Source organism: Aeromonas sp. R9-2, assembly GCF_040908025.1.
Lineage (GTDB): Bacteria > Pseudomonadota > Gammaproteobacteria > Enterobacterales > Aeromonadaceae > Aeromonas > Aeromonas veronii.
Genome location: NZ_JBFOCX010000003.1, coordinates 1 through 51180, shown reverse-complemented (window position 1 = coordinate 51180; position 51180 = coordinate 1). Strand labels below are relative to the sequence as shown.

48 protein-coding genes and 1 pseudogene are annotated in these 51180 nt (G+C 59.4%); 19 read left to right on the top strand and 30 right to left on the bottom strand.

Features of this window, described 5'->3' with window-relative positions:
• Window positions 1–315: 315 nt before the first annotated feature.
• The 3 genes from AB5Y71_RS01125 to AB5Y71_RS01115 form a co-directional block, all read right to left on the bottom strand.
• Entirely contained in the window at window positions 316–1362 is a 1047-nt protein-coding gene (locus AB5Y71_RS01125; RefSeq protein WP_368170795.1) for an NAD(P)H-dependent flavin oxidoreductase, read from the bottom strand.
• The gene (locus AB5Y71_RS01120; RefSeq protein WP_368170794.1) at window positions 1359–1637 is read right to left on the bottom strand and encodes a helix-hairpin-helix domain-containing protein; all 279 of its coding nucleotides are present in this window, start codon (window positions 1635–1637) and stop codon (window positions 1359–1361) included. The genes AB5Y71_RS01125 and AB5Y71_RS01120 overlap by 4 nt, the downstream gene beginning before the upstream one ends.
• A 72-nt stretch (window positions 1638–1709) precedes the next feature.
• Window positions 1710–2351 carry a ribonuclease gene (locus tag AB5Y71_RS01115; protein ID WP_368170793.1) on the bottom strand — a complete coding sequence of 214 codons (642 nt, stop codon included), beginning with the start codon at window positions 2349–2351 and terminating at the stop codon, window positions 1710–1712.
• Window positions 2352–2548: 197 nt separating this feature from the next.
• Between AB5Y71_RS01115 and AB5Y71_RS01110 the strand changes: the two genes are divergently transcribed.
• Window positions 2549–3109: a carbonate dehydratase gene (locus tag AB5Y71_RS01110; protein ID WP_005335471.1), complete on the top strand. Its 561-nt coding sequence runs from the start codon at window positions 2549–2551 to the stop codon at window positions 3107–3109.
• Between the two features lie 182 nt (window positions 3110–3291).
• Here the strand turns inward: AB5Y71_RS01110 and AB5Y71_RS01105 are convergent, their stop codons facing one another.
• Window positions 3292–6330: a cytochrome c peroxidase gene (locus tag AB5Y71_RS01105; RefSeq protein WP_368170792.1), complete on the bottom strand. Its 3039-nt coding sequence runs from the start codon at window positions 6328–6330 to the stop codon at window positions 3292–3294.
• A 191-nt stretch (window positions 6331–6521) separates the two neighbouring features.
• On the bottom strand, window positions 6522–7430 hold the full coding sequence (locus AB5Y71_RS01100) for an S-adenosyl-l-methionine hydroxide adenosyltransferase family protein (RefSeq protein ID WP_019446189.1): 909 nt from the start codon (window positions 7428–7430) through the stop codon (window positions 6522–6524).
• A gap of 198 nt (window positions 7431–7628) precedes the next feature.
• Between AB5Y71_RS01100 and AB5Y71_RS01095 the strand changes: the two genes are divergently transcribed.
• The 3 genes from AB5Y71_RS01095 (at window position 7629) to AB5Y71_RS01085 (ending at window position 11067) form a co-directional block, all read left to right on the top strand.
• Window positions 7629–8093 (top strand): hypothetical protein, encoded by a 465-nt coding sequence (locus AB5Y71_RS01095; protein ID WP_368170791.1) that lies wholly within the window; start codon window positions 7629–7631, stop codon window positions 8091–8093.
• A 156-nt stretch (window positions 8094–8249) separates the two neighbouring features.
• Window positions 8250–9719 (top strand): GGDEF domain-containing protein, encoded by a 1470-nt coding sequence (locus AB5Y71_RS01090; RefSeq protein WP_368170796.1) that lies wholly within the window; start codon window positions 8250–8252, stop codon window positions 9717–9719.
• 97 nt (window positions 9720–9816) lie between these two features.
• Window positions 9817–11067 carry a DEAD/DEAH box helicase gene (locus tag AB5Y71_RS01085; RefSeq protein ID WP_368170790.1) on the top strand — a complete coding sequence of 417 codons (1251 nt, stop codon included), beginning with the start codon at window positions 9817–9819 and terminating at the stop codon, window positions 11065–11067.
• 83 nt (window positions 11068–11150) lie between these two features.
• On the opposite strand, the gene AB5Y71_RS01080 is transcribed toward AB5Y71_RS01085, so the two are convergent.
• Window positions 11151–12422: a hypothetical protein gene (locus tag AB5Y71_RS01080; RefSeq protein WP_368170789.1), complete on the bottom strand. Its 1272-nt coding sequence runs from the start codon at window positions 12420–12422 to the stop codon at window positions 11151–11153.
• Between the two features lie 228 nt (window positions 12423–12650).
• Entirely contained in the window at window positions 12651–13415 is a 765-nt protein-coding gene (locus tag AB5Y71_RS01075; RefSeq protein ID WP_368170788.1) for a CphA family subclass B2 metallo-beta-lactamase, read from the bottom strand.
• 582 nt (window positions 13416–13997) lie between these two features.
• Between AB5Y71_RS01075 and AB5Y71_RS01070 the strand changes: the two genes are divergently transcribed.
• From AB5Y71_RS01070 to AB5Y71_RS01060, 3 genes are all read left to right on the top strand, one after another.
• Complete coding sequence (locus AB5Y71_RS01070) at window positions 13998–14894, top strand: hypothetical protein (protein ID WP_368170787.1); 897 nt, start codon at window positions 13998–14000, stop codon at window positions 14892–14894.
• Window positions 14866–15189: a hypothetical protein gene (locus AB5Y71_RS01065; protein WP_368170786.1), complete on the top strand. Its 324-nt coding sequence runs from the start codon at window positions 14866–14868 to the stop codon at window positions 15187–15189. The genes AB5Y71_RS01070 and AB5Y71_RS01065 overlap by 29 nt, the downstream gene beginning before the upstream one ends.
• A gap of 208 nt (window positions 15190–15397) precedes the next feature.
• Complete coding sequence (locus AB5Y71_RS01060) at window positions 15398–16303, top strand: reverse transcriptase family protein (RefSeq protein WP_368170785.1); 906 nt, start codon at window positions 15398–15400, stop codon at window positions 16301–16303.
• A gap of 168 nt (window positions 16304–16471) precedes the next feature.
• On the opposite strand, the gene AB5Y71_RS01055 is transcribed toward AB5Y71_RS01060, so the two are convergent.
• Together AB5Y71_RS01055 and aguA are read right to left on the bottom strand one after the other, a co-directional pair.
• Window positions 16472–18175, bottom strand: a complete 1704-nt coding sequence (locus tag AB5Y71_RS01055; RefSeq protein ID WP_368170784.1) for an amidase — start codon at window positions 18173–18175, stop codon at window positions 16472–16474.
• Between the two features lie 126 nt (window positions 18176–18301).
• Window positions 18302–19399 (bottom strand): agmatine deiminase, encoded by a 1098-nt coding sequence (aguA, locus tag AB5Y71_RS01050; RefSeq protein WP_199416432.1) that lies wholly within the window; start codon window positions 19397–19399, stop codon window positions 18302–18304.
• A gap of 155 nt (window positions 19400–19554) precedes the next feature.
• Between aguA and AB5Y71_RS01045 the strand changes: the two genes are divergently transcribed.
• Window positions 19555–20508, top strand: coding sequence for a LysR family transcriptional regulator (locus AB5Y71_RS01045; RefSeq protein WP_368170783.1), 954 nt, complete (start codon window positions 19555–19557; stop codon window positions 20506–20508).
• 58 nt (window positions 20509–20566) lie between these two features.
• On the opposite strand, the gene AB5Y71_RS01040 is transcribed toward AB5Y71_RS01045, so the two are convergent.
• Window positions 20567–21133, bottom strand: coding sequence for a TetR/AcrR family transcriptional regulator (locus AB5Y71_RS01040; RefSeq protein WP_005335495.1), 567 nt, complete (start codon window positions 21131–21133; stop codon window positions 20567–20569).
• A 199-nt stretch (window positions 21134–21332) separates the two neighbouring features.
• Here AB5Y71_RS01040 and AB5Y71_RS01035 point away from each other — a divergent pair, with 199 nt between their 5' ends.
• Window positions 21333–22370, top strand: a complete 1038-nt coding sequence (locus AB5Y71_RS01035) for an alkene reductase (protein ID WP_368170782.1) — start codon at window positions 21333–21335, stop codon at window positions 22368–22370.
• A gap of 96 nt (window positions 22371–22466) precedes the next feature.
• On the opposite strand, the gene rpoS is transcribed toward AB5Y71_RS01035, so the two are convergent.
• From rpoS to putP, 10 genes are all read right to left on the bottom strand, one after another.
• Entirely contained in the window at window positions 22467–23450 is a 984-nt protein-coding gene (gene rpoS / locus AB5Y71_RS01030; RefSeq protein ID WP_005335504.1) for an RNA polymerase sigma factor RpoS, read from the bottom strand.
• Between the two features lie 45 nt (window positions 23451–23495).
• The gene (locus AB5Y71_RS01025) at window positions 23496–24566 is read right to left on the bottom strand and encodes a LysM peptidoglycan-binding domain-containing protein (protein WP_042081491.1); all 1071 of its coding nucleotides are present in this window, start codon (window positions 24564–24566) and stop codon (window positions 23496–23498) included.
• A 9-nt stretch (window positions 24567–24575) separates the two neighbouring features.
• Complete coding sequence (locus AB5Y71_RS01020; RefSeq protein WP_181222734.1) at window positions 24576–25157, bottom strand: YqaA family protein; 582 nt, start codon at window positions 25155–25157, stop codon at window positions 24576–24578.
• Window positions 25154–25771, bottom strand: a complete 618-nt coding sequence (locus tag AB5Y71_RS01015) for a protein-L-isoaspartate(D-aspartate) O-methyltransferase (protein ID WP_005335507.1) — start codon at window positions 25769–25771, stop codon at window positions 25154–25156. The genes AB5Y71_RS01020 and AB5Y71_RS01015 overlap by 4 nt, the downstream gene beginning before the upstream one ends.
• Window positions 25772–25778: 7 nt before the next feature.
• On the bottom strand, window positions 25779–26540 hold the full coding sequence (surE, locus tag AB5Y71_RS01010) for a 5'/3'-nucleotidase SurE (RefSeq protein WP_005335515.1): 762 nt from the start codon (window positions 26538–26540) through the stop codon (window positions 25779–25781).
• Complete coding sequence (gene truD / locus AB5Y71_RS01005) at window positions 26521–27579, bottom strand: tRNA pseudouridine(13) synthase TruD (RefSeq protein WP_182963293.1); 1059 nt, start codon at window positions 27577–27579, stop codon at window positions 26521–26523. The genes surE and truD overlap by 20 nt, the downstream gene beginning before the upstream one ends.
• On the bottom strand, window positions 27579–28055 hold the full coding sequence (gene ispF / locus AB5Y71_RS01000) for a 2-C-methyl-D-erythritol 2,4-cyclodiphosphate synthase (protein ID WP_368170781.1): 477 nt from the start codon (window positions 28053–28055) through the stop codon (window positions 27579–27581). The genes truD and ispF overlap by 1 nt, the downstream gene beginning before the upstream one ends.
• A gap of 146 nt (window positions 28056–28201) precedes the next feature.
• Entirely contained in the window at window positions 28202–28894 is a 693-nt protein-coding gene (gene ispD, locus AB5Y71_RS00995; protein ID WP_368170780.1) for a 2-C-methyl-D-erythritol 4-phosphate cytidylyltransferase, read from the bottom strand.
• On the bottom strand, window positions 28887–29204 hold the full coding sequence (gene ftsB, locus AB5Y71_RS00990; protein WP_005335520.1) for a cell division protein FtsB: 318 nt from the start codon (window positions 29202–29204) through the stop codon (window positions 28887–28889). Before ftsB ends, ispD begins: the two co-directional genes overlap by 8 nt.
• A 208-nt stretch (window positions 29205–29412) precedes the next feature.
• Window positions 29413–30930: a sodium/proline symporter PutP gene (gene putP / locus AB5Y71_RS00985; protein WP_026035040.1), complete on the bottom strand. Its 1518-nt coding sequence runs from the start codon at window positions 30928–30930 to the stop codon at window positions 29413–29415.
• Between the two features lie 326 nt (window positions 30931–31256).
• Here putP and AB5Y71_RS00980 point away from each other — a divergent pair, with 326 nt between their 5' ends.
• Window positions 31257–32150: a VirK/YbjX family protein gene (locus AB5Y71_RS00980; RefSeq protein WP_368170779.1), complete on the top strand. Its 894-nt coding sequence runs from the start codon at window positions 31257–31259 to the stop codon at window positions 32148–32150.
• Window positions 32151–32219: 69 nt separating this feature from the next.
• On the opposite strand, the gene AB5Y71_RS00975 is transcribed toward AB5Y71_RS00980, so the two are convergent.
• The 8 genes from AB5Y71_RS00975 to AB5Y71_RS00940 form a co-directional block, all read right to left on the bottom strand.
• Complete coding sequence (locus tag AB5Y71_RS00975; RefSeq protein WP_368170778.1) at window positions 32220–33146, bottom strand: L,D-transpeptidase family protein; 927 nt, start codon at window positions 33144–33146, stop codon at window positions 32220–32222.
• 187 nt (window positions 33147–33333) lie between these two features.
• Window positions 33334–34575 (bottom strand): mechanosensitive ion channel family protein, encoded by a 1242-nt coding sequence (locus tag AB5Y71_RS00970; protein WP_068977713.1) that lies wholly within the window; start codon window positions 34573–34575, stop codon window positions 33334–33336.
• Window positions 34576–34716: 141 nt separating this feature from the next.
• Window positions 34717–35916, bottom strand: coding sequence for an acetate kinase (locus AB5Y71_RS00965; RefSeq protein ID WP_368170777.1), 1200 nt, complete (start codon window positions 35914–35916; stop codon window positions 34717–34719).
• Between the two features lie 221 nt (window positions 35917–36137).
• On the bottom strand, window positions 36138–36608 hold the full coding sequence (locus AB5Y71_RS00960; protein ID WP_019445320.1) for a YhcH/YjgK/YiaL family protein: 471 nt from the start codon (window positions 36606–36608) through the stop codon (window positions 36138–36140).
• Window positions 36609–36922: 314 nt separating this feature from the next.
• Window positions 36923–38029, bottom strand: a complete 1107-nt coding sequence (locus tag AB5Y71_RS00955; protein WP_005362790.1) for a 1-acyl-sn-glycerol-3-phosphate acyltransferase — start codon at window positions 38027–38029, stop codon at window positions 36923–36925.
• A 130-nt stretch (window positions 38030–38159) separates the two neighbouring features.
• The gene (locus AB5Y71_RS00950; RefSeq protein ID WP_368170776.1) at window positions 38160–38858 is read right to left on the bottom strand and encodes an aspartate/glutamate racemase family protein; all 699 of its coding nucleotides are present in this window, start codon (window positions 38856–38858) and stop codon (window positions 38160–38162) included.
• 126 nt (window positions 38859–38984) lie between these two features.
• Complete coding sequence (locus tag AB5Y71_RS00945; RefSeq protein WP_368170775.1) at window positions 38985–39575, bottom strand: LysE family translocator; 591 nt, start codon at window positions 39573–39575, stop codon at window positions 38985–38987.
• A gap of 125 nt (window positions 39576–39700) precedes the next feature.
• Window positions 39701–40297, bottom strand: a complete 597-nt coding sequence (locus AB5Y71_RS00940) for a LysE family translocator (RefSeq protein WP_005335536.1) — start codon at window positions 40295–40297, stop codon at window positions 39701–39703.
• 116 nt (window positions 40298–40413) lie between these two features.
• Here AB5Y71_RS00940 and AB5Y71_RS00935 point away from each other — a divergent pair, with 116 nt between their 5' ends.
• The 3 genes from AB5Y71_RS00935 to AB5Y71_RS00925 all read left to right on the top strand — a co-directional run bounded on the left by AB5Y71_RS00935 (window position 40414) and on the right by AB5Y71_RS00925 (window position 44142).
• Window positions 40414–41790, top strand: a complete 1377-nt coding sequence (locus AB5Y71_RS00935; RefSeq protein WP_368170774.1) for a PLP-dependent aminotransferase family protein — start codon at window positions 40414–40416, stop codon at window positions 41788–41790.
• A 54-nt stretch (window positions 41791–41844) separates the two neighbouring features.
• Window positions 41845–42312 (top strand): hypothetical protein, encoded by a 468-nt coding sequence (locus AB5Y71_RS00930; protein WP_368170773.1) that lies wholly within the window; start codon window positions 41845–41847, stop codon window positions 42310–42312.
• Between the two features lie 168 nt (window positions 42313–42480).
• On the top strand, window positions 42481–44142 hold the full coding sequence (locus AB5Y71_RS00925) for a hypothetical protein (RefSeq protein WP_368170772.1): 1662 nt from the start codon (window positions 42481–42483) through the stop codon (window positions 44140–44142).
• Between the two features lie 115 nt (window positions 44143–44257).
• Here the strand turns inward: AB5Y71_RS00925 and AB5Y71_RS00920 are convergent, their stop codons facing one another.
• Window positions 44258–44671, bottom strand: coding sequence for a CBS domain-containing protein (locus AB5Y71_RS00920; protein ID WP_040068349.1), 414 nt, complete (start codon window positions 44669–44671; stop codon window positions 44258–44260).
• A 154-nt stretch (window positions 44672–44825) separates the two neighbouring features.
• Between AB5Y71_RS00920 and AB5Y71_RS00915 the strand changes: the two genes are divergently transcribed.
• From AB5Y71_RS00915 to AB5Y71_RS00900, 4 genes are all read left to right on the top strand, one after another.
• The gene (locus tag AB5Y71_RS00915; protein WP_368170771.1) at window positions 44826–46736 is read left to right on the top strand and encodes an ABC transporter ATP-binding protein; all 1911 of its coding nucleotides are present in this window, start codon (window positions 44826–44828) and stop codon (window positions 46734–46736) included.
• Complete coding sequence (locus AB5Y71_RS00910) at window positions 46729–47190, top strand: DUF2390 domain-containing protein (RefSeq protein WP_247823428.1); 462 nt, start codon at window positions 46729–46731, stop codon at window positions 47188–47190. The genes AB5Y71_RS00915 and AB5Y71_RS00910 overlap by 8 nt, the downstream gene beginning before the upstream one ends.
• Entirely contained in the window at window positions 47184–48038 is an 855-nt protein-coding gene (locus AB5Y71_RS00905; protein WP_201954290.1) for a 23S rRNA (adenine(2030)-N(6))-methyltransferase RlmJ, read from the top strand. Before AB5Y71_RS00910 ends, AB5Y71_RS00905 begins: the two co-directional genes overlap by 7 nt.
• Window positions 48039–48779: 741 nt before the next feature.
• Window positions 48780–49385, top strand: coding sequence for an HD domain-containing protein (locus AB5Y71_RS00900; RefSeq protein WP_159157601.1), 606 nt, complete (start codon window positions 48780–48782; stop codon window positions 49383–49385).
• 82 nt (window positions 49386–49467) lie between these two features.
• On the opposite strand, the pseudogene AB5Y71_RS00895 reads toward AB5Y71_RS00900, so the two are convergent.
• A pseudogene (locus AB5Y71_RS00895) lies at window positions 49468–49674 on the bottom strand (hypothetical protein).
• A gap of 191 nt (window positions 49675–49865) precedes the next feature.
• On the opposite strand from AB5Y71_RS00895, the gene AB5Y71_RS00890 reads away from it, so the two are divergent.
• A complete protein-coding gene (locus AB5Y71_RS00890) occupies window positions 49866–50231 on the top strand; it encodes a DUF2061 domain-containing protein (protein ID WP_005343334.1) in 366 nt (121 codons plus the stop codon).
• A gap of 186 nt (window positions 50232–50417) precedes the next feature.
• Window positions 50418–51014, top strand: a complete 597-nt coding sequence (locus AB5Y71_RS00885) for an MliC family protein (RefSeq protein WP_368170770.1) — start codon at window positions 50418–50420, stop codon at window positions 51012–51014.
• Window positions 51015–51180: the final 166 nt, after the last annotated feature.

Genomic DNA, 51180 nt, shown 5'->3' with positions numbered 1-51180 from the left:
AGGGCTTTTCGAGGTTATCGACGAGGTTGTTTGCGTTACCGCTTGCCCTGTCGATGGAGGCGCATTATAGGGAACAGATTCTTTCTGGCAACCCCTTATCGGCAATAAAATTGCAAAAAAGGGCACTTTTTTAGTTATTCATATCCAACCACAGCTTTTATACAAACTTATCCACAAGCGTGAGTGAAATGCGGGTTTTGTCACCGGATAAGCGCCTCGCAAGGGGACAGGCACTCATCCATCATCGCCGCACCGTCGCGTCCGACGCACTGCACCAACGGCCGCTTCTATATAAAGAGGCGTATATAGCAGTGCTTATCCCAATCTAGCCTCTTTGACCCAGCACGCTATCAGCTCGCTGGCAGGAAGATCCCTGCAACCCGATACATCCTGCCCAGCCCAGAGCGGAGAGAAGCCACTGTCCCCCGCCTTCTCGGCGGCAGCACGCAGCGGTGCCAGTGCGCCACTGGCATAGGGGAAGTGAGGGGCAAGATCCGAGAGCGGGCCCAGCTCACGCATCAGACGGTTGACGATACCCCGCGCCGGACGGCCACTGAACAGATTGGTCAGTGCCGTCTGCTGGCCCTCTGGTGAATGGATGGCGGCGCGATGCAGCGCCGAGGTGGCCGCTTCATGGCAGCAGAGAAAAGCAGTGCCCATCTGCACGACGCTCGCCCCCATTTCCAACGCGTTGGCGATCCCCTTGCCATCGACGATACCGCCAGCGGCGATCACCGGCAGATCGGTCACCGCGAGGATCTGCGCCAGCAGGGTCAAGGTGCTCTGCTGCAAAACGAGATCATCAGAGAGGAAATGACCGCGATGACCACCCGCCTCCAATCCCTGGGCGATGATGGCATCGGCACCGTGGTGAGCGAGCCATACGGCCTCCGCCACCGTGGTGGCACTGGCAAATACCTTGGCCCCCGCCGCTTTCACTCGGGCCAGCAGCTCGGGTGCGGGCAAACCGAAGTGAAAGCTGACCACCGCCGGTCTGAACTCGGCTACCATGGCGGCATGCTCCTCATTAAAGGGGGCTCGGCTTGGCGCCGTCGTGACCGCAGGGGGAAGTATGCCGAACTCGGCATAGTAGGGAGCAAGGCGCTGCTGCCAACTGGCCAGAGCAACGGGATCCGGTTCCCGTCGCCGATGGCAGAAGAAGTTGATGTTAAATGGCCCAAGGCCGCTTTGGGCAAGTCGCTCCAGTTCGCCGCGCAGCTCCGCTGATGTGAGCATGGCGGCAGGCAAGGAGCCTAAGCCGCCCGCACGGGTCACGGCCAGCGCCAGCTCTCTACCCTGCACACCGGCCATCGGCGCCTGAATGATGGGATAACGCATCCCCAGTTCGCTAAAGAGGCTCATCCATTCACCCCTTTTGCAGCGTCCGCCGCCAGATGTGCGCGGGCCAGCGCAATGGCACCGTCGATGGCACTACGCGCCTGCGGGCTGTTCTGCCAGAAAGTCGAGCCCAGCATGCTGGCCACCAGCTGGACGATATGGGTGGTGTCGGCCTCGGCCAATCCGGCCAGGGTATGATAGCCCAACTGTTCGAGCCGCCCGATAACGGTCGGCCCCACCCCTTTCACTCCGAGCAGCATTGCCCGCTCTTGCGGGCCAAACCGGTTGTTGCCATCCATCTGTCAGACTCCTTTCTGATAACCGTGGTTACACATCAGGCCAGCAAGGGGCCCGATGGAGAGAGTGGAGGCTTAACGCACACTGCGCAGCAGGAAATCCGGCTGACCGCAGGAGCGACGCTCGCGCTTTTGCATCTCGGCGGAGCAGGTGACCGCATCCGTCCCCTCTTTATTGACGCAGATGTAGATCTCCCGCAGGAAGCGGCCACCGTCGGCGCAAGCCACCGTGATGTTGTCGGGAGCCAGCCACTGGTTGGCGCTAGCCAGATCGGCCTTGAGCTGGAAACTGGTTTTGCGCAGCGGCTCCTCCGGGGATTGATAGGCCGCCGGGATCTTCACCTTCTGGCGCAGATCGCTTGCCAGCTGATGGAAGTCCTGCTGGCTCAAGCCGGAGCAGGTACCGTGCTTCTCCCACTCATGGCGATAGAGGAAACGGCTGGGGTAGAGGTCGGCAAACTCGCTCTCCATATCGGGATTGAGCCGTTCGCGGGTGCAGTTGCTGGGGTAACCGCGATCGTACTGGGGCCAGAGCCCGTGTAGCACGAACCCCAGCTTGCGGGAACACTGGTCCCGATCCGCCGGTTTGACGGCGCAATGCTCGGGCGACCAGGAGAGCGCCATGGCGTAATAGTCAAACGCCCCCGCCTCCCCTTTGGCCTGTGCGGCCGAGGAGAGCAACAAACAACCCGCCAGCAGGGCAATCATCTTCTTCATCTATATATGTCCATTTCAACCAACTCGGGAATGGCTGCAATGCTCCCATATTCCAGCACGCGGAAACAGTGCTCCCGCCAAGGCTTGCGACAAGGGTCAGACCACTTCGGGGTTTCACCGGATACTAACGAGGCGTAAGCTGGCATCCTGGCGCCGGGTGCGCCACCGCATCATTTCAAGCAACCACAGGATGTAACATGATCCGCAAGAATCCCTCCGGCCATCTGCCTGTCATCGACGAATCCGCCTATATCGACAAAACCGCCATCATCTGCGGCAAGGTGATCATCAAAGAGAATGTCTTTGTCGGCCCCTATGCGGTGATCCGTGCCGACGAGGTGGATGAGAGTGGAGATATGGAACCCATCGTCATCGGCGCCAACTCCAATATCCAGGATGGCGTGGTGATCCACTCCAAATCCGGCGCAGCCGTCACCATCGGCGAGTACACCTCCATCGCCCACCGCTCCATCGTCCACGGACCGTGCGAAGTGGGAAACCGGGTCTTTATCGGCTTCAACAGCGTGCTGTTCAACTGCCATATCGGTGACGGTGCCGTGGTGCGTCACAACTCGGTGATCGATGGCTGCGATCTGCCGCCGGAGTTCTACGTCCCCTCCACCACCCGCATCAACCAGCAGAGCGATCTGACCCATATCCCACGGGTTTCAGTGGATGCCGCCGAGTTCTCCGAAGACGTGGCCCACACCAATATCGACCTGGTCAAAGGGTACAAGGCGCTCTCCAACGAGTTCTGATCCCTCTATTTCCCGCGGGTTTCGGTCGATGCCGCCGAGTTCTCCGAGGACGTGGCCCACACCAATATCGATCTGGTCAAAGGGTACAAGGCGCTCTCCAACGAGTTCTGATCCCTTTCTTTATTACCAGAGAACAAAACGGGCGCCGAGGCGCCCGTTTTTCATCTGACTCTATATGAAGGCTAGATGGCCCTGACGCACGTGGCGGCATGAGCTTCATCCGCCAGATCCCACAGCGGATCACCAGTACTCAGATCGAGCAACGGCAGCTCACCATCGTCATTGGCAGTTGCATCGCTGCTCCAATAGCGGTTGTAGAGCGGCCACCCCTGCTGCTGAAGCAACTGATCCGTCGCGCCATCCTTGTTGTAGGCGGCAAACAGCACCTCCAGCTCGGCCCGGGTCGGCAGACGCCAGTCATCATGACCGTGTGCCACCAGCTGCTGGCAGTAATCCCGCGCCCGCGCCTGACCCATGGTCACATACTCCAGCGGGAAGGGATTGTAGTCACCATCACTGTCACTGCTCACACCGTCATAGGAGATGGACAGACGATCCGCCTCGTCCCTGGTCAGCTGGCAGACAAAGGCCAGCTTGCCGGCCACCAGCTCGGGTTGACGGCAGCCCCGGGCAAAATCGGGCTGGGCATCCACCACCTGCACCGTCACGGTCAACGTGTGACGAGCCGTGGTCGCCACCAATCGTGCCGTACCGACCGCCACACCACGCACCTCGCCCTGCGGACTCACGGTGGCGAACTCCGGCTGTTCGCTGCGCCACTCAACAGGCCCATCGAGCGGGCCGAGAGAGCCATCGCTCAGTTGCCACTGCAGTTGGAGAGGAAGCGTCCGCCCCACTTCCAGCTGAGGCTGGGCAGGCAGCACCGCCAAGCCGGTGATCGCGGCTCCCACCGGAGTAGGGTCATCCACCTCACTTACCCCCAGCTCGGCAACCGTAGCCGGGGTGCGGCGCGGCTCGGCCGAAGCACTGCGCAAAAACTCGCCGATGGCATCGAGCTCGTCGTTGCTGAGGCCAAGGGCATGCAGGTGATCGGAGGCTTTGGGGAAGAAGGGATCATATTGATCCGCACCGGTCGGGAAGCCGACCCCGCTGCTCCACTTGGTCACGCCAAAGTTATACATGGCCACCACCCCCTGCACCGAGCCGCCGATACGCTGGGCCAGGATCGGGAAGATGCCGTTGTGCATATAGGGGCCGGTAAAGGCGACGTCCCGCAAGCTGGGGGTCTTGAAGCGACCGATGTCCGCCTTATTGCGGGTCTGCAGGAAGCGCCCGCGATCTTCCAGCTTGCCACGACCGTAATAGGTGAGCCCCACACTCTCGAACCCGTGCTGACTCAGCAGCGGGCCGGAGTGGCAGTTCATGCAGCGCCCATCGGTGCGGTAGAGGTGCATCCCCCACAGCGCCTTGTCACTGAGTGCCTGACTATCCCCTTTGACGAAGCGCTCAAAATCGCTGTCTCGGCTGATGATGGTGCGCTCGAAGGTAGCGATCGCCTTGGCGATCCGCTCCAGCGTGATCCCCTGATCGCCAAAGGCGGTGGCAAAAGCAGCCTGATAGTCGGGGCTGGTCTGCAAACGGGCCAGCAGCTCGTCATGACTCAGCGCCATTTCGATGGGGTTCTGGATCGGGTGAAGCGACTGCTCCTCCAGCGTGGCGACCCGCCCGTCCCAGAACTGGGTCGAGCTGAAGGCGCTGTTGAGGATGGAAGGAGCATTGCGATTCCCCTTCTGACCCAGATGACCGACCGACACGCTCAGGCCGTCGCTCCACCCCTTTTGCGGATCGTGGCAACTGGCACAGCTGATATCCCGCCCCTTGGAGAGCTGTTTGTCGAAAAAGAGCTGCTGACCCAGCACCACCTTGGCCCGGCTATAGGGGTTGTCGGCCGGGAAGGGCACCGCCGGCAGCGGCCCCAGCTCCTGCCATTCCACCCCTTCATCCACCCGGGCGGCAGGCCATTGGGCCGATGAACCGCTATATTGGGCGCGCAGGGCCGCCATGTCCGGCTTGCTGCTGTCGCGCACCACGGAGGGGCGCACCGGATAGGGTGCCAGCGCATACCAGAGCAGACTGCCCTCTCCCTCATCCAGCCAGGTTCGGGTCGCAAGTTGATAGAGACGGGGTTGACCCGCACCATCCTGCAGCCAGATCTGGACGGGCTGGCCAACAGCAAAGGTATTGGGATAGCGCCATGCCGACTTGTCACTGCTCAGCAATCTCTCGAACTCGGTGAGGGTCGGCAGGCGCCAGTCGCTGCGGCCGCAAGCGGTCAGCCCCGCAGCCAGTTGTGGCTGGCTGGCAATCTTCAACGCACTGGTGTCACTGCCATACAGCCAGTACTGGCTACCCTTGACCCCGCTGACCGTGCGCACATCGTGCAGGCACTGCCAGGGGCCACGCACCACCAGCAGCCCCTGTTCATCGAGACGCAGCAGATCTGCCGTCTCCGGCTCGTCCGGCTGGCTGGGGTTGGCGGGATAGAGCTGGGTGCGGGCGGACTGGATCTGGGCGCTGTTGCTGCGCTGATACCAGCTGCGCGCCTGCTTGTCATCGCGCAGGGCCAGCAGCATCTGCCAGCTGTCGGCATAGTCGAGCACGGCGCCCGGCTGGCGCTGGGCCAGCAGGAAGGCAGCGTAATCCTGAATAACAGCCTGTTGTTGCACGCGGATCTCCTCTGCCCGGCCCCACTCGGCCTGACTGAGGGAGCCATCTCCGCTCTGATCCGCCAGCAGGAAGAGCGCCGTCTCCTCCTCGTTCAATCCCAGCCGCGGCACGCTGTTGCGGCGCGCCAGAGTGATCCCGGCCGAGAGATCCGCCACCCGCACCGATACCGCTCGCAGCAGATAGCCCTCGTCGCTACCGAGCAGCTCCAGCGGCTGATCCAGTTGCAGACCCGCTGGCAAAGTGATGCGGGCAAGCTGGCCCGGTTCGATTGCCTGTTGCACGCGGATCCCGGTGGCGACCTGTCTCACCTCAAGCTGTGCTCCCGCCCCCAGTCGATCAGCCACATTGACCTCAATGGTCAGAGGAACCCGGGTATGAGTTTCCGGCGGCACTGTTGGCGGAGTGATGGGCGGTTCGGTCGGCTTGACGACCGGCGGGGTCACCTCGGGTGAGGGGGTCACCGACGTATTGCTGTGATTGTCATGGCATGCAGTCAAAGCCAGCAGGCTGAGCAGTAAAAGGCTGGTTTTCATTCGGTATGGTTGGGTGGTCAGACAAGTGCGCGATTATCCAACCAAATACCAATCATTATCAATTGCATTCAATTAATATGCTTTTTGACAACAACTCCTTATCAGCAACGCCTTACCACCCAATGAGAGAGGGCAGCCTCTTTGGCTGCCCTCTCTTGCTTCAAACCCGCTTGTCGAAAGCCCGACAATCTTCAGGAGCACTTCTTCAGGCTGATATGCCAGTTGGCACCGGATTGCACCTGATGCTTGGCGGCGAAGCTGTCCATGTTCAGCGCCACCGACACCTGCAGCAGGCTGTTGAGGTAGACCAGCGGCTGACCTTCCGGCACATCACCGAAGCTGCTGACGTAAGGGGCCTTGCCGTCATATTTGACCACATCCCCTTCGCGGATCTTGATGCAGGCGTTATCCCCCTTGTTGATCCCCGCCTTGGTCAGCAGGGCATCGTCGATATTGGTCCAGACGTTGCCATACTGCACATCGAGGATCGGGATGGTGCCCTTGAGGGTGCCATCTTTCTCGGCGACCGCAGGCTGATAGGGGATCTTCACCACTTCGGCGGGCAGCAGCGGGCCGACCTGCTCATAGCTGATGGCGCCGGAGGCGAGCCGCGCGCCGGTATAGGCGTACACATCGCGGCCATGGAAGGTGTAGGACTTTTCGGAGCCCTTGAGGCGGTTGAGCTTCTCGTCAATCTGGCGCACCGCCTCGATACCGAAGTGCTCGGCCACCAGAGTCAGGGTGCCGTTGTCCGGGGTCACGATGTAGTGGCCGCTCCTGGTCTTGAGCACTACTGACTTGCGCTCGGTGCCGACACCGGGATCAACCACGCTGACAAACACGGTCCCCTTGGGCCAATACTGCAGGGTCTGGTAGAGGCGGTAGGAGGCTTCCCAGATGTTGTAAGCCGGGATCTCGTGGGTCAGGTCATAGAGCGGCAGAGTGCGGTCCACCCCGAAGGCAACCCCCTTCATGGCCGACACGGCGCCATCTTTGAGGCCGAAATCGGTCTGGATCACCAGCGCTTCGTTGGCGGCGGCGATGCCGCTTGCCAGCATGAGAGCGAGCGCGATGGCGCGGGGAGCGGTGCGAATATCCATATCTGAACTCCTGAATCATCTGAGGATAACGAAACGGCGAAAGCCATTTAGACATCCAGACTGCCACCAATGGATTTTTTTGCAAGGGGTTTGCAACAAAGTGAGGGACGACTCGCAGAAATTGTGCTCGCCAAACGGCGACAGCGGGGGTATCAAAGGCAGAATGGGAAAACGTTTACAATACAGGAGCTCAGCACCATGACACAACCCGTACCGCAGATGATGACCCTGCTGCTGGAGATTGGTGAACAGAGCAGTCAGCTCTGGCTGAGCCAGCCAGATGCGGCCCCGTCACACTACCCGCTGGCCTTTGGCACCCACGCCATCCAGCCCGGACCGTTTCGCAATGCGCCACCCACCCCGCTCGAACTGGAGCGGGCCATCATGGTGGTGGAAGATGAGCTGATGCGCATCGCCCCACAGATCCCGCCCGGCTTGCAGCTGACCCTGCGCAGCCAGCCGTCGCTGGCCGAAGCGCTGGGGGACAACCAGCTCGACCGGGATCTGGTGGAGCAAGCCTTTGGCCAGCTGGCTGCCATGGCGGAAGGGGATCCCCTCGCCGCCAGCTTGCTGCCCCGCGACGAGCACTTTGCCGCCGTGCTGCTGATCGTCAGGGAGTGGCTGCACCATCTGGCCAGCGAGAGCGTGCTGATCGTGGAGTAGGGATAAATAAGTGGTGAGGGCTTCAGCTTCTGGCAAGGTTTGTCGGTAGATCCTGTCGGGATTTCATTCGCGTATACTTTGCCCGTATGGCGCCCGCGCCCCTATCGGTACTCTAACCAGACACCTATGACCTTATTTTCAGGTAACCCCCCAGCCTTGCGCTGGCCACCGGCGTTTGCTCGCCAGTTCATCGTCAAAGTGGCCGGATTGGCCCTGCTCGCCCTGACCGGATTGGGCACTGTCTTCTACTACACCTATCTCACTATCCAGCACGACATGGATCTCATCACCGCCAGACAGAAGAACGTGTTCGAGGTCTTCTACCAGCGAGCCAAAATCCTCAAGGTGGAGAACATCACCAGCTATCTGGCACAGCACCATCTGCTCGATCAGCCACCGCTCCCGAATAGCGTCGGCAGCGACTATCTCTACGGGTATGACCTCAAAAGCAAATACCGCTTTGCCGATATTCCGCTGCAATACCCGGCAGCCAATATCCTCAACACCTTCCGCTATGCCCTCTCCTATCCGGAGGTGATCAACATCTACACCATCTGGAATGACTACCGGCTGATCGGCATGGTGGCCGACAACAATGTGCTGCCTGCCAGACTGGCGCCGATCAAGGTGGATCTGATGACCCTGCCCGCCTGGTATCACTACTTCGGTTGCGCCAACTTTGCGCCCGGCCGCCCCTTGTGCAGCACCGATGAAGCCTTTGTCTCCGATATCGAGATCGACAGCTTCAGCATGCGCAACACCATAGTGATGTACTTCCCCTTCATCCATCAGTCGGGGCGCGGCGGTTACAAATACGGGCTGCTCGGTATCGATATCGCCGTCGATGAAGCATTTAACGATGTGCTGCGACCCTTCGATACCATCAACCCGACCCGCACCAACATATCGTTTGAAGCAGCCGAGCCCTGCCGCCCGAGGCATATCTGCCTGAGCAAACCCTTTATGCGCACCAAGGCGGGGGATGATCTCTATCTGAAGTGGTCCTACAGCTGGTTCGATTTCGTCAAGCTGGCCCTGCAAAGTGCGGCCTTCAAGGTCTATCTCATCGTGCTGTTGATGGGCATGGTGGCCTGGAAGCAGATCTACCTGCGGCTGCGCACCCTGGCGCACACCGACCACCTGACCCGACTGCCACGCCGGGATGTGCTCTGCCAGAGTCTGCTCCACGAGCACGACTACCTGATGATCCTCGATATCGACAACTTCAAATCGATCAACGACACCTATGGCCATAGCGTTGGTGATCTGGCACTGGTCGCCTTTGCCCGCCATCTCAGAAGCAATATCCGCAAGGTGGACAGCGCCATCCGCTGGGGTGGCGAGGAGTTTATCGTGCTGTTCAAGGGGATGGAGGATGACGAGATGATGATCCACTCGGCTGGTCGCCTGCTGGATCGCCCATTGGGGATCCCCGAGCTGCCCACCCCCATCACCTTCTCCGCCGGGGTGATCCGCATTCGTGACTATCTCACCGTCACCGAGGCGGTGCATCTGGCCGACGAGCTGCTCTACCACGTCAAACAGCACGGCAAGCACAACATCGCCTGCTACGAGGGCAAAAAGATCCGGCTGATCCGCCCGTTGCCGGACGACGCAGAGGCATAGCCGCCTTCTGCCGCTCCCCCAGCTTCTGTTACCATCGCGGCCACGATCACTCACTGCATCGTGGCCGCAGGCCGCGATAACCCCGACTGGTGCCCCTATGTCCACAGCCTCTTTTGCCGAACTGGCCCTCTCCCCCCGTCTGCAGCAGACCCTGAGCGAACTGGGCTATGCCGCCCCCACCCCCATTCAGGCTCGCGCCATCCCGGTCATTCTGGCGGGGCGGGATCTGATGGCGGGGGCCCAAACCGGCACCGGCAAGACCGCCGCCTTTGTGCTGCCGCTGCTGGAGCAGTTGCTTGCGCAGCCGCAAATGGAGTCCCAACGCCCAATCCGCGCGCTGGTGCTGGTGCCGACCCGCGAGCTGGCAGTGCAAGTCGCCGAGAGCGTGGCGCGCTACGGCCAGGGGACAGGTCTCACCAGCACGCTGGTCTACGGCGGGGTGAGTATCGCGGCTCAGGTAGAGGCGCTTCAGGCCGGAGTGGATATCCTGATCGCCACCCCGGGCCGTCTGCTCGACCATCTGCGTCAGGGGGCATTGAGCCTGGATAGCCTGCGCCATCTGGTGTTTGACGAAGCGGATCGCATGCTCGACATGGGCTTTATGGACGAGATCAAGGCGCTGCTCAAACAGATCCCGGCGGATCGCCAGACCCTGCTCTTCTCCGCCACCTGCGACGACAACCTGTTTGCCCTCTGCAAGGTGTTGCTGCGCGACCCCGAGCTGATTGAAGTGGCACCGCGTAACACCACGGCGGCCGAGGTGGAGCAGCGGGTCTACACGGTGGACAGCGATCGCAAGCTGGCGCTGGTCGAACACATGCTGAAAGTGAAAGGGTGGGCACCGGCACTCATCTTCAGCCGCACCCGTCAAGGGGCCGACAAGCTGGCCCAGCAGCTTGGCAAAGCGGGCATCAATGCGCTGGCCTTCCACGGCGATCTGTCGCAGAGCGCGCGGGAGAAGGTGCTGCTGGAGTTTCGCGCCGGCACCCTGCAGGCGCTGGTCGCCACCGACGTGGCGGCCCGCGGCCTCGATATTACGGATCTCAACTATGTGATTAACCTCGAGTTCCCGTTTGTGGCCGAGGATTACGTCCACCGTATCGGTCGCACCGGCCGTGCCGGCAACAAGGGGCTCGCCATTACCCTGTTCAGCCCGGAAGATGCGCCCCTGCTGGAGAAGGTGGAAGCGGTACTCGACACCCGTTTGCCCCAACAGTGGTTCCCGGGCTTTGAGCCGGATCTCACCCGCTTTGAGCCCGAGCCGCGCCGCAACAGCAAGGCGGCCCAGAAGCAGCGCGCCAGAAAGCAGGCCCTCGCTGGCAGCAAGGGTGGCAAGGGCAAGCGTTAAGCCTGCCCTGCACCGCCAATAAAAAACGCCCGCACGGGCGTTTTTTGTTATCTGACAGGTGTCTGCACTTGGCGAGTCACACCCTAGCGGGTCGCCAGCACCAGTGGCAGGGATCGCAAAATTTGCCGCTCCGCCAGGCTCGAGAGGATAAACATCACCATATAACCGAGGCCCAGCGCCACGATAATCGCCACCACGTTGGCGGTGAACTCGGCCACCAGATAGTAGGCAGCGACCAGCGCCACTATGCCAGCCAGCCGGATCAGCAAACTCCGGGTAAAGTGACCGTGAGCCTTGATATAGGCGAGCTGATAGCCGTTGAGCATCATAAAGATAAAGAAGATGGAGAAGTGGAACAGCACCGGCACCGCCCCCACGTAGTCGGCGGGGAAGAACAGCAGCACCAGCGGCTTGCCCGCCAGCAGCATCAAGCCAAAGAAGGCCAGACTGACGATGGCGGAGAGGCGGAAGATCCAGCGCCGGATCATCCTGATCTGGCGGTGATCGCCATTGCGCAGATTGACCGCCAGCTCCGGCAGCACAAAGCGGTAGATGGGGAAGACAAACAAGGTGGTCATATAGGTAAAGATGGGGCGCACCACCACCTGAAAATCCCCCAGCTCGTCGATGCTGAAGTGGCGGATGGTGAGCAGCACAGTGATGTAGATCATCAGGATGCTGGCCCCCGCCTCCAGGGAGGCGGTAAAGCTCTTCTTCACATAGCTCACCATCTCGGGGCCGAGCGCCACCTTGGCGAGTGGCCTGGTGGCGATGGCCCGGCGCCGCGAAACATACATATAACCGGCGATGGCGAGCGACGAGAAGGTCAGCCCGTAGAAGAGCGAAGGGAGCGCATCCATCCCCAGCCCAAAGTAGCAGGCCATAAACAGCAGACCGTTGGCCAGCGGCTCCAGCCAGGTGACCCGGTTGGAGAGCGCATACATCCGGTACATGGCCACCAGATTGGTGAAGTAGACCTTGAGCCCCAGCCCGAAGATGACCCCCACCAGTTGCAGATACTCCACCCGGATATGAAGCCCGTGCTTGATATAGGGGATCACCGCTCCCCAGGTGAGCAGCACAATACCGATAAGGAAGTAGCGAAAGATATTGATGATGTCCCGATCGTTTTTGGTCTGGGAGTAGCTCACCACCATGGAGGAGCGAAAACCAGTCATCAGGATAAAGGAGAGGGAGATCAAATCCACCACGCTGTTGAACAGCGCCAGCTCCCCCTTGGCGATCCACTGCGCCAGCCACACCTTGAAGGCGAAGCCGATAACGATGCTGACCAGCGAGGCCCACATCCCGGTGATAAAGGCCTGCTTGAGGCGCGCGAGAGAGGCGTATTGCATAACGAAAATGGATAACTTTCAGGGAAAAGAGAGAAGGCCATCTTATGAAAGCCTCCCTCCCTTGAACAGCCTTAATCTCGCAGTGCCAACGCCCGCAATAAGTGGCCGCAGAAAAGCCGCAACAGCAAAACCCCCGCTTATTTCCTGAAAGCGGGCGTTTTGTGGTGTGCCGTTATGGCTGCTGATTGCAGCGATGGCACGGCTTGCAGCCAGTCTGTCGCGCAACCCTTATGACTGCGGCACCGCCTTGATCAGCTCCTCGTAGTGATCAATCAGCTCGGGGCCGTGCAGCGGCGAGTCGTGACCGCCAATCACCGTCTTGATCGGCAGCTTCATCGCCTTGAGTCGCTCGATGGTCTGCGGATACTCCTTCACATTGGCAAAGCTCAGGTTGCCCAGCTTCTCCTTGAGGATGCAGTTGCCATAGAGCACCTGCTCGTCGGGGAAGTAGACAAAGATGCCGTCAGGCGTGTGGGCCGGGCCCGCGTAGAAGGCGCGTACCTTGCCCTCTTGCAGGGTGAAGTCACCATCATGCACCACGTTGGGCAGCACCAGCGGCAGATCCGGATACTCCGGCAGCCCCTTGCGGGTAAAGGCGACAATCTCGGCCCAGTCGCTCTTTATCAGATCCCGGGTCTGGCGCGTCGCCACCACCTTGGCGCCGATGGACTTCCAGTAGGCGTTACCGCCCGCCCGATCGGTGTGGTAGTTGGTGTTGATCACCTCCAGCACCGGCTTGCTGCTGACCCGTTTGATCAGCTTGTGCAGCTCGCGGGCAGTATCCGGCGTCCAGGTCGCCCCCACCACCGTCACCCCCTTGGCCCCGAAATAGACCATGGAGTTCTCTTTGACGTAGTAGTTGTCCTCCACCACATAGACAGGGCCGCTCACCTGTGTCAGCGACATCCCCGCCGCCCGAACGCTGCCGCCCCAGAAACTCGCCATCAGCACCACGGCCCCGGCCAATCCGCACTTCATCCAACCTTTCATCATCTTGCTCCCTCGAACCAACCGCCCCTCGCCACCCCTGTGGCCAGCCGGGCCTTTTAAGCAGTGGGCAGAAGATACGGGGGATTTGTGAGGGGAAAATGAGGCTGTGTGAAGAGAAGGTGAAGTCTGGGGTAAGTCAGGTGGAAGTCAGAAAAATCAGGGGGGGGGCGGCAGCGAGCCACGACCAATATGGCGATCGACGGTGCGGGAAGTGGAGAGAGGTAAAGGCTCAAAACGAAACGACAACACAGATAGCAGCCCCTCACCCTAACCCTCTCCCGAGGGAGAGGGGATGGTCCGAGCCAATTCCAACCCCCTCATATCCCCACCCGAACCTCGTACGTAAAGCACAGTCAGCTGAACCGTTTTGCTCCCTTCTCCCCTTGCGGGAGAAGGGCTGGGGATGAGGGGGGGGAAAAAATACCAATATACAGGAAGTATTATTTTCCACTATTTCAGCCTAAACATTCACATACAGGATAATAAAGGCTTCATATAGCCCCTGATATACGGTAGACTCCCCAATAAGTGAAAGTATTGATGCAGTGAAACATTATCTATTTAAATAGTAACTAAAGGTCGTAGATGAATACATCAACGCAGAACATCAGGAATACTATTGTTACGGAAAAATCACTAGAGGATTTTTTCGAAATAATGGAGCGCAGGCCTGATGTTGTTCCCGAGCACAAATACGATAGTTTAAATACGCTCTGGAATGCATGTGACCGAGAAGAACAACAAAACCTTATTAAAAAATTGATTTTTGAATTTTTCGTTTTAGATTCATCAAAGCAACTTGAGGCTTGCAGAAGAATAGCAAAATTTGTGAAAGAGCGGCAATTTAAAAACTCCAACACACTAATTATTGGTGTAGCCAATGATAAAGAAGTTGATGGATCTACGGCTGCTCTCCAAGTTTTAAAAAACAAATTTCATGATGCAGAGACATGGCATTCAAGATTTTACCCAAGTATACCTGCAGGAGTTGCAGAAATTAAAAATGGGAATGATATAATCCTTTTTGATGATTTTATAGGATCTGGTGACAAAGTATTAAGAAAGAAAAATTGGGTAATAAAAATACTGAAAGAACATTATAAAGAAATTAATGTTGAAACACTAAAGTTCCATATAATGTCATTTGCTGGCATGTTCTCAGGCCTTGAAAAAATAGATAACGATATAGAAATAAAATATACATTTTCCTCATTTATATTGACAAGAGGAATCTCTGATATGCCTGGTTTAGATCAGGATGCTATAGCTGAAAATGTTAGTGAAATGAAAGAGTTAGAAGAGAAACTAGGAAAAAATTACATAAACAAAAAAATATCAGATTATTCACTAGGCTACAGTAGATCAGAAACTTTATACTGTGCAATTAATGATAACTGCCCAAACAATGTTTTCCCCATATTCTGGTGGCCCAAATTAGCGAATGGCGAGCAATATGAAACACTTTTTCATAGAGTGGGTTAATACCTCTGAACTTGATGATGATATATTCATTGCCATGAAGCACATTATGAAATCCCTATTATCAGATGAAGAAGTGCTAACTGTATACAATCTTCACTATCGTTTTCGTATATCTCCAGTTTCGCTTTTCAAAGCAATACACCTCTTAAGTGATTTTGATTTAATTAAATTTGACAATATGACTATCTATCTTTTACCTGTAGATGATGAAAAAATGTCAATAATCAACTTTATATATAGAACTAAAAAACCAAAAAAACTGAATAGCCCTATAAATTGGTTGACACGTCACTGACTTTAAATTTATGATTTTTAGCGAGAGGGGCTAGCAATATGAGGTGTTATCGCCTCTATCGTTCAGGCTATTTTTAGCCACTGAACAAGCCACTGCACGCACATCGAAAAGATGATGCGCGTGCAGTGAAGTTTGTTAACTGTCGTTAACAAACTTCGAGTGAAATATCAGTTAGTAGCCCCTCTCACTTATAATTGGCCGCAATCAAATGAACCAAGATATATTTGAATTATTAGCTATAAGTGAACAACAATCTCCAAATTTGTTTGCCATATCTCATTCTCCGAGTAGTTTTTATAGAACATTTAGAATCAAGAAACGATCAGGGGGATATCGTGAGTTAAAATCACCGTACCCACTACTACTTGAGTTGCAAAGAATTATTTTAGAAAAATCATCACAATTTCTTAAAATACACGACGCTTGTTTTTCATATAGAAAAGAAAAGTCATTTATTGATAATGCCAAATACCATTTGAATGGTGAGTGCATACTAACAATGGATATAGAGGATTTTTTCGGTTCCATAACAAGACAAATGGTGCTAGATACCTTTCTTTTCAATGGACTGACTTTAGAAGTATCGCAACAATTATCTTATCTTACTACATGTAATAACTCTTTGCCGCAAGGAGCCCCAACAAGCCCCATTCTAAGTAATGCTATCTTCTACAGGATTGATGTAAGGCTGAGCGCACTGTCCAAATCATTGGGATTAAAATACTCTAGATATGCAGACGATCTTGTGTTTTCTGGTAAGAACATACCCAAAAACTTTCCATCTTACATTTCAAACATTCTTCGACAACACGGCTTCTCATTAAATAATGAGAAAACAAAGCTGAAACTAAAATTAAGCCGGAAAATTATAACAGGGATATCTATATCAAGCGGAACATTAAAAGTACCAAAGCCGTTTAAAAGATCTCTCAGATCATTAATACATAATTTTGAAAGATCGTCTTTCTCAGTTTCATCAAGCCGAAACCCAATGATATTTGAAGAAATAATCGGAAAATTAAACTATTTTCTGCAAGTTGAACCACATAACAACTATGCTCAAGAAAAAAGAAAGCTATTCTTAGCTGAATATAGAAAATTCATCTCCTACTAAAAACACTGTCATATCTTTTATATTTCAAAAAACAATTAAAGGGTCACATGGAGCTTAACCACCATACATCACCTAGATGTGCAATATATAAAATAAAACCACCTGCTAGAACAGGTGGTTTTTAATTTTGTCACAAAGTAAAACGAGATTATTTAAACCAAACCACAATCACCCCAACGGCGGCGTCCGCGGCGGCACCATACGCTTGCTGCCGGTGGACTCGAAGGCCGAGGCGAAGCGCAGCAGGTTGTTGTCGTCATAGGCGCGACCGGCGAAGGTCAGCCCCACCGGCATACCGATATCGGCCATCACCCCCATGGGAACGGTGACGGTCGGCACGCCGAGGTGGCGAATGGCGAGGTTGCCGTTGGCAACCCAGATGCCATTGCTCCAGGCGATATCGGCAGAGGCCGGATTCACATCCGCATCAGCCGGGGCGACGTCGGCCACTGTCGGGAACAGCACGGCGTCGAGCTTGAGCCCGTCCATCCAGTCTTCCAGATCCAGCTTGCGGGTCTTTTCCAGAGCGCGCAAGCCATCCGGCACTGTGGCGATCTCGTCCCAGGATTTCAGGCCGCGCTTGGCCATATTGACGTACTCATCCATGCCCGCCGCCAGATCGCCCTCGCGGTTTGGCAGGGTGCCCGGATCGTGGGGGAAGATCTTCGGCCCATCGACATCCTCAAGCTTGTTCAACTTGGGATCGCCGTTGGCGCGCAGGAAGTCGTCGAACGCCCAGCCGGAGAGCTCCCACAACTCGTCGTTGAGAAACTCCGGACTCACGATACCGCGATTGAACACGGTCGGCGCGCCGGGTCGGTCACCTTCGCAGTTGGAGACTAGCGGGAAGTCCACTTCGATGACTTCGGCGCCAGCGGCTTCCAGCGCCTTGCGCGCATCTTCCCAGAGGGCAATCACGGTCTCGCGGGTATGGATGCGCTGACCGGTCGGGCCGCCGATACCGGGGTTTTCGCTGGTGCCGGCCAGTTCATCCTTGTTGATAAACATGCGCGGCACGCCGAGGCGCTTGCCCTTGAGGGCATCGGCCTTGGCAGCCAGATCCAGATAGGAGGCCGGACGCACTTCAGAGGCCTTGGGCAGTTGTACCCAGGGCTGCAGGCGCCACAGATCGCCACGGGGATCGCTATCGTCGGCGACCACCACATCGAGCACTTCCAGCAGATCATTCATGGTGCGGGCATAGGGCACCACCACATCCATGGTCGGGGTCAGCGGCCAGTTGCCGCGCACCGAGATGACGCCACGGGACGGGGTGTAGGCACACAAACCGTTGTTGGAGGCCGGGCCGCGGCCGCTCGACCAGGTCTCTTCGGCCAGACCAAAGGCGGAGAAGCTGGCGGCGGTGGCGGTACCGGCACCGTTGGAGGAGCCGGAGGCAAAGGGCGCGGTCAGGTAGTCGGCGTTGTAGGGGCTCTCGGCACGGCCATAGACGCCGCGCTGCATGCCACCATTGGCCATCGGCGGCATATTGGTTTTGCCAAGGCAGATGGCACCGGCGGCGCGCAGCCGCTCAACGGTAAAGGCATCGCGCTGGGCCACCAGATCCTTGAAGGCCGGGCTACCGGAGGCGGCTGTCAGCCCCTTGACCAGATAGCTGTCTTTGGCGGTGTAGGGGATGCCGTCGAGCGGCCCCAGGGTCTCGCCACGGGCACGGCGGGCATCAGAAGCCTCGGCCTCTTTCAGCGCATCGGGATTGGCGACCACCACGGCGTTGAGTTTGGTGGCGGTCTCGGGGCCGTTGTAGGCCTCTATACGGGCCAGATAGGCCTTGACCAGTTCGACCGCTGTGGTGCGGCCTGATTCGAGCGCGGCACGCAGCTCGGCAATGGAAACCTCGGTCACTTCGATCATTTAGGATCTCCTGTAAAAGGGTGACTGTTTGTCATGATGATCGCCGCATCAGCACCTGCGACCATCACACCATCAAGAGAGAAAACCCCACGGCGTGGGGTTTTGAATACTCACCGGAACCGGTTCTTATTTGCCGGAAGGGATCTGCTGGGTAATGCAGTGAATATTGCCACCGCCCAGCAGGATCTCGCGGGCCGGCACGCCGATCACGGTGTGCTCCGGGAAGATCTCTTCCAGAATGCGCTGGGCTTCGCCATCGGTGGCGGCATCCAGCAGCGGATAGACGATGCGATCGTTGGTGATGAGGAAGTTCACGTAGGAACCGGCCAGACGGCCTTCGGCCTCGCGCGGCACACCGCTGCCGCTCTCGACACCGGCAGACTCCTCTTCAGTACAGAACAGCGGGCCCGGCTGGGGCAGCTTCCACACTTTCAGCTTGCGACCCTTGGCATCGACCGCCGCTTCCAGCACCTTGAGGGCGGCTACGGAGCGGGCGTACTGGGGATCGTTCTGGTCGTCAGTCCAGTGCAGGGCCACTTCACCCGGACGCACGAAGCAGCACATGTTGTCGATGTGGCCGTCGGTTTCGTCCATGTAGACGCCTTCGTCCAGCCAGATAAAGCTGGTGACGCCCAGATAGTCGCGCAGGTGAGCTTCGATCTGCTCTTTGGTCAGGTGCGGGTTGCGGTTTTCGTTGAGCAGGCACTCGGCGGTGGTCAGGCAGGTACCTTCACCATCGACGTGGATGGAGCCCCCTTCCAGAATCAGCGGCGCGTCGTAACGAGCCATGCCGTGCTGGGCCAGCATCTGGGCTGCGACCTCTTCATCCTGATTCCACGGGTAGTAGAGACCGCCCTTGTGACCGCCCCAGGCGTTGAAGCCCCAATCCACCCCACGGCACTCGCCGGCCGCATTGGTGACGATGGTCGGGCCGGTATCGCGGGCCCAGCAGTCATCGCTGTTCATCTCGACCAGAGTGACGTGGGCGGGCATGATGGCGCGGGCCTGCTCCATAAACCGGGCTGGCACCCCCATAAAGACCGGGGTGGCGCCACCGATGGCATCGGCCACCTTGGCGAAGGTCTCTTGCGCGAAGCGACCGGCTACGCGCCAGTTGTCCGGGCGAAACGGCCAGATCATCCAGACGGCCTGCTGGTGCGCCCACTCGGCGGGCATGGTGAAGCCGTCGGCGGCCGGCGTGGAGTTAATGGTCTTGATGCTCATCGCAAGGCTCCTTGCATGGATTGAGGCCCCCGTTTACGCCTGATGCGGCGCGGGAACCCGGAAAAATAACAGTGGGTCGCAGATTAAGACGTTGCGCCCCCATCCATCAAATGAATAGGATGGATTGTCCCATAAACACGGCGAATAATCCCCCCATGAAATTGCACCAGCTCGACCTCAATCTGCTGCTCGCGTTTGACGCCCTGATGACGCAAGGGAGCGTCACCCGCGCCGCCGAGGCGCTTTTTATCAGCCAGCCCGCCATGAGCCACTCCCTTAACCGGTTGCGCACCTTTCTCGGCGACCCGCTCCTGGTGCGCACCCCGCAGGGGATGCTGCCGACCCCGCGCGCCCAGCGGCTGCACCTCGGGGTGCAGCAGGCGCTGCGGCTGCTGGAGCAGCAGCTCACCGAGGAAGAAGAGTTCGAGCCGAGCCAGTCGAAGCGGCGCTTCGTACTCTGCACTACCGACTACGTGGAGTGCGTGCTGATCCCGCCGCTTATTCAGCGGCTCAGAGGGCTGGCGCCGGGGGTCACCATCGAGATCCGCATCCTGCGCGACACCCTGCCGGAGGCGGAACTGGCAAGCGGCGAGATCGATCTGGTGCTGGGCTTTGACGAGTACATGCAGGTGCCGGGGTATCTCGGCAAGGAGACCTGGCTCACCGAGCCGCTGGCCGGGCTGGTGCGCGCCGATCTGCCCATTGCCAAATCGGCCCCCGCCGGTGCCGAGGATGACCCCTACCAGTGGCAGGAGCGCATCACCTTGCAGCAGCTTATCGCCATGCCCCATGTGTTCCACTCGCCCCTTGGCACCTCGGAGGCGAGCCTCGACCGCTATCTGAAGAGTCAGGGCTTTAGCCGCACCATCTCGGTCAACAGCCAGAGTTATATGTCCGCCGCCGCCATCGTCAGCCAGAGCGATCACCTGCTGGTGCTGCCCAGCATGGTAGCCGAGCTGCTCGCCACCCACTGGCCGCTGAAAAGCCTGCCGCTGCCCGAAGATGTGCCAGATTATCACCTCAACTGCGTCTGGCACCCCGTGCACGCCCAGCAACCGGCACTGGTGTGGCTGAAAGATTTGATGAAAGAGCTGGTGGGGCCGAGGTAACCCTCCCGCAAACAACAGTGGCTCCCGAGGGAGCCACTGTTGTTGCTGCGGTATCGCGTTACGCCCGCAAGGCCCGCATCAGCTGGGCGACTACGTCGTCGAGCAGGGGGCGATCGGGGCGGCACTGGGCGAAGGTGACCAACCCTTGCAGGTTGATCAGCAGCAGGGCGGTGAGGGTGTGGATATTGCTATCCGGGGCCAGTTCACCCTTGGCCTGCGCCTGTGTCAGCAACTCGGCCAGATCCTGCTCCAGCTCGCCATAGATCCCCTTGACCCGCTGGGTCAGCTCCTCATCCTGCTCGCTCAGCTCCATCATGGTGCGAGTCACCAGACAGGAGCCGCAGAGCGCCTCCCCTACAATCCGGTCGAGATAGGCCGCAAGGCCCGCCAGCGGGCTCGGGTTGTCGAGCAGGGAGCGGCGCAGGGTGCGTTTACCCTCGACATAGTGATCCACCGCCGCCAGCAGCAGGCCGCGCTTGTTGCCAAAGGCGCCATAAATGCTGCCCGGGTGCAGGCCGGTGGCAGCCACCAGCTCCTGCATGGTGGTCTTGGCATATCCCTTGGCGCGAAACGCTTCCATGGCATTTCGCAGTACCTCGTCCCGATCAAACTCGGCTATGCGCATGGTTCCTCCCGTGGGAAATGGTTCACCGGCAAGGGGCAACAGGGCCCGCCGATAAAGAGTGGCTGGAAAGGGCGGCAAGTTTACCCCAGCCGCCCGCTCGGGCCAACCTTCTTGAACGCGCATTCAAAAAAAGCTTGCGCCCGACGCAAAAAACGTCTTGAATGCACGTTCAAGAATAACCCGTTCAGGACAACCTATCATGAATACCCTGTTTCAGCCGTATCGACTCAATGACACTCTGACCCTGGCCAACCGTTTCATGATGGCCCCACTCACCCGCTGCATGGCAGGCCCAGGTCTGGTGCCGACCGAGCAGATGGCTGCCTATTACGGCCGCCGCGCCGACATCGGCCTGATTGTTTCCGAGGCTGTCATCATCCGCCCCGACGCGCAGGGTTACCCCAATACCCCGGGCCTCTTCACCCAGGCGCAGATCGATGGCTGGAAGAAAGTGACCAGCGCCGTGCACGCCAAGGGCGGCAAGATCTTCGCCCAGCTGTGGCACGTCGGTCGCCTCTCCCACCCCTTCTTCCATCAGGCTGAAGTGTTGGCCCCCTCTGCCGTGGCGCACGAGGGCACAGTGCCCCGCATGCGCGAGCTGACCTATCAGGTGCCGCGTGCCCTGACCGAGGCGGAAATCTCCCAGCTGGTGCAGGATTACGCCCAAGCCGCTGCCAACGCCATCGAGGCGGGCTTTGACGGGGTGGAGATCCACGGTGCCAACGGCTACCTGATCGACCAGTTCCTGCACCACTCCACCAACCTGCGCACCGACAACTATGGTGGCAGCCCGGAAAAGATGAGCCGCTTCGCGCTGGAAGTGGTCGATGCCATCAGCACCCGCATCGGCGGTGATCGGGTTGGTATTCGCCTCTCCCCGGGTGCCTATGTCCATCTGGCGGGCAGCCCGGAAGATCGCGCCGTGTTCGACTACCTGCTGGGCAAGCTGAACGATCGCCCGCTGGCCTATATCCACCTCGGCATCTTCGATGACAACCTAACCTTCGATTATCTGGGTGGCCGCGCCTCCGACTATCTGCGCGCCCACTACAAGGGCAATCTGGTCGGGGTGGGCAACTACGACGCCGAGCGCGCCGCTGCGGCCATCGAGGCTAACCGCTTCGATCTGGTGGCCATCGGTCGTCCACTTATCGCCAACCCGGACTACCTCACCAAGGTGAAGAAGGGAGAAGCGCTGGTGCCCTACGCCGACACCATGCTGGCCGAGCTGGTATAACAGCCCGCTATCGCCAGACAACAGGCAATAAAAAACGAGGGGAGCTGTTGCTCCCCTCGTGCTATCTGGCTGATGCGCTAATCAGTTGGTGCGGACTTAATTGGTACGAAATAGCGCCTCGATGGAGAGCCCCTGGCTCAGCAGGATCTCCCGCAGACGGCGCAGCCCCTCCACCTGGATCTGACGTACCCGCTCGCGGGTCAGGCCAATCTCGGCCCCCACATCCTCGAGGGTGGCGGGCTCGTAACCCAGCAGACCGAAACGACGGGCCAGCACTTCCCGCTGCTTGGGATTGAGCTCCTCCAGCCAGTGCACGATGCTGCTACGCATATCATCTTCCTGTGACTCCAGCTCAGGCCCCATGCCGCGCTCGTCGGAGAGCACATCCAGCAGCGCCTTGTCGCGATCGCCGCCGATGGGGGTATCCACCGAGGTGATCTTCTCGTTGAGCTTGAGCATGCGATTCACATCGTCCACCGAACGATCCAGCGCGAAGGCGATATCCTCGGCGGTCGGTTCATGATCGAGACGGTGAGAGAGTTCGCGCGCGGTGCGCAGGTAAACGTTTAACTCTTTGACCACATGAATGGGCAGACGGATGGTACGGGTCTGGTTCATGATGGCCCGCTCTATGGTCTGGCGGATCCACCAGGTGGCATAGGTGGAGAAACGGAAGCCGCGCTCGGGGTCAAACTTCTCGACCGCACGGATAAGACCGAGGTTGCCCTCTTCGATAAGATCCAGCAGCACCAGGCCGCGGTTGTTGTAACGACGGGCGATTTTCACCACCAGTCGCAGGTTGGACTCGATCATGCGCTTGCGGGCGGCTTTGTCACCGCGCAAGGCACGACGGGCGTAGTAGACTTCCTCTTCGGCAGTGAGCAGCGGGGAGAAACCTATCTCCCCCAGATAGAGTTGCGTGGCATCCATCACCTTATTCAGCTCAGGTGCCAGCAACTCATCGGAGATAGTCTCGTCCGCCTCGGCGGCTACCTCCTGCAACTCTTCTACCTCGTGAGATTCGGGTTCAGCGTCAAACTCTAACTCTGCATCCTGCATTACCAGTTGTTCTTGGCTCATGGTGTGTCTCCCTGACGTTACCAGAGTAAGACGGTCTCTCTGGGGTTAACGCTTTGGCAAATAGCTCATCGGATTGATCGACTTGCCTCTGTACCGGATCTCGAAATGCAATCGCACATCCGGCGCGTCCGTGCTACCCATGTTGGCAATGACCGAGCCCCCCTTGACGCTGTCCCCTTCCTTCACCCGCAACTCGTCGTTGTGTGCGTAAGCGGAGAGATAGTCATCATCATGCTTGAGGATAATCAGCTTGCCGTACCCCCTTAAAGCACTGCCAGCGTATACCACTTTACCGCTGCTGGCGGCGTAGACGGGTTGCCCCTTCTGGCCGGCTATGTCGATCCCCTTGTTACCCTGTTCTGCAACAGAGAACCCCTCGACAATCCGGCCTTTTGCGGGCCAATGCCAAGCAAGTCTCGACTGGGAGTTGTTTATTTTTTGTTCTTTGGACTGAGCGTATTCCTTCGGTGCTGCCGGAGCAACGGATTTCTGAGAGATGAATGGCGTGGTCTGACCAGATCCACTCGGCTCGGCCAACGGACGTGGACCGCTGCTCGGACGGCTCACGGCCACCGGCGTCACGGTTGCCGGACGAGTCGCAGCCACCATCTGGGTCGAACCGCCGCCTGCGGTCTGGACATTGAGCACCTGACCCGGCTGCAGCGCATAGGGGGCGCTCAGGTTGTTGCTCTGGGCCAGCGCCTGCGGTGTCATGCCGAACTGGCGGCCGATGCTGCTCAGGGTATCGCCGCGGCGCACCTCATAGGTACCGGCACTGCGGCTGCTGCCAACACTGGCGCTGGAACCATCGAGTCGCAGTCGCTGCCCCGGATAGATGTTGTAGGGCGGGCTGATGTTGTTGAGGCTGGCCAGCGACGGCACGTCGTTGCCGGAGTTGAAGGCGATGGAGTAGAGGGTATCGCCCCGCTTGACCACATAGCTGCCGCCCTGAATGGGGGCGCTGACCTGGGCACCGCTTTGGCGAGCCGGAATGGTCGAGACAAACTGCCCCTCATCAACACCATCTACCGGAGCTGCATTTTTACTGGAGGAGCAGGCAAGCAGCAGCCATGACAACACCACGACACTGCTTCCTTGCCAAATACGCGAACGCATAATGGATCCTTAACGACTAAACCAGAGATAGGCCACCACGGCCAGACCAATACAGAGCCAACCGAGCACATCTACGTAGTGCATCAGTTTGCGTTCCATCTTCTCGCCACCCCAACGCATCAGGCCCGCAACCAGGAAAAAGCGCATGCCACGACCGATGAGGGAGGTGATGATGAAGGGCAGCAGAGCCATTTGCAACAACCCTGCCGTCACGGTAAACACCTTGTAGGGGATAGGGGTGAAGCTGGCAATGAAAATGACCCAGATCCCCCACTGCTCAAACCAGTTGCGAGCAATCTCGATCTTGTCCTGATAGCCCACAGACTCCACCAGTGGCAGCACGACCGGATCCCACAGGGCATAGCCAAGGGCATAGCCAAACAGGGCGCCCAGCACAGAGAAGAGGGTGGCCAGCGTGGCGTAGTGCCACGCCTTGTGGGGCTTGGCGAGCGCCATCGGCGCCAGCATCACATCCACCGGGATCGGCCAGAATACCGACTCGATGAAAGCGGTGATGGAGAGATACCAGGGGGCATGCTTGTGGCGAGCCCACTGCATCACCAGTACGTACAAACGGGAAAACAACTTCACTCAACATCTCCGTCAATCAGGGGAACAAAACGTACCGGCTCCAGAATACGGCTGGTCAGCTGGGATCCGGATCGTTCGATCAGCTGCAGGGTCTGCTGGCTGTCACCCACGGGCAACACCAGTCGGCCCCCTTCGGCCAGCTGATCGGTGAGCGCCGTCGGGATCTCGCTCGCCGCGGCCGTCACCAGAATGGCATCATAAGGCCCCTTGTTGGGCCACCCCAGCCAGCCGTTGCCGTGCTTGGCCGAGACATTGTGCAGATCGAGCTGGCGCAGTCGGCGCCGGGCCTGGAACTGCAGCGACTTGATCCGCTCAACGGTATACACATGCTCCACCAGATGGGCGAGGATCGCCGTCTGGTAGCCCGAGCCAGTGCCAATCTCCAGCACATGGGCCGGATTGTTTTGCATCAGCAACTCGGTCATTCGCGCCACCATATAGGGCTGCGAAATGGTCTGGCCGTGGCCAATGGGCAGGGCGGTGTTGTCCCACGCCTTGTGCGCCATGGCCTCGTCCACGAACAGCTGGCGCGGCACTTTCGCGATGGTCGCCAGCACACGAAAATCGCGAATATCCTGCGCAATGAGCTGATTTAACAGGCGCTGTACTATCACACCACCCTCATCCCTGCAGATCTAACCAGGCCCCCAGACCGGCGAGACTGTCATAGGCAGTCATATCGATGGTCAGGGGGGTAATCGAGACATAGCCCTGCTCGATGGCAGCAAAATCGGTGCCTTCACCGGCATCCTGCTGGCTACCGGGGGGGCCGATCCAGTAGATGGGCTGGCCACGGGGATCCTCGGTGCAGATCACCGACTCCGCCCGGTGGCGATTGCCAAGGCGGGTGGTCTTGATCCCCTTGATCTGCTCGAGGGGCAAGTCCGGCACGTTGACGTTGAGGATCTGATCGGCAGGCAGGGGGTGTTTCATCAGCCCCTTCACCAGCAGGGCCGCATAGTGGGCCGCCGTGGCAAAGTGGGTCTTGCCCACCAGCGAGATGGCGATGGAGGGGTAGCCAAGATGGCGCCCCTCGGTGGCCGCGGCGACCGTGCCCGAGTAGATGACATCATCCCCCAGGTTGGCACCGTGGTTGATGCCGGCAACCACCATGTCGGGTTCAGGACGCACCAGCTCGTTGACCGCCAGATGCACGCAGTCGGTCGGCGTTCCCTTCACCGCATAGCTCTCGCACCCATTAAAGCCGTTTTCTGCGATGCGGGTAACCCGCAGCGGTACTTCCAGCGTCAGGGAGTGACTCGCGCCGCTGCGATTGCGATCCGGCGCCACCACAATGACCTCGCCGCAGGCACGCAGCGCCTCGCTGAGGGCACGAATGCCCTCGGCATGCACACCATCATCATTACTGACCAGAATTCGCATCGGTCTGATTCCTGAAACCGTGATCGGCCTCTTCGGCCTGCATTAACTCGCGCACCACGCTGGTGGCAAACGCGCCCGCCGGCAGGAAGAAGGAGAGGGTCAGCGCCTCGCCGTCCAACTGCCAGCTCATCAGCTCCGGCTTGAGCAGCAGGGGGCGCCTGTCCTGATCCAGCCCGGCTTTCTCCAGCCCGTCACACCAATCGCTGTAAGGGGCCAGCACGCCCTGCTCGAACTCGGCAGCGGCACCCTGACTGGCCAGACGGCCACGGCCCCACTGGGGCGCGGTAAGCTGCACGTCGCCGGAGGCGAGACGCGCTTCCAGCTCGGGGGTCACGCTCTCTTCGCTGAAGATGGAGTGGCTGCCCTTGAGCATCACGCAATCACCGGCCAGCAGCTGATGAGCCAGCCCCTGCTCGATACGGGCGCTGACAATGGCGTTGAACAGCATGCTGCGGGCGGCAGAGAGGTAGAGGGAGCGCTTGTTGCGATCCTTGATCCGCTTGCCGGCAAACATCGCCTTGGCCGCTTCCAGGTTGTTGCCATCGCGGCCAAAACGCTGCTCACCATAGTAATTGGGCACGCCCTGAGTGGCGATGGCCTGCAGGCGCGCTTCCAGCCCGTCGGCCTGTTCCAGACCGGTGAGACGCAGGGTGAAGTGGTTGCCCTTGAGGTAGCCAACCCGCAATTTGCGGTTGTGACGCCTGGCTTGCAGGATCTGGATGCTGTCGCTCTCGATAACCGACAAGTCCGGTTCGGCCTTGCCCGGCAGGTGAATGCCGAACCACTGCTCGGTCACCGCGTGACGATCTTTCAGGCCCGCCCAGGTCACCGCATTGCGGTTGACTCCGGCCGCATCGGCCAGCAGACCCGCTACCCAGGCGGTGTTTTCACCGGTTTTGCGCACCCGGACGAAGATGTGCTCCCCTTCACCGCAGGGCTCGAAGCCGAGATCTTCATTCACCACGAAGTCGGCGGCCTCGGCCTTGAGGATACCGCGGGCGGTGGGCGCCCCGTGCAGATAGGCAAGTTGTTCCAGCATTATTGTTTCACCAGTAGGACGACGGCTTCGGTGGCGATCCCTTCCTTGCGCCCCGTAAACCCAAGCTGTTCGGTGGTGGTCGCCTTGACGTTCACCCGGTTCAAATCACATTGCAGATCGGCGGCCAGCACGGCGCACATGGCGTCGATATGGGGGGCCATTTTGGGGGCCTGGGCGATGATGGTCACATCCAGGTTGCCGATGGCATACCCCGCCTTCTGTACCTTGGCAAAGACATCCCGCAGCAGGATGCGACTGTCGATCCCCTTGAACTCGGCAGCGGTATCGGGGAAGTGGCGACCGATGTCACCGGCACCGATAGCCCCCAGCAGGGCATCGCTCACCGCGTGCAGCACCACATCGCCGTCAGAGTGGGCAACCAGCCCCTGCTCGTAGGGAACCGGCACGCCACCCAGCATGCAGGGGCCAACACCACCAAATTTATGAACATCAAAACCATGACCAATGCGCATCATCAGCGGCAACCTCCCAACATGCTGAAACCAACCCCATCAATTTTGTGTACGTCCACACCATGTCCAATCCGGATCATGCTAACTCCTTGTTCGGGCCTGTTTGTTCGAGACACTCTGCTCTGAACGGTCTGTTCTGACTGAGGGGCTTATGACTGCTGGCTTAAAAACAGCCCCGCCAGCGACAAATCTTCCGGCCGGGTCACTTTGATATTGTCGGCGCGCCCCTCCACCATCCGCACCGTGAATCCGGCCCGCTCCATGGCGGAGGCCTCATCGGTGATGGTGGCGCCCAGCAGCAGCCCCTCTTCGAGCGCCCGCTTCAGGGCACGGATCGGGAACATCTGCGGCGTCAGGGCATGCCAGAGCTGCTCGCGCTCGACGGTAGCGATGATATTGCCCTCCCCATCGGAGCGTTTCATGGTATCGCGCACCCGACTGCCGAGAATGGCGCCGCCACAGCCCATGGCCGCGGCAATCAGCGCATCGAGATCGCCGTGAGTCAGACAGGGACGGGCCGCATCGTGCACCAGCACCCACTCCCCTTGTGCCACATGGAGACCATTGAGGACGGAAAAGGCGCGCTCGGCGCCTCCCTCTACCCGCACAATGCGCGGGTCGGCCGCCACGGGCAGGGCCTCGAACCAGCGATCATGGGGCGCCAGCGCCACGATCACCTGGGCGATGGCCGGGTGGGAGAGCAGCCGCTCCAGGGTATGTTCGAGAATGGTTTTACCCGCCAGTTGCAGGTACTGCTTGGGGCAATCAGCCCCCATTCGGCTGCCGATACCGGCGGCAGGGACGATCGCCGTCAGGCCGGATACCCGGCTGGCATCAGTCATCGTAGGGCTCATCGTCCGGCGCTGTCTCTTTGTCTTTCTCTTTGGGGATGATCCGGTAGAAGGTCTCCCCCTGCTTGATGTAACCCAGATCGTTGCGCGACAACTCCTCGATGGCCTCGAGGCCAGAGGTGAGATCATCTATCTCGCGGTAAATGAGGTCGTTACGATCCTTGAGAGTCTGGTTGTCCCGCTGTTGCTGCGAGATGGCCTCCGACAGGTTCTGATAATCGGATAGCCCGTTCTTCCCCAGCCAGAGGTCATATTGCAGTCCCCCCAGCAGGAGGATCAGGATCAGGGTGAATAGCCGCATGCACTAGGTCTCCTTCAGGCGGCCTAGTGTCCCATATTCGGTGCCAAGACAAAAGAAAGCGAGCACCCGGGAGCCACCGGCCGAACATAAAAAAGTGCCCAAGAGTGAATCAGATAGCACAAAGCCCCGCCAAACCGGTGCAAGGATAGCCAACCAGGGCGCTCCTTGTCCGGGGGCGGGGCTCTCAATCAGAAAGCGGTAAGGGGGATCAGTTCACCACGACTGGTTCTCCCGCGCTCTCGGCCGGGGTGTTGTACTCCTCCTCGGCATCGCGGAAACGCTCCAGCATCGCTTTTGAGGGCGCTTCGCCCAGCAGACTGCCCACCACGATGGCCAGCAGTGCGAACAGGAAGCCCGGAATGATCTCATACAGCCCCAGCCAGCCGAACTGCTTCCAGACGATGACGGTGATGGCACCGACCAGCATGCCCGCCAGCGCGCCGTTGCGGGTCATTCGCGGCCAGAGCACAGAGAGCAGCACCACGGGACCAAAGGCGGCACCGAAACCGGCCCAGGCGTAGCTCACCAGCCCCAGCACCCGGTTTTCCGGATTCATGGCGACGGCGATGGCAATCACCGCGATCAGCAGCACCATCAGGCGCCCCACCCACACCAGCTCACGCTGGGAGGCATTCTTGCGCAGGAAGGGCTTGTAGAGATCCTCGGTAATGGCGCTGGAGCAGACCAGTAATTGACAACTTAGAGTGCTCATTACCGCCGCCAGAATAGCGGAGAGCAGCACACCGGCGATCCAGGGGTTGAACAGGATTTTGGAGAGCTCGATAAAGACCCGTTCCGGGTTGCCGGTCACTCCAGCCGCCACTTCCGGGAAGCGGGCGAAGTAGGCCAGCCCGAAGAAGCCGATGGCCACCGCACCTGCGAGGCAGAACACCATCCATGTCATGCTGATGCGGCGGGCATTGGCCATGGAGTGGTGGGAGTCGGCTGCCATGAAGCGGGCCAGAATGTGTGGCTGACCGAAGTAACCAAGGCCCCAGGCCATCAGCGAGACAATGGCGATCACATCCAGATTCTTGAACATGTCGAGGTTGGTGGCGCTCTTGGCGGCCACCTCGATCATGGCGCTATCCACCCCGCCGACGGCGATGATGACGAAGACCGGGGTCAGGATCAGGGCAAAGATCATCAGGGTCGCCTGCACCGTGTCGGTCCAGCTCACCGCGAGGAAGCCGCCGAAGAAGGTGTAGGTAATGGTGGCGGCGGCACCGACCCAGAGGGCGGTGTTGTAATCCATGCCGAAGGTGCTCTCGAACAGACGGGCACCGGCCACCACGCCGGAGGCGCAATAGATGGTGAAGAAGAGCAGGATCACCAACGCAGAGAGGATCCGCAGCACCTTGCTGTGATCTTCAAAGCGATAGGTAAAATAGTCCGGCAGGGTCAGGGCATTGCGGTTCTTCTCGGTATGTACCCGCAGGCGACCCGCTACCCAGCGCCAGTTGAGGTAGGCACCGATCACCAGACCGATGGCGATCCAGCTCTCGGAGATGCCGCTGACGAAGACGGCGCCGGGCAGCCCCATCAGCAACCAGCCGCTCATGTCGGAGGCGCCGGCAGAGAGGGCTGTGACCCAGCTCCCCATCCGGCGACCGCCCAGAATGTAGTCATCAAAGTTGCGGGTGGCGCGATAGGCGACGAAGCCGATCAACACCATTCCGAGGATATACACCAGGAAGGTGATTAACATGGGTGTGCTAGCTGTCATGCAAAACTCCGTTTTGTGTCATTTTCTGCCCGCTCTGGTGACGGGCTCATCCCTAAAAAACCGGCCTAGCTTAATCAGCCGTTCGCGCCAGCTCAACCACTTTTAACAAACACAAAACACAATAAAAACCTTTGCGCATCAAATCATCTGCCGCATCAAGAGGATGGCGCCAGATTTCCTGCCGTGGCCGTGGCGGTCATCTCGCCGCGCCAGCCGCTACTGAGCGTTATGTTTTCACATTTTGTTACTATCCATTTTTTTACAAGCCAGCGCCCCGCTCCTACACTCCCCGCCCTGTCTCATTACACCAGTCAGAGGTCGGCACCATGTCATCTCATCTGTCACACCTGCGAACCCTCGCCCGCCGCCTTCACCCGGTGGAGGAGTCGGGTCATCTCATCCGACGGGCCAAGTATGTGGGGCGTCTCTGGCTCAATCCCGGCGCCCGCGCCCTCTATCGCCAGCAGCAGGAGCAACCGCTGCTGGCGCAGGCGATCAGCCGCTTCCCCGATATTCTGGAAAAGCCGATCCACCCCTATCGCCACAAGGGGCTCCGCAAGCGCCTGCGAGCGGGGCTTATCAGCGGCCACTACCAGCAGCTGGCACGTCAGCTGCCCAAGGCGCAACAGCTGGCAATCTACAGCGGGCGCGGCCTGCTGCTGGCCCAATGGCAGAGCGACAAGCTGACTGCACCGCTGACCCTGCAACTGGATTACCAAACCCACATGGGCAAAGAGGGGGAGATGAGCCTGACCCTCAAGCTGGGTGACGCGGCGCTCTATTACATGGCCCTCAATCTGCGCCCCGCGCCGAACCCGACCCTCGAAATCTGCTCGCTGCAGGGCGGCAAGGGGCAGAACGAGGAGATCAAACAGGTCACCAAAGCGTGCGGCGGGCTGCGCCCCATGTCCCTGCTGGTCTATATGGCTGCCAAGCTGGCCCGGGGATTGGCGTGCAACACTCTGCTCGGGATCCGCACCCAAAGCCACGTCTATCAGAGCAACAAACGCACTGCCGATCGGGTCAAGTTCGACCTCGACGGCTTGTGGCAGGAGCATCAGGGCTGCGTGCAAGATGAACTCTGGATGAGCCTGCCGCTGGAAGTGCCCCGCAAGACGCTGGAGGAGATCCCCTCCCGCAAGCGGGCCAGCTACAAGGCGCGCTACCAGCTGCTCGATCAGCTCGGCAGCGAGCTGCAGGCAAATCTGCTGCGAAGCTGAATCAGCACAGCAGAAACACAAAGGGCGAACAGCATGCTGTTCGCCCTTTGTCATGACGGGGATTTGCCCTTAGCGGTTGATTGCCATCGGCATGCCGTTGCGCTGCTCCAGCGCCTGCTTCACCAGTTGGGAGTCGCTGTCGGCGTGGGCAATGAAGCGGGTCACCGCCGGAGTCATCGGCAGCGGTGCCGGCAGCTTGGAGTTGAACTCCTCCTCGCTGCGCGAAAGCGGCTGGTGCACTTCCAGATAACGGTGACCATCCTGCTCCACAGAGGCCTTGATCGGCTGGTTGACGAACTGCACGCGCGTGCCGACCGGTACCTGCTTGAACAGGTAGGCGATGTCGTCGTTACGCAGACGCACACAACCGTGGCTCACCCGCAGGCCGATGCCGAAGTTGGCGTTGGTACCGTGGATGGCGTACATCTTGCCGATGTAGAGGGCGAACAGCCCCATGGGGTTATCCGGGCCAGCTGGCCATACCGCCGGCAGACTCTTGCCATTGGCGGCATATTCAGCGTGCATCTTGGCGGTCGGAGTCCAGGTCGGGCCCGCTTTCTTGCGCTGTACGCTGGTCACCCAGTTTTCCGGGGTGTCGGTGCCGAGCTGGCCGATGCCGATGGGCAGCACTTCCACCACTTTTTTACCCTTGGGGTAGTAGTAGAGGCGCATTTCGGCCACGTTGAGCACCAACCCTTCCCGCGGGGCATCCGGCAGGATCAGCTGCTGGGGGATCACCAGCTTCTCGCCGGTCTGTACCAGCAGGGGATCCGCATCGGGGTTGGCTTCAGTCATGTTGGTGAGCCCCAGCTGGAATTTTGCCGCAATGGCCTCCAGCGGCTGGCCGTTCTCTTCAGCCGGAACCACGTATTCCAGATTTTCCCCTACCAGACGGCTGTTGGCCGCAGGCAGAGCATATTCAACAGCGAAAACCGGCGCAGCGGTCAGCAGCAGGCTGTAGCAGAGGGTTGCCACACTATTGCGAAGGAGCTTCATAACTTTCCCATGATGATGACTTGAAGTGACGTCTCTGGGCTGGCAGCTGATCAAGCTGGGATCAGGGGCGCGAAGAGAAGGCCGCCATTTTTCTCCTCTGCACGCCAAATTTCAACCGACAAGTAGCGATGGGTCGATGATTAATATACGGATTTTTCCGCGTCCTCGACCCGCCCGATCTCCTTGCTTATCCCCGTTGCCAGCCACGCATGTCGTAACCTGTGGGAGATTGATGCAACCGCAGATGAAATTGCTCAATAACGGCAAATATATGGTCGAAAATATCGGCCTGTATCCCTTCGTAATCGGCCCATGCGGTCGTCGCGGTAAAGCAGTAAATCTCCAGCGGCAGGCCATCTGAAGTGGGCGCCAGCTGGCGCACCATCAGGGTCATCTCCTTGCGAATGCCGGTGTGGGCGCGCAGGTAGGCATCCAGATAGGCACGCAGGGTACCGAGGTTGGTGAGGTGGCGACCGTTGATGGGGCAGCTCAAGGCATCGCTCAACTGCTGGTTGTAGGCGCTCAGCTCCTGCTCCTTGCGGCTGAGATAGGGTGCCAGCAGTTGCGCCTGCTTGAGCTGCAACTGCTCCTCGGCAGTCAGAAAGCGCACGCTGGTCATGTCGATATTGACGCTGCGCTTGATGCGGCGGCCGCCCGATTCGGTCATCCCCTGCCAGTTCTTGAAGGAGTCGGAGATCAGGGCATAGGTGGGAATGGTGGTGATGGTCTTGTCCCAGTTTGACACCTTGACCGTGGTGAGGCCGATGTCGGTCACCTCACCATCGGCGCCGTACTTGTCCATCTGCAGCCAGTTGCCGACGCTCAGCATCCGGTTGGCGGAGAGCTGGATCCCCGCCACCAGCCCGAGGATGGGGTCCTTGAACACCAACATCAGCACCGCAGTCATGGCACCCAGACCGCTGAACAGGAACAGCGGCGACTTGCCAAGCAGCAGGGCAATCATCAGGATGCCCACCAGAATGCTGCCTACCAGCTTGGCCCCCTGGAAGATGCCGCGCAGGGGCAAATCCCGGCCAAGCCGGGTGTAGCGGCTCACCGACAACACGCAGTCGAGCAGGGCGAAGAAGGCCAGCAACAGGAACAGCAGGATCCAGAACTGCGCCACCATCTCGATAAGCTTGAGGCTATCCGATTGACGGGGCAGCCAGATCTCTGCCTGACCGAGCAGCACAGCCCCCTGCAGCACGAAGGCGAGCCGGTTGAAGAGGCGCTGTTGCAGCTCGGGCGGCAGCCACACCTGCTTGGCCTTGCCGAGGAGCCCCACCAGCCGCACCAGCAACACCCGGTGCAGCACCATGTGCAGCAGCAACGAGGTGATGACGATAAAACCCAGCGCGATCACCAGCGCCATCAGGTTGGTCACTTCCACCCCAAGGCCCGACAACCAGTTAAAAAACGCCTCTTTCATTGTTCTCTCCCGAACCTGGCAGCCGCTGGCTGCAAAAACAGTGAGGTCAGGGTACCGCTCCCCTCCCCCATGTCAAATCGGCGGACACCAGAAACGACAACGCCCGGCACAGGCCGGGCGTTGTTTCAAAGCGAGGCTGACTTAGCAGACCAGGCTCAGGGCATCGCGGGCGATGACCAGTTCTTCGTTGGTCGGGATCACCAGGGCGCAACGGCTGTCGGCGGTGGTGATGCGACCTTCGCCACCCAGTACCGCGGCGTTGTTGGCCTCTTTGTCCACCTTGAAGCCGAACAGGGCCAGACGAGCCAGCACCATCTCGCGCACCATGGCGGCGTTTTCACCGATACCACCGGTGAACACCAGGGCATCCAGACGACCATCCATGGCGGCAGCATAGGCACCGACATACTTGGCAACACGGTAGGTGAAGACATCCAGCGCACGCTTGGCACCGGCGTCGGTGGCGTAGTTGCTGGTGACGTAGCGGCAATCGCTGCTCGCTTCAGTCAGGCCCAACAGACCGGATTCACGGGTCAGCACATGGTTAATCTCGTCCACGCTGTAACCGAGCTGGTCGTGCATGAAGAACACCACGGCAGGATCGATATCACCACTGCGGGTACCCATCGCCAGCCCTTCCAGCGGAGTCAGCCCCATGGAGGTGTCAACAGACTCGCCGTTCTTGATGGCGCAAACAGAGGCACCGTTGCCCAGGTGGCAGTTGATGATGTTCAACTCATGCAACGGCTTGCCCAGCTCCTTGGCCACTTCTTCCGCGATATAGCGGTGGGAAGTGCCGTGGGCGCCGTAACGACGAATGCCGTGTTCACGATAGAGCTTGTGCGGCAGCGCATAGAGGTATGCCTCTTGCGGCAGAGTCTGGTGGAAGGCGGTGTCGAAGACGGCCACGTTCTTCTCGGACAGCTGCGGGAACACTTTCAGCGCGGCGCGAATACCGATGAGGTGGGCCGGGTTATGCAGCGGGGCGAACGGAATGGCGGCTTCGATACCGGCGATCACGCCGTCATCGATACGCACGGAGCGGGAGAACTGCTCGCCACCGTGTACGATTCGGTGACCGATGGCCACCAGTTGCTCGGCAAGAGTCGGATCCTGCGGCAGGATGTGACCCACGATATGGTCGAGGGCCTCCTGGTGAGCGGCACCCGCTCCCAGCATGGCTTCGCCCTTGACCCCGTGGAGTTTCCATTTGATACGTGCATCATCCAGATTGAAGCATTCGGCCAGGCCGGACAGCATGTCCTCACCTGTTTCGGCGTCCATTACGGCAAATTTCAGGGAAGAGCTACCGCAGTTAAGGATCAATACCAACTTGCTCATTTTCTACATCTTCCTGTGCTTCGGCTTTATGCCGACAGTGTCGTGTCATCCAAAAGAGGATGGGATTCCCCTGCCGGGGGCTTATGGTCGCAGGAGGGTGCGTCCAATTTTTCAATTCTTGCTCTTGAAAGAGTCATCGCAACTTGTGGTGCGTATCACTGGTTTCAATGCTTGCGAGCCTCAACGCATCAGCTGCGCAGGGCTCGCCTCAATGGGAATGCTCAGGCGATAGCCAGCAGATCCTTGTGTACCTTGACCACCAGCTTCTTCACCTTGGCGGGCTGGTTGAAGGTACAGAGCGGGCGGTGCAGTTCGCCCGGCCAGAAGATGGCGAAATCGCCCGGTTGCAGCGCCAGATAGCTGGTCTGCTCGTCATCGACAAACCAGAGGTCGGGATGGGGATGATCGGCGCCGTCGCTCACATAGTCGTGGGGGCCCACACCTATCCACTCTTCACCGCGCAGTAGCAACTGGATATCGAGATACTGCTGATGGAATTCGCCACGGCGATCCGCGGCTGGCTCGGTCAGATCCTCGCTCACCAGACAGAACAGGTTGAGGCCATCGATCTCGGTCTTGCCGAGCGGAGCGTCACCCCAGTGAGCCACGCTCTTCACCACCTCGGCCATAATGCGGGCCAGCGGGGCGGGCAGCGGCGTTCGCTGCAGGGTGTTCAGGCTACCGGTGATCATGGCGTCTGTTTCCTGTTAGGTATATCTGGACGGCATCTTTGCCCGCCAATGAAAAAGGACCTGTGACAGGTCCTTCAATAATGCCGTCTGCAATCCGTGCAAACAGGTTTAGAGCTTTTGCTCATGTTCAGCTATATGGGCACTGTTACACACTCGTCAGCACCTTGCCAAGAGACATAATCCCATTTTCATAGTGATCGTACCAGCTGAAACCATATTATTCACCACCCTTTCTCCCTCGACTTTGACCAGACGCAAAAACGGGCGCATCAGCGCCCGTTTTTTTCGCAAAACCGTTTAACAACCGGTTTCATTCAAGCCTTTTTGGCGTTTTCCACCGGTTTTGCGTACATGGCTCGCCAGATCGCCTTGTGCTCTTCCGGCACCTCTGACTGACGGGTCAGGAAGGCCGCCTGCTCGATGGTGTTGGCCTTGCCGGAGACATCGGCCGCCAGATAGTTGCTGGGGAAGAGGTGGTAGCTGCTCCAGATCGCCTTGTCGATCAGCGCGGCCAGTTCGTCCGGATCGCTGAAGCCCTCGGTAATGGGGGCGCCGAAGGAGACGTGTACCCGCCCCTTCATGCCGACGATACCGGCGACGATACTCTCGATATCCTCGAACTCGCCCTTCTCGTAGCTGCCGTTGACCGACTTCTCGTAGAGCTCGCGCGCCTTCGCCTTGTCGGTGGGGTCGAGCTCATAGCTGATGCTGACCGGCACGATATTGAGGCTGCGCATGTAGTCGACGAAGTCGATCTTCTGCTTCTTGCCGTCGACGTAGAACATCTTGAGGATGGCGGGATCTGTCTTGTCATCGCCATTCTTGGCGCGCCCTTCCTTCTGGGCGATCCAGATGGAGTGACCTTCGTGGACCGAGTTGCCAATATAGGCAGACAGCTCGCCGAGCGCCTTCATCATCTCCCGCGGCCCCTTGGCGGAGCGTTTGACGATAAAGCTCTTGTTGAGCTTCATCAGCTCGGTGGCGCAGGGTTTGCGCAGCAGGTTGTCACCGATGGCGATGCGCACAGTATCGAAACCGTGGGTGTGCAGCCCCCAGTTGACGAACGCCGGATCCATGGCGATGTCTCTGTGGTTGGAGACAAACAGATAGCCCTGCTCTTTCTTCAGATGCTCGATCCCGGAGAAGGTCACCCCCTTGGTGGAGGTGGCGATCATGCGGGACATATACCGGGTGACCCCCATCTGGACCTGATGCACAGTGGTCACTTTTGACCATTTGCGGCGCAGGAACAGGCGGATCATCGGGCGGATGGCCCAACCCAGCCAGCTCATCAGGGAACCGAAACGATACTTGGCGATGGCGCCGATAAATTCATCATCCTGGATCAGCCGTTCGATGGCTGCCGGCACTTCTTCATCGCGGTAGGGGCGAATATCCGCGAATCTATCTACTTCAGTCACAATATCAGCCTTGCATGCTAGGAAACCGCAGCCAACCCGCGTTGGCCGGGGAAAATTCAGGGCGCAATTTTACACGCTTTTATGGCAAGGGGTATGAGACAAGCATGAATAGTGAGATCTGACCAGTTTATTAATCGGATGCCAGTGCCAGCGCGACCGCCGCTTCGGCATGGATGGCGGTGGTGTCGTAGAGCGGCACTGCCGCCCGGGCATCCCCCACCAGCAGGGCAATCTCGGTGCAGCCAAGGATCACCGCCTCGGCACCCGCGGCTGCCAGCCCCTCGATAATGGCCAGATACTCGGCCCGCGACGATTCGCGGATCTCCCCCAGACAGAGCTCGTCATAGATGATCCTGTGTACCCGCTCCCGCCCAGCCTCATCGGGTACCAGCACCGCCAACCCGAAACGCTCCTGCAAGCGCCCCTTGTAAAAATCCTGCTCCATGGTGAAGCGGGTGCCGAGCAGGCCGACCCGGGTTATCCCGTCCGCCCGTAATTTGGCCGCGGTAGCATCGGCGATATGGAGCAGCGGGATATCGATGGCCGCCTCAATCTCGGGGGCCACCTTGTGCATGGTGTTGGTGCCGATCAGCAAGAAATCGGCGCCGCCATTCTGCAACTTGCGCGCCTCCGCCGCCAGCAGGCGGGCGGTAGCGGGCCAGTCACCGGCATGCTGCAACCGCTCGATACCGGCAAAGTCGACGCTATTGAGCAGCACCCGCGCCGAGAGCAAACCGCCAAGCTGCGCCCGCACCCCGCGATTGAGCGCCTGATAGTAACTGACGGTGGACTCCCAGCTCATGCCACCCAGCAGACCGATACATTTCATATGAACTCCTTTCATCCCAAGGGAGGGCAGAACCACGCCACCTTGCAGGCAAGGCCACGCGGACGAGATAAAAAAGGCCCCGCAGGGCCAACAAGACAGCCGGTAAAGGCCCGGGCCAACCCCGAGCTAAATCCAGATCATCCCGACACAGGCGGCCGTCGCCAGCCCCATGCCGAGATTGAAACGCCGCCAGCCCCGGGCAGTGCGAATGATTTGCCGCACCTGGGCACCAAAAAGCACCCAGAACGCCCCGGTGTAGAGGCCGGTAATAAAGAAGATCACCAACACCCAGAGCGCAGAGGGCCAGTAAGCCTCCCCCGCCAGGGTGAAACCGCTGATGGCGGAGAGCGCCATCATCCATGCCTTGGGATTGAGCAGTTGCAGCATGGCCCCCTGATGGGCGGGAATGAGCGGCCGGTTGCCCTCGGCCGGGCCACTGGCCGTAGCCACCTTCCACGCCAGCCAGAGCAGATAGGCCGAACCGATAAGCTTGAGGCCGTCGTGCAGCATCGGCACCTTCTCGAACACCACGCCAAGCCCCAGCGCGGTGGCGAGGATCATCAGATTGATCCCCCCGACCACCCCAACCAGCAGGGGAATCGTGCGGCGAAAACCCTGCGCCGCCCCGGCGCTGGTGAGCAACATATTGTTGGGCCCCGGCGTGCCGCAGGTAACCAGGGCAAACCCCGCCAGGGGCAGTAACCAGTTCAGATCCATCTCAACCTCTTGTCGATGCAACGCCCCCGTTATGGGGAAAGCCTTCTAATATGCAGAGCCAACCCCGTGGCGACAAGTCAGAAATGCCTCTTTCTAGGCCATCTCCCCCTCAAGCGCAGCACGACTCAATACCAGAGCATCACCACGCAGAGCGCCGTCAGCAGGCCGAGAGAACCGTTGAGCCGTCGCCAGCCCCGATCCGAGCTGATCCAGTTGCTCAGCTGATGGCCGAACAGTACCCAGACAAAGCAGACCGGCAGGGCCACCAGCACAAACATGACCATCACTGCCAGCTGACTCGACCAGTAACTGGCGCCGGGCAGGCTGAACAGACTGATGGCGGAGATCCCCATCATCCACGCCTTGGGGTTGAGAAACTGAAAGCCCAGCCCCTCCAGCATGGTCAGCGGACGGGCCCTCCGGGCCGGATCCCCCGGCGCCCCGGCCACCGCGATACGCCACGCCAGCCAGAGCAGATAGAGGCTACCGAAGATCTGCAAACCGAGCCGCAGCAAGGGCCAGCGCTCGAACAGCGGATAAAGCCCCAGCGCCAGCACCAGTTGCAGCACCGGCTGCCCCAATCCGACCCCAAGCAGATGTGGCAGGGTGCGACGCACCCCGAAGTTGGCACCGGAGGCCGTCAACATCAGGTTGTTGGGCCCCGGCGTACCGCAGGTGAGTACGGCAAAACCGAACAGGGTGACATACCACTCCATCGTCATATTGTGACTCCTTGCTCGCCACATTGTATCGATACAATGCGTGCTATTTGGTTGTTATTAGGTTGAAATTCACGCTATATTGACAACAAATTTTGATCAATGGATTTATTGTCACCATGACAATCTGGACACCCGACCTTACGGCCTTCGATGGCCCCCTCTACCTCAAGCTGGTCAAAGCGATCGAACAGGGGATCGCGAATGGCGAGCTGCCAACGCAGACCCGATTGCCTACCCACCGATCCCTGGCGGATCGTCTGGGTGTCACCGTCGGCACCGTCACCCGCGCCTACAGCGAGGCGGAGCGGCGCGGCCTGCTGGCCGCCCGGGTGGGCCACGGCACCTGGGTCAAGGGAGCGAACACGGATCCCGCCAATGAGTGGGTGATCCGCCAGGAGGAGGGGCACCGCATCGAGCTGTGGCAGAACCTGCCGGTGCAGCTGGATCGGGCGGCCATCATTCGCCCCATGCTGGGGGAAGTGGCGGACGGGGATCTCAACGCCCTGCTCGGCTACGACAAGGAGGCGGGACGGCCGGATCAGCGCCAGCAGTTCGTCAACTGGCTGGCGGAGCAAGGGGTGGCCTGCAGTGAGGATCGCCTGCTGTTCAGCCACGGCGCCCAGCACGGCATCATGCTGGCGCTGCTGGCTACCAATTGCGTGGGGGAAACCATCCTGTGCGAAGGGCTGAGCTACCCCGGTATGCTGGGTAACGCTCGCCAACTGAAGAATCAGGTGGTGGGGCTCGCGATGGACGAGGAGGGGCTACTGCCCGAGGCGCTGGACGCCGCCTGCCGCACCCGCCGGGCCAAGCTGCTCTACCTCACCCCGACCCTGCAAAACCCCACCACCGCCATCATGAGTCTGGCGCGGCGGGAGGCCATCGTCGCCATCGCCCGTCGCCACGATCTGCTGATCATCGAGGATGACGTCAACGGCCTGCTGCCCCAGCAACCGGTGATCCCTCTGGTCAATCTGGCGCCGGAGCGGGTCATCTATCTGGGTAGTCTGGCCAAGATCGCCTGCGGCGGTCTGCGGGTGGGCTTCGTGCTGACGCCCCCGGCCCTGCGTAGCACCTTCGCCCAGACTATGCGGCTGTCGAGCTGGATGGTGAGCCCGCTGCTGATCGAGCTCGCCTGCAAAATGGTCAGTCAGCGCCAGATCATGCCGCTGGTCGAGCAGCAGCGGGAGATCCTCAAACGCCGTGGCGAACTGCTGCGCCACCTGCTGCCTGCCGCCCGCTGGCAGCCTGGCAGCATGCACGCCTGGCTGCCGCTGCCGGAGCCCTGGCGCAGCCAGCAGTTTGCCGCTGCCGCCGATGCCCTTGACGTTGGCGTGGCGAGCGGGGAACACTTCGCCGCCGGTCAGTTTGCCGCTCCGCAGGGGGTGCGCCTGAGCCTGAGCCAACCCGCCACCGACGCCCGGGTCGGCGAGGGGCTGGCCCGTCTGGCCCAACTGCTGCAGGGGACGCCCCCCAGCAATCCCCTGCTATAGTCAGGGCCAACCGACCTGACCTTCACGCTTCATCGTCATAGCCAAGGAGATGCCGTGCCCCCCATCAGAGCCGCCCTGCTGCTTGCCACCCTGTTGCTGGGTGGCTGTGCCTCGTCAACGACCCACCAGCAGCTGGGGGCCGCGCTCAATGGACTGGAAGGGGAGTTGCAACGGCTGGAAGAGGAGCTGGCGGCGATGAACGGCTTGCACTATCAAAAGGCGATCGATGCGCCGCTCAGTTTGCGCCGTGCACTCGGGGCGCTGCAGCCCACCCCAGAGGGGCTGGTGCCGGTGGCCAGCAAGCTGGAGGATGGGCCACTCCTGCGCTATCAATACCGTCTGCCTGCAGGTATGGCGAGTCTGCCTCAGGACAACCTCTGCCAGCGCTACGAGTTCGAGCTGCGTCATCTGGGCCGCCTTGGCAAGCTGGAATTAAGCTGGCTGGGGGAACAGGGCAAAGGGTCGCGACTGTTCCGCCAGAGCGATTGCCCCTTCGGGACGCAGATCCACCCTCGGCAATAACAGGTTGCCGCCCTGAGCGATGGCATAACCGATTGAAATAACAGCCCATAGTGCGCCCTCCAGCACCCTGCTGGCTACTGTCAGCTTTTCACTCAGCGAGTGCTGTGCCTATGTTCCTCTTGGGTCTACCATAATCAACCTAATGGTTTGCTCACAGGAAGTACCTGCATGACGATACTGCTGCTCGAAGAGGATCCCCTGCTCCGTAGCGCCATCACCCGGGAACTGACCGAACAGGGGGTGCCCGCCGACCGGATCCACTACCACAGCCATCCAAACCACGAGCGCAGTGGCCTGCTGGCCCTGATGCAACAGCACGCCTTCGACGCCATCATCTGTCAGCAGGACAAGCAGCAGGATCTTGACGGAGCCCGGCTGCTGCACGAAGCGCACTATCTCGGCCTGCTGCAGCCCGGTTGCGTATTACTGCTGCTCGATGCCGATCAGAACGAGCAGGAGTTTCTCCCCTCGGATCTCTACTTCTCCCTCTATCTGCCCCTCCCCTTCATGACCCAGCAGCTCACCGCGGTGCTCGGCCAGCTGGTGAAGTTAAGCAATCTGACCCGCACGCTGGCCGCCCCCATTCTGCTGCGGGAGTGGCAACTGGCTACCGCCCTCTGCGAAGACTTGCTGTTTCAACGGGAGAATCGCTCGCTGACCCCCTGGCTGGATCGGCTCAAGGGCTACCTGCTGCTGCAATCGACCGAGCGGATCACCGCCGCCCAGCACTATGCCCTCTGTGCCAACGAATATCAGGCGAGCTGGCCAAGGGCCGGGCTCTTCTACGCCATGCTGGGGCTCGGCAAATTACAAAGCGCCCGGATCGACTTGCAGCGCCATCAAGCCAGCGTCTCGATGGCCACCCGGCTGGAGCTGCAACTCGCCAGCCAGCTGCATCAGCATCACTGGCTGGCGGCGTGGGAGACCATGGGAGAGCTGCTGCAGATCCGCCCCCATCAGCCGCGCTGGCATCAGCTGGCGATGTTGCTCGGGCTGGTGCTGCAAGATGAGGAGAAGGTGCTGGAGCAGGCCAACAGCCTGACCCTGCGCCACTTCGGCGAGCAGCGCGTCCGGCTCGCCATCGACAGCTTCATGCTCAATGCCAGTCTGGCGGTGCTGTGGCACGCCCCCTCCAGCAACCGGATCCGCTCCCTGCAACAGGAGTGGGAGCACCTCAAACGCACCGTCCACCTGCAACCCCACGAATATGAGCTGCTGCAGGCGTTGATGCTGGGGCTGGATTACCGCTTCGACGAGGCGCTGATCCTGATTGCCCACCACCAGCCGGATGAGGGGAACAACAACCACCTCATCCTGCTGCTCGGCTTTGCGGTCAGCCAGTTCTGCGGTTTGCCCCACCACGCCCAGCGCTACCTGACCCAACTGACCCAATACCGCGTCAGGGTGGCGCCCCACCCGCTCACCCGCCAACTGTTCCACCATCTGGTGGCCGAGCTGGGCCAGCGCCTGACGGCGAGAGAACAACGGCTGAGCGAACTGCGCCAGCTGCGCCACAAGGCGATGCAGGCCAGCCAGTATCAGACAGCCCTGCAAGCGGGCTTGCAGCTGCTGGAGGAGTTCCCCGCCCTGCCGGGCGATGCCTGGCAACTGCTGGAGCTGCTGCAACACTGTTGGCCAGCGGGTATGGCCGCCCCCAGGGTGGCGCTGCTGGTCGATACCCTGGAGCGGCGCCTCAAGCACAGCCCCGCGTTTCTCGATCAGCATGCCCAGCAGTACCAGCGCACCCTGCAGGAGATCCGCACTCATCTTCAGCCGCACCTCTCCGGCAGCGGCCCCTCCTGTCTTGTCGCAGGGCAGCCCGAGCCATGATGATGCCGACAGCGCGCAAACCGGCATTGTCGGCAAAGCCAATATAGAGAGAGGGGAGCCTTGGCTCCCCTCTCTCTATTTGTTCTCTGTCAGCTGATGGCGATGAGCGTTGGGCTCAAACCAGCGCGTCACTCTCCAGCGCCGCCTTGAGAAAATCTTTCCAGCTGATAATGCCGACCAGGGCGCCATTCTCCAGCACCGGCAGGCAGGAGACCCCCTTCTCCAGCATCAGCTTGACGCCGTCGCGCACAGTGAGATGGGGTGCGATGGTGACGAGCTGACGACTCATGATCTGGTGGGCCCGCTTGTTGAGGGTTTCGGTATCGCGGCTCATCTCGGCTTCGGAGTCGAGATAGGGGCTGATGGCGCGGAACAGATCCCGATCCGAGATGACCCCCACCAGCTCCTCCTCTTCCAGCACCAGCAGGTGGCGAAAGTGTGCCTGCTCGAAGATATCCCTGATGACTCGGAGTCGATCATCCATTGAAACGGTGGCGACCCGGGTCGTCATAATATCCCTGATATGCATGCTAACCTCCCGTAACCAAACTGGTTTCTCTGTTATGGCATGTTTTTGCAGCGCCAGCCAGTGGCCAGCCCTTCGCTACAGTGCAAATCAGCGTCATTTCACGTAAGATCCGCGCCAGTTTTTCTCCTCCATTTTGAGCAAGCAGATCCCACCCATGATAGTTGCCAGTCAAATCGAACTGATCCGCGGCGGCCGCAAGCTGCTGGACAACGCCTCCGCCACCATTCACCCCGGCCACAAAGTGGGTCTGGTGGGCAAAAACGGCTGTGGCAAGTCCACCTTTTTTGCACTGGTACGGGGCGAGCTGGCCATCGACAGCGGCACCTTCAGCCTGCCCGCTGGCTGGCAGATTGCGGGCGTGGCGCAGGAGACTCCGGCGCTCGACTGCTCCGCCCTCGACTACGTGATCGACGGCGACAAGGAGTTCCGCTCGCTGGAAGCCCAGCTGGCGCAAGCCGAGCAGGATGACAATGGGCTGCTGGTGGCCGAGCTGCACGGTCGCCTCGATACCATCGGCGCCTACAGCATTCGCGCCCGCGCCGCCGAGCTGCTGCACGGCCTCGGTTTCAGCGATGAGCAGTTGAGCTCGCCGGTGCGCAGCTTCTCCGGTGGCTGGCGCATGCGCCTCAACCTCGCTCAGGCGCTGCTCTGCCGCTCCGATCTGCTGCTGCTCGATGAACCGACCAACCACCTAGATCTGGACGCGGTGATCTGGCTGGAGAAGTGGCTCAAGGGTTATCAGGGCACGCTGGTGCTCATCTCTCACGACCGCGATTTCCTCGACTCGGTCATCAGCCGCATCATCCATATCGAGAACGGCAAGCTCAACGAGTACACCGGCGGCTACTCCGACTTCGAACTGCAGCGCGCCGAACATCTGGCCCAGCAGCAGTCGATGTACGAGAAGCAGCAGCGGGAGATGTCCCACATGCAGGCGTATGTGGACCGCTTCCGCTACAAGGCCTCCAAGGCCCGTCAGGCCCAGAGCCGCCTGAAAGCGATGGAGCGGATGGAGAAGATCCTGCCCGCCCACGCCGACTCCGAATTCAGCTTCGAGTTTCGCGAGCCGTCGGCCCTGCCGACCCCGCTCATCGCCATGGAGAACCTCTCTGCCGGTTACAGCGACAAGGTGATCCTGGAGAAGATCAAACTCAATCTGGTACCGGGTTCGCGCATCGGTCTGCTCGGCCGCAACGGCGCCGGTAAATCCACCTTTATCAAGATGCTGTCGGGCTCCAACCCGCCGCTCTCCGGCAAGCTCGAAGTGAGCGCCGGGGTGAGCATCGGCTACTTCGCCCAGCATCAGCTGGAGACCCTGCGTCTCGATGATTCCCCGCTCGATCATCTGGCCCGCCTCGCGCCGGACAAGACCGAGCAGGAGCTGCGCAACTATCTGGGCAGCTTCGGTTTTCACGGAGACAAGGCGCTCGACAAGGTGGCGCCCTTCTCCGGTGGCGAAAAAGCGCGGCTGGTGCTGGCGCTGATCACCTGGCAAAAGCCTAACCTCCTGCTGCTGGATGAACCGACCAACCACCTGGATCTGGAGATGCGCCACGCCCTCACCATGGCGCTGCAAGGCTTCGAAGGGGCTATGGTAGTGGTCTCCCACGACCGTCACCTGCTGCGTACCACCACAGATGACTTCTATCTGGTGCACGGTGGCCGGGTCGAGCCGTTCGACGGCGATCTGGACGACTACCACAAGTGGCTCGGCGAACAGGAGAAAGAGGCCAACGCCAAACCGGCGGATGGCCCCGTCTCCGCCAACTCGGCAGTGGCGCGCAAGGATCAGAAGCGGCGCGAGGCGGAGTTCCGCCAGCAGACCCGTCCCCTGCGCCAGAAGCTGGAAAAGCTCGAAGCGAGCATGGAGAAGCTGCAAGGCAAGCTTGGCGACATAGAGAGCCAACTGGCCGACCCCGCTATCTACGAAGATAGCGCTAAAACCAAGCTCTCCGAGCTGCTCAAATCCCAGGGCCCCCTCAAGGAGCAGCTGGAAGAGGTGGAGCTGGAGTGGATGAGCCTCTCCGAAGAGCTGGAAACCATGGAGCAAGCCTTCTTTGCGTGACGAACAGCTGATGGCCAGCGAGCGGGTCGCGGTCCACGAATTGCCGACGCCGATCGGCTTCTGGCACTGGAGCGGCAAAGTCTATAGTGAGCGAAGCCAGGATTGGCTCACCGTGCAGGAGCAGGGGGGCAACGTCAATCTGGCGCTGCTGCTGCACCGGCTCGATCAACTCGGCATCGTGGTCGATCTGACCGACCTGCAACCGGCACTGGTGCAGACCGAAGCAGTGCTGACCCCGTGGCGCGCCCTGCGCCAGAGCGCCAAGACGCGACTCGACGAGCAGCAGTATCAGTCGATGCTGGCCCACGAGCTGGAGCTGGAGCGGCTGCAACAGGGCGTCCTGTTGCAGACCCTGCGCAGCCTCTCCCTGTTTCGCGGCAACAGCCGCAATTTGTTGAACTATCTATCGTTACTGGGTGCCCAGCAGGGCCCCCTCAGAGATCTAATATGCTGAGCTACCGCCACGCCTTTCACGCCGGCAACCATGCCGACGTGCTGAAACACGCCGTTCAGGCCCTGATCATCGAGTCCCTCAAGAAGAAGGAGAAACCCTTCATCGTGCTGGACACCCATGCCGGTGGCGGTCTCTACGACCTTCGTGGCGACTGGTCCCAGAAGAAGGCCGAGTATGCCGATGGCATCGGCCGCCTCTGGGACGAGCGGGCCCAGTGGTCTGCCATGGCCCCCTATCTCAGCGTCATCGAAGAGATGAACCAGAACGGCGAGCTGCACTACTACCCCGGCTCGCCGGAGCTCTCCCGTCGCCTCACCCGCGAGCAGGACAAGCTGGCGCTGATGGAGCTGCACAACAACGAGGTCGAAGACCTGCGCGCCAACATGGGTTATGACCCTCGCGTCGCCGTACACCACCGTGACGGCTTCGAGGGGCTGATCGCGCTGCTGCCGCCGACTCCGCGCCGCGGGCTGGTGCTGATCGACCCGCCCTATGAGCTCAAAGAAGATTACTTCGCCGTGGTCGATACCCTGAAAAAGGCGCAGAAACGCTGGGCAACCGGCATCTATGCCCTCTGGTATCCGATCCTCGGGCAAGAAGCGGACAAATCCCGCGACATGCTGCGCGCCATCAAGCGGGAAAACTTCGGCAACGTGCTGGTGGCCGAGCTGGAAGTAGCTGGTCAGACTGCCGACTGGGGCATGAACGGTTCAGGCATGCTGATCATCAGCCCGCCCTGGATGCTGGACGAGCAGATTGAAGCCTTCCTCAAACCGCTCTGTGCCAAGCTGGCGCAGGGTGCCGGTGCCCAATACAAGGTCGAGTGGCTGAACAAGGTCGAAGAGTAAACCTGCACCAGCCCGCTCTGGCGCCCGGTCAACGCGCCTGCGAGTAGGTCACCCCAGCCGTTCACAGTGGCGGCATGGCCAGCAAAGAGAAGCCCCGTTCAGGGGCTTCTTGTTTTTTACCCGCTACCGCTTTACCCACTCACTCTTTCCCCACTAACGGTTTTCCTCACCATTTTCCTCACCAATGGCAGCACCCGCCCCATCTGCACAGCAGATCAGTCGTTATTGACCAATTAGCCGATCCAGATCAGAAATCGGCCATCTGGCCCTTTCCCTCCATCGACCCGCCGTTAATATACCCGATTGGCAACAAAGCCTCGTCGGAGTCACCCCATGAGCCATGCCAACCCCATTCGTTGGTTAAACGCAGCAGACTGGAGGCTGAAATTCAGGGGCGGTAGCCATGCCGGATGGAATGGATAAGCGAACGTAGCCCACGACTACCCAGTCAACATGGTGACAGCCTTATGCTGATTTCTGACCCGCTCACGCAGGCGTGATCTGGCGGCGCTTGCCAAGACTGCGCTGAGCACTTTTTTCACACCAATAGTAACAGCGGCACAAAAAGAGGAGGTCACGCGAATACATTCAAGTATCAGAGGTAGACTGGTAATATTTTGATTTGATTTTATTTTTCCATGTCAAAAATCAGAGCAGATCGGATTTATATGGAAGGCTCTGCTATCGGATTAGTGCCGCCCTCTATCTAATCACCGTTAAATTATCAAGAAGGAGCGAGAATTGAATTCAATTGACGATATATTTAGCTTTATTATTGAAATCGAAAAGCTTAAAAATGTACTTCGAAAAACCAAGCCTGTCGGTCTAAATCGCTTTGAAAATTCTGGTGAGCACAGCTGGCATGTTTGTCTAGTAGCATTACTTTTTAAAGAATATTCCAACTTTGAAATCAATATTGACCGTGTAATTAAAATGTTACTTATTCATGATCTTGGTGAAATTGATGCAGGAGACACAATTGTGTACTCCTGCGAAAATAAAGAAATAAAGGAATTAGAAGCTGCCAGCATCCGAAGAGTTTTTAATCTATTACCAAGTCATTTAGCTGCGGAGCTATCAGATCTTTGGCACGAATTTGAAGAAGGTATTACACCCGATTCAATTTATGCAAAATCCATAGATCGAATTCCTCCTCTACTCCACAACATATATGGAAATGGTCACAGCTGGAAAGAACACAATATCTCTGCTGCACAGGTGTATGGCCTGAATAGTAGAATCGGAAAAGGCAGTGAGTTAGTTTGGGAAAATCTTAAGCAAAAGCTAAAAACCGCTGAATCTGAGGGAATTCTTAAGCAGTACAAATCTGGGACACCACCTTTCTGAGCAAGGTGTAGCATAACCAAAACCCAAAAGATGGGTGTCCAAGGTCTGGCAACCTAGCCTGGAGCCCCCTCCGCAGCCAGCCCTATGAGCGGGCGGGCAGATCCTGTTTCAGCGCAACCAGCAACAGGGCCAGCAGGCCAAAGGGCGGAAACAGACAGAGCAGGGAGCAGATAAGGGTGACCAGCGCCGGATGCTCGCTCTTGCGGCGCGCCAGTCGTCAGGCGATGACGCCGACGATGACCATCAGCAACGCAATGAACTGGCCAAGCAGGGTGGCATTGATATTCATGAAAGATCCTTTTTCATGGGCAAGTGTGAAGAACCTGTACTTTATCGCCTTGGCTGCGATTGGCAACCGCTGAACCGCACCGGCCACTCGCCCGTCGATAGGTTCTCTCTATTTCGGCAATAGATGAGAATAGTTTTCATTTAATCTCATTTCGGCAGATACTCTCATCATCAACAGAGGGAGCCGCCATCATGAAAAAGACCATCAGCTTTGCCATCCTGCACTTCGGTGTCGCCTTTACCGTGGCCTACCTGCTGACCGGTGAGCTGCTGACCGCCAGCCTGATCGCCCTGATCGAGCCTGCCGTCAACACGGTCGCCTTCTACTTTCATGACCTTGGCTGGCACAAGCTCAAGCCAAAGCACAGCCTGCAGGCCAAGACCAGCAGCTTCGCGGTGGTCCACTTCTCGGTGGCCTTCGGGGTTGCCTTCCTGCTGAGCGGCGAGCTGCTCACCGGCGGCGTGATGGCGATGATCGAACCGGCCATCAATACCGTGGTGTTCTTCTTCCACGAGCGGTTGTGGCGCGCCCGCAGCCAGCAGCTGGCGCTGGCCTGATCAACCGGGCAACCCGCCTCCCCCTTTATCGCGGCCACAAAAAACCCGACATTCCGGCCAGGAGTGTCGGGTTTGTCCGTTTGGCAGCCATTCAGCAGTGCAAGTACGCTCGGCTCCCCTGCTGCATTGCCCTGTAGAGTGTGCTGTAGTAGGCAGATGTGCCCTCCTCATTGCTGGAATCTACCGATGAACAAGACCTTGCTTGCGACCCTGCTGTTTGCCCCTCTGCTGGCCAGCGCCGCAACCCCTTCCTTTGACTGCACCAAAGCCTCAGGAGCGGTCGAAACCCTGATCTGCAAGGATGCCGAACTGGCCGCCCTTGATAACGAACTGGCGGCCCTCTACCCCAAGGCGATTGCAGCGCTCTCTCCCGAACAGCTCAAGACTGAGCGCGCCATGCAGCGCGGCTGGATCAAGGGACGTAACGACTGCTGGAAGGGGCAGGATCTGCGCCAGTGTGTGGAGGATAACTACCTGCTGCGGATCACCGAACTGCAGATCAGCGGCGGCCAGCTGATGGTGCCGGCACCGGTCAACTACCAGTGCGGCAAGAACGTCACTCTCTCCACCTACTTCTATAACGATGCCAAGCTGCCCGCCGCGGTGATCAACCTGAGCGAGGGCGACAAGCAGCAACAAGTGCTCGCCTATGAAGCCCCCAGCGCCAGCGGCGCCCGTTATGAAGGGCAAAACCTCACCTTCTTAACCAAAGGGGACGACGCCACGCTGGAGCGTTACGGCCAGCCAACCCTCACCTGCATGGAAAATCCGACCAAGGGCTGAGGCTCATGGGGGCGGCTCGCCTTGCCGCCCCACCTTGACTAGATGGCGATATCCAGCGGTTTTCCTTCCCGCGGCGTTGTTTCCCAAATCGATGCAGCTTGAATGGAACTAACTGAGGGCTCGGTGATCTGATCATCACCATCCTCTTCAAGTCTGTATCATGGGC

What these genes read in the sequence shown, in the direction of transcription:
- AB5Y71_RS01125 (WP_368170795.1), bottom strand. Translation starts at nt 1,362, where the DNA reads ATGAGCCTCTTTAGCGAACTGGGGATGCGTTATCCCATCATTCAGGCG.
- AB5Y71_RS01120 (WP_368170794.1), bottom strand. Translation starts at nt 1,637, where the DNA reads ATGGATGGCAACAACCGGTTTGGCCCGCAAGAGCGGGCAATGCTGCTC.
- AB5Y71_RS01115 (WP_368170793.1), bottom strand. Translation starts at nt 2,351, where the DNA reads ATGAAGAAGATGATTGCCCTGCTGGCGGGTTGTTTGTTGCTCTCCTCG.
- AB5Y71_RS01110 (WP_005335471.1), top strand. Translation starts at nt 2,549, where the DNA reads ATGATCCGCAAGAATCCCTCCGGCCATCTGCCTGTCATCGACGAATCC.
- AB5Y71_RS01105 (WP_368170792.1), bottom strand. Translation starts at nt 6,330, where the DNA reads ATGAAAACCAGCCTTTTACTGCTCAGCCTGCTGGCTTTGACTGCATGC.
- AB5Y71_RS01100 (WP_019446189.1), bottom strand. Translation starts at nt 7,430, where the DNA reads ATGGATATTCGCACCGCTCCCCGCGCCATCGCGCTCGCTCTCATGCTG.
- AB5Y71_RS01095 (WP_368170791.1), top strand. Translation starts at nt 7,629, where the DNA reads ATGACACAACCCGTACCGCAGATGATGACCCTGCTGCTGGAGATTGGT.
- AB5Y71_RS01085 (WP_368170790.1), top strand. Translation starts at nt 9,817, where the DNA reads ATGTCCACAGCCTCTTTTGCCGAACTGGCCCTCTCCCCCCGTCTGCAG.
- AB5Y71_RS01080 (WP_368170789.1), bottom strand. Translation starts at nt 12,422, where the DNA reads ATGCAATACGCCTCTCTCGCGCGCCTCAAGCAGGCCTTTATCACCGGG.
- AB5Y71_RS01075 (WP_368170788.1), bottom strand. Translation starts at nt 13,415, where the DNA reads ATGATGAAAGGTTGGATGAAGTGCGGATTGGCCGGGGCCGTGGTGCTG.
- AB5Y71_RS01070 (WP_368170787.1), top strand. Translation starts at nt 13,998, where the DNA reads ATGAATACATCAACGCAGAACATCAGGAATACTATTGTTACGGAAAAA.
- AB5Y71_RS01065 (WP_368170786.1), top strand. Translation starts at nt 14,866, where the DNA reads ATGAAACACTTTTTCATAGAGTGGGTTAATACCTCTGAACTTGATGAT.
- AB5Y71_RS01060 (WP_368170785.1), top strand. Translation starts at nt 15,398, where the DNA reads ATGAACCAAGATATATTTGAATTATTAGCTATAAGTGAACAACAATCT.
- AB5Y71_RS01055 (WP_368170784.1), bottom strand. Translation starts at nt 18,175, where the DNA reads ATGATCGAAGTGACCGAGGTTTCCATTGCCGAGCTGCGTGCCGCGCTC.
- aguA (WP_199416432.1), bottom strand. Translation starts at nt 19,399, where the DNA reads ATGAGCATCAAGACCATTAACTCCACGCCGGCCGCCGACGGCTTCACC.
- AB5Y71_RS01045 (WP_368170783.1), top strand. Translation starts at nt 19,555, where the DNA reads ATGAAATTGCACCAGCTCGACCTCAATCTGCTGCTCGCGTTTGACGCC.
- AB5Y71_RS01040 (WP_005335495.1), bottom strand. Translation starts at nt 21,133, where the DNA reads ATGCGCATAGCCGAGTTTGATCGGGACGAGGTACTGCGAAATGCCATG.
- AB5Y71_RS01035 (WP_368170782.1), top strand. Translation starts at nt 21,333, where the DNA reads ATGAATACCCTGTTTCAGCCGTATCGACTCAATGACACTCTGACCCTG.
- rpoS (WP_005335504.1), bottom strand. Translation starts at nt 23,450, where the DNA reads ATGAGCCAAGAACAACTGGTAATGCAGGATGCAGAGTTAGAGTTTGAC.
- AB5Y71_RS01025 (WP_042081491.1), bottom strand. Translation starts at nt 24,566, where the DNA reads ATGCGTTCGCGTATTTGGCAAGGAAGCAGTGTCGTGGTGTTGTCATGG.
- surE (WP_005335515.1), bottom strand. Translation starts at nt 26,540, where the DNA reads ATGCGAATTCTGGTCAGTAATGATGATGGTGTGCATGCCGAGGGCATT.
- truD (WP_182963293.1), bottom strand. Translation starts at nt 27,579, where the DNA reads ATGCTGGAACAACTTGCCTATCTGCACGGGGCGCCCACCGCCCGCGGT.
- ispF (WP_368170781.1), bottom strand. Translation starts at nt 28,055, where the DNA reads ATGATGCGCATTGGTCATGGTTTTGATGTTCATAAATTTGGTGGTGTT.
- ispD (WP_368170780.1), bottom strand. Translation starts at nt 28,894, where the DNA reads ATGACTGATGCCAGCCGGGTATCCGGCCTGACGGCGATCGTCCCTGCC.
- ftsB (WP_005335520.1), bottom strand. Translation starts at nt 29,204, where the DNA reads ATGCGGCTATTCACCCTGATCCTGATCCTCCTGCTGGGGGGACTGCAA.
- putP (WP_026035040.1), bottom strand. Translation starts at nt 30,930, where the DNA reads ATGACAGCTAGCACACCCATGTTAATCACCTTCCTGGTGTATATCCTC.
- AB5Y71_RS00980 (WP_368170779.1), top strand. Translation starts at nt 31,257, where the DNA reads ATGTCATCTCATCTGTCACACCTGCGAACCCTCGCCCGCCGCCTTCAC.
- AB5Y71_RS00975 (WP_368170778.1), bottom strand. Translation starts at nt 33,146, where the DNA reads ATGAAGCTCCTTCGCAATAGTGTGGCAACCCTCTGCTACAGCCTGCTG.
- AB5Y71_RS00970 (WP_068977713.1), bottom strand. Translation starts at nt 34,575, where the DNA reads ATGAAAGAGGCGTTTTTTAACTGGTTGTCGGGCCTTGGGGTGGAAGTG.
- AB5Y71_RS00965 (WP_368170777.1), bottom strand. Translation starts at nt 35,916, where the DNA reads ATGAGCAAGTTGGTATTGATCCTTAACTGCGGTAGCTCTTCCCTGAAA.
- AB5Y71_RS00960 (WP_019445320.1), bottom strand. Translation starts at nt 36,608, where the DNA reads ATGATCACCGGTAGCCTGAACACCCTGCAGCGAACGCCGCTGCCCGCC.
- AB5Y71_RS00950 (WP_368170776.1), bottom strand. Translation starts at nt 38,858, where the DNA reads ATGAAATGTATCGGTCTGCTGGGTGGCATGAGCTGGGAGTCCACCGTC.
- AB5Y71_RS00945 (WP_368170775.1), bottom strand. Translation starts at nt 39,575, where the DNA reads ATGGATCTGAACTGGTTACTGCCCCTGGCGGGGTTTGCCCTGGTTACC.
- AB5Y71_RS00940 (WP_005335536.1), bottom strand. Translation starts at nt 40,297, where the DNA reads ATGACGATGGAGTGGTATGTCACCCTGTTCGGTTTTGCCGTACTCACC.
- AB5Y71_RS00935 (WP_368170774.1), top strand. Translation starts at nt 40,414, where the DNA reads ATGACAATCTGGACACCCGACCTTACGGCCTTCGATGGCCCCCTCTAC.
- AB5Y71_RS00925 (WP_368170772.1), top strand. Translation starts at nt 42,481, where the DNA reads ATGACGATACTGCTGCTCGAAGAGGATCCCCTGCTCCGTAGCGCCATC.
- AB5Y71_RS00920 (WP_040068349.1), bottom strand. Translation starts at nt 44,671, where the DNA reads ATGCATATCAGGGATATTATGACGACCCGGGTCGCCACCGTTTCAATG.
- AB5Y71_RS00915 (WP_368170771.1), top strand. Translation starts at nt 44,826, where the DNA reads ATGATAGTTGCCAGTCAAATCGAACTGATCCGCGGCGGCCGCAAGCTG.
- AB5Y71_RS00905 (WP_201954290.1), top strand. Translation starts at nt 47,184, where the DNA reads ATGCTGAGCTACCGCCACGCCTTTCACGCCGGCAACCATGCCGACGTG.
- AB5Y71_RS00890 (WP_005343334.1), top strand. Translation starts at nt 49,866, where the DNA reads ATGAAAAAGACCATCAGCTTTGCCATCCTGCACTTCGGTGTCGCCTTT.
- AB5Y71_RS00885 (WP_368170770.1), top strand. Translation starts at nt 50,418, where the DNA reads ATGAACAAGACCTTGCTTGCGACCCTGCTGTTTGCCCCTCTGCTGGCC.